This window comes from Cupriavidus sp. 05L310, assembly GCF_056398185.1.
In genome coordinates, this window is record NZ_JBFTOX010000014.1 from 112,454 (window position 1) to 155,913 (window position 43,460).

General features: G+C 62.7%; 38 protein-coding genes and 1 pseudogene (1 of these 39 cut by a window edge). 15 read left to right on the forward strand and 24 right to left on the reverse strand.

Annotated features, from left to right (window positions below; translation table 11 throughout):
* Together AC1DS6_RS12760 and AC1DS6_RS12765 are read left to right on the forward strand one after the other, a co-directional pair.
* A protein-coding gene (locus tag AC1DS6_RS12760) for an OpgD/OpgG family glucan biosynthesis protein (protein ID WP_477102569.1) crosses the window boundary here: on the forward strand, positions 1 to 1,492 show its 3' portion. 128 nt of this gene lie to the left of the window's left edge; only the last 1,492 of its 1,620 coding nucleotides appear in the window; its start codon lies off the left edge, out of view; its stop codon occupies positions 1,490 to 1,492.
* A 204-nt stretch (positions 1,493 to 1,696) separates the two neighbouring features.
* Positions 1,697 to 2,389, forward strand: coding sequence for a GntR family transcriptional regulator (locus AC1DS6_RS12765; RefSeq protein ID WP_441630647.1), 693 nt, complete (start codon positions 1,697 to 1,699; stop codon positions 2,387 to 2,389).
* A gap of 46 nt (positions 2,390 to 2,435) precedes the next feature.
* Here AC1DS6_RS12765 and AC1DS6_RS12770 read toward each other — a convergent pair whose 3' ends face one another.
* The 3 genes from AC1DS6_RS12770 to AC1DS6_RS12780 all read right to left on the reverse strand — a co-directional run bounded on the left by AC1DS6_RS12770 (position 2,436) and on the right by AC1DS6_RS12780 (position 5,020).
* Complete coding sequence (locus AC1DS6_RS12770; protein WP_477102585.1) at positions 2,436 to 3,314, reverse strand: EamA family transporter; 879 nt, start codon at positions 3,312 to 3,314, stop codon at positions 2,436 to 2,438.
* A gap of 451 nt (positions 3,315 to 3,765) precedes the next feature.
* Complete coding sequence (locus AC1DS6_RS12775; RefSeq protein ID WP_045236777.1) at positions 3,766 to 3,951, reverse strand: hypothetical protein; 186 nt, start codon at positions 3,949 to 3,951, stop codon at positions 3,766 to 3,768.
* A gap of 418 nt (positions 3,952 to 4,369) precedes the next feature.
* The gene (locus tag AC1DS6_RS12780; protein ID WP_441632759.1) at positions 4,370 to 5,020 is read right to left on the reverse strand and encodes a DsbA family protein; all 651 of its coding nucleotides are present in this window, start codon (positions 5,018 to 5,020) and stop codon (positions 4,370 to 4,372) included.
* Between the two features lie 274 nt (positions 5,021 to 5,294).
* On the opposite strand from AC1DS6_RS12780, the gene ppk1 reads away from it, so the two are divergent.
* From ppk1 to AC1DS6_RS12795, 3 genes and pseudogenes are all read left to right on the forward strand, one after another.
* Positions 5,295 to 7,487, forward strand: a complete 2,193-nt coding sequence (ppk1, locus tag AC1DS6_RS12785) for a polyphosphate kinase 1 (RefSeq protein ID WP_477102570.1) — start codon at positions 5,295 to 5,297, stop codon at positions 7,485 to 7,487.
* A gap of 192 nt (positions 7,488 to 7,679) precedes the next feature.
* A pseudogene (locus AC1DS6_RS12790) lies at positions 7,680 to 7,845 on the forward strand (helix-turn-helix domain-containing protein); the annotation flags it as partial.
* 611 nt (positions 7,846 to 8,456) lie between these two features.
* Positions 8,457 to 8,759, forward strand: a complete 303-nt coding sequence (locus AC1DS6_RS12795) for a CppA family protein (protein WP_045236827.1) — start codon at positions 8,457 to 8,459, stop codon at positions 8,757 to 8,759.
* Positions 8,760 to 8,813: 54 nt separating this feature from the next.
* Here AC1DS6_RS12795 and AC1DS6_RS12800 read toward each other — a convergent pair whose 3' ends face one another.
* Complete coding sequence (locus AC1DS6_RS12800) at positions 8,814 to 9,605, reverse strand: carboxymuconolactone decarboxylase family protein (RefSeq protein ID WP_441632765.1); 792 nt, start codon at positions 9,603 to 9,605, stop codon at positions 8,814 to 8,816.
* Between the two features lie 142 nt (positions 9,606 to 9,747).
* Between AC1DS6_RS12800 and AC1DS6_RS12805 the strand changes: the two genes are divergently transcribed.
* The 5 genes from AC1DS6_RS12805 to AC1DS6_RS12825 all read left to right on the forward strand — a co-directional run bounded on the left by AC1DS6_RS12805 (position 9,748) and on the right by AC1DS6_RS12825 (position 14,847).
* Entirely contained in the window at positions 9,748 to 10,689 is a 942-nt protein-coding gene (locus tag AC1DS6_RS12805; protein ID WP_441632767.1) for a LysR family transcriptional regulator, read from the forward strand.
* 147 nt (positions 10,690 to 10,836) lie between these two features.
* Positions 10,837 to 11,721, forward strand: coding sequence for a LysR family transcriptional regulator (locus AC1DS6_RS12810; RefSeq protein ID WP_441632769.1), 885 nt, complete (start codon positions 10,837 to 10,839; stop codon positions 11,719 to 11,721).
* A complete protein-coding gene (locus AC1DS6_RS12815; RefSeq protein ID WP_477102571.1) occupies positions 11,714 to 12,889 on the forward strand; it encodes a YbfB/YjiJ family MFS transporter in 1,176 nt (391 codons plus the stop codon). Before AC1DS6_RS12810 ends, AC1DS6_RS12815 begins: the two co-directional genes overlap by 8 nt.
* A gap of 95 nt (positions 12,890 to 12,984) precedes the next feature.
* On the forward strand, positions 12,985 to 14,103 hold the full coding sequence (locus AC1DS6_RS12820) for an NAD(P)H-dependent flavin oxidoreductase (protein ID WP_441632773.1): 1,119 nt from the start codon (positions 12,985 to 12,987) through the stop codon (positions 14,101 to 14,103).
* A 102-nt stretch (positions 14,104 to 14,205) separates the two neighbouring features.
* Complete coding sequence (locus tag AC1DS6_RS12825) at positions 14,206 to 14,847, forward strand: LysE family translocator (protein WP_441632775.1); 642 nt, start codon at positions 14,206 to 14,208, stop codon at positions 14,845 to 14,847.
* A gap of 29 nt (positions 14,848 to 14,876) precedes the next feature.
* Here the strand turns inward: AC1DS6_RS12825 and AC1DS6_RS12830 are convergent, their stop codons facing one another.
* From AC1DS6_RS12830 to AC1DS6_RS12845, 4 genes are all read right to left on the reverse strand, one after another.
* On the reverse strand, positions 14,877 to 15,437 hold the full coding sequence (locus tag AC1DS6_RS12830) for a TetR/AcrR family transcriptional regulator (RefSeq protein ID WP_441632777.1): 561 nt from the start codon (positions 15,435 to 15,437) through the stop codon (positions 14,877 to 14,879).
* Positions 15,438 to 15,537: 100 nt separating this feature from the next.
* Positions 15,538 to 16,017, reverse strand: a complete 480-nt coding sequence (locus tag AC1DS6_RS12835; protein WP_045236768.1) for a nuclear transport factor 2 family protein — start codon at positions 16,015 to 16,017, stop codon at positions 15,538 to 15,540.
* 250 nt (positions 16,018 to 16,267) lie between these two features.
* Complete coding sequence (locus AC1DS6_RS12840) at positions 16,268 to 16,888, reverse strand: flavin reductase family protein (protein ID WP_441632779.1); 621 nt, start codon at positions 16,886 to 16,888, stop codon at positions 16,268 to 16,270.
* A gap of 152 nt (positions 16,889 to 17,040) precedes the next feature.
* Positions 17,041 to 17,724 carry a GntR family transcriptional regulator gene (locus tag AC1DS6_RS12845; protein WP_441632781.1) on the reverse strand — a complete coding sequence of 228 codons (684 nt, stop codon included), beginning with the start codon at positions 17,722 to 17,724 and terminating at the stop codon, positions 17,041 to 17,043.
* A 73-nt stretch (positions 17,725 to 17,797) separates the two neighbouring features.
* On the opposite strand from AC1DS6_RS12845, the gene AC1DS6_RS12850 reads away from it, so the two are divergent.
* From AC1DS6_RS12850 to AC1DS6_RS12860, 3 genes are all read left to right on the forward strand, one after another.
* Positions 17,798 to 18,568, forward strand: coding sequence for an enoyl-CoA hydratase/isomerase family protein (locus AC1DS6_RS12850; protein ID WP_477102572.1), 771 nt, complete (start codon positions 17,798 to 17,800; stop codon positions 18,566 to 18,568).
* Between the two features lie 51 nt (positions 18,569 to 18,619).
* Positions 18,620 to 19,591: a tripartite tricarboxylate transporter substrate binding protein gene (locus tag AC1DS6_RS12855; protein ID WP_477102573.1), complete on the forward strand. Its 972-nt coding sequence runs from the start codon at positions 18,620 to 18,622 to the stop codon at positions 19,589 to 19,591.
* Positions 19,592 to 19,654: 63 nt separating this feature from the next.
* Complete coding sequence (locus AC1DS6_RS12860; RefSeq protein WP_477102574.1) at positions 19,655 to 20,830, forward strand: CaiB/BaiF CoA transferase family protein; 1,176 nt, start codon at positions 19,655 to 19,657, stop codon at positions 20,828 to 20,830.
* A gap of 22 nt (positions 20,831 to 20,852) precedes the next feature.
* Here the strand turns inward: AC1DS6_RS12860 and tssJ are convergent, their stop codons facing one another.
* From tssJ to AC1DS6_RS12935, 15 genes are all read right to left on the reverse strand, one after another.
* Positions 20,853 to 21,413: a type VI secretion system lipoprotein TssJ gene (tssJ, locus tag AC1DS6_RS12865; RefSeq protein ID WP_441632789.1), complete on the reverse strand. Its 561-nt coding sequence runs from the start codon at positions 21,411 to 21,413 to the stop codon at positions 20,853 to 20,855.
* A complete protein-coding gene (gene tssF, locus AC1DS6_RS12870) occupies positions 21,413 to 23,215 on the reverse strand; it encodes a type VI secretion system baseplate subunit TssF (protein WP_477102575.1) in 1,803 nt (600 codons plus the stop codon). Before tssF ends, tssJ begins: the two co-directional genes overlap by 1 nt.
* Entirely contained in the window at positions 23,212 to 26,814 is a 3,603-nt protein-coding gene (locus AC1DS6_RS12875) for an ImcF-related family protein (protein ID WP_441632793.1), read from the reverse strand. Before AC1DS6_RS12875 ends, tssF begins: the two co-directional genes overlap by 4 nt.
* Positions 26,795 to 27,976, reverse strand: a complete 1,182-nt coding sequence (locus tag AC1DS6_RS12880; RefSeq protein ID WP_441632795.1) for a hypothetical protein — start codon at positions 27,974 to 27,976, stop codon at positions 26,795 to 26,797. The genes AC1DS6_RS12875 and AC1DS6_RS12880 overlap by 20 nt, the downstream gene beginning before the upstream one ends.
* 176 nt (positions 27,977 to 28,152) lie before the next feature.
* Positions 28,153 to 28,413, reverse strand: a complete 261-nt coding sequence (locus AC1DS6_RS12885) for a PAAR domain-containing protein (protein WP_477102576.1) — start codon at positions 28,411 to 28,413, stop codon at positions 28,153 to 28,155.
* 5 nt (positions 28,414 to 28,418) lie between these two features.
* Positions 28,419 to 29,189, reverse strand: a complete 771-nt coding sequence (locus AC1DS6_RS12890; protein ID WP_477102577.1) for a hypothetical protein — start codon at positions 29,187 to 29,189, stop codon at positions 28,419 to 28,421.
* A gap of 48 nt (positions 29,190 to 29,237) precedes the next feature.
* Entirely contained in the window at positions 29,238 to 29,810 is a 573-nt protein-coding gene (locus tag AC1DS6_RS12895; RefSeq protein ID WP_441632801.1) for a hypothetical protein, read from the reverse strand.
* A 28-nt stretch (positions 29,811 to 29,838) separates the two neighbouring features.
* Entirely contained in the window at positions 29,839 to 30,534 is a 696-nt protein-coding gene (locus tag AC1DS6_RS12900; protein ID WP_441632803.1) for a hypothetical protein, read from the reverse strand.
* A gap of 498 nt (positions 30,535 to 31,032) precedes the next feature.
* Complete coding sequence (locus tag AC1DS6_RS12905) at positions 31,033 to 31,605, reverse strand: hypothetical protein (RefSeq protein WP_441632805.1); 573 nt, start codon at positions 31,603 to 31,605, stop codon at positions 31,033 to 31,035.
* Between the two features lie 3 nt (positions 31,606 to 31,608).
* Positions 31,609 to 32,217 carry a hypothetical protein gene (locus tag AC1DS6_RS12910; protein ID WP_477102578.1) on the reverse strand — a complete coding sequence of 203 codons (609 nt, stop codon included), beginning with the start codon at positions 32,215 to 32,217 and terminating at the stop codon, positions 31,609 to 31,611.
* A 210-nt stretch (positions 32,218 to 32,427) separates the two neighbouring features.
* Entirely contained in the window at positions 32,428 to 34,035 is a 1,608-nt protein-coding gene (locus tag AC1DS6_RS12915) for a M23 family peptidase (RefSeq protein WP_477102579.1), read from the reverse strand.
* A gap of 2 nt (positions 34,036 to 34,037) precedes the next feature.
* Positions 34,038 to 36,395, reverse strand: a complete 2,358-nt coding sequence (locus tag AC1DS6_RS12920) for a type VI secretion system Vgr family protein (RefSeq protein WP_477102580.1) — start codon at positions 36,393 to 36,395, stop codon at positions 34,038 to 34,040.
* A 553-nt stretch (positions 36,396 to 36,948) separates the two neighbouring features.
* The gene (locus tag AC1DS6_RS12925; RefSeq protein WP_441632811.1) at positions 36,949 to 37,782 is read right to left on the reverse strand and encodes a tripartite tricarboxylate transporter substrate binding protein; all 834 of its coding nucleotides are present in this window, start codon (positions 37,780 to 37,782) and stop codon (positions 36,949 to 36,951) included.
* A 224-nt stretch (positions 37,783 to 38,006) separates the two neighbouring features.
* Positions 38,007 to 38,798, reverse strand: coding sequence for a GntR family transcriptional regulator (locus AC1DS6_RS12930; RefSeq protein WP_441632813.1), 792 nt, complete (start codon positions 38,796 to 38,798; stop codon positions 38,007 to 38,009).
* 770 nt (positions 38,799 to 39,568) lie between these two features.
* Complete coding sequence (locus AC1DS6_RS12935; protein WP_441632815.1) at positions 39,569 to 40,126, reverse strand: hypothetical protein; 558 nt, start codon at positions 40,124 to 40,126, stop codon at positions 39,569 to 39,571.
* A gap of 510 nt (positions 40,127 to 40,636) precedes the next feature.
* On the opposite strand from AC1DS6_RS12935, the gene AC1DS6_RS12940 reads away from it, so the two are divergent.
* On the forward strand, positions 40,637 to 41,878 hold the full coding sequence (locus AC1DS6_RS12940) for a hypothetical protein (RefSeq protein ID WP_441632816.1): 1,242 nt from the start codon (positions 40,637 to 40,639) through the stop codon (positions 41,876 to 41,878).
* Positions 41,875 to 42,069 carry a hypothetical protein gene (locus tag AC1DS6_RS12945; protein WP_441632818.1) on the forward strand — a complete coding sequence of 65 codons (195 nt, stop codon included), beginning with the start codon at positions 41,875 to 41,877 and terminating at the stop codon, positions 42,067 to 42,069. The genes AC1DS6_RS12940 and AC1DS6_RS12945 overlap by 4 nt, the downstream gene beginning before the upstream one ends.
* Before the next feature lie 10 nt (positions 42,070 to 42,079).
* On the opposite strand, the gene AC1DS6_RS12950 is transcribed toward AC1DS6_RS12945, so the two are convergent.
* The gene (locus AC1DS6_RS12950; protein ID WP_477102581.1) at positions 42,080 to 42,853 is read right to left on the reverse strand and encodes a YbaY family lipoprotein; all 774 of its coding nucleotides are present in this window, start codon (positions 42,851 to 42,853) and stop codon (positions 42,080 to 42,082) included.
* Positions 42,854 to 43,460 lie beyond the last annotated feature (607 nt).

Genomic DNA, 43,460 nt, shown 5'->3' on the forward strand with positions numbered 1-43,460 from the left:
CACCCTGATTGAGCAAGCCCGCACCCTGGCTGGTCGGGCTTATGCGCCCCCCGCCACGGCACCGGCCGACATCCTCGCCAGGATCGACTACGAGGCGCACGGCAAGATTCGCTTCAAGACCGATGACGCGCTGTTCGCGGACGGGCCCGGCCAGTTCCCGGTGACCTTCTTCCACCTGGGCACCTTCTTCCGCCAGCCGGTGCGCATGCACGTGATCGACAGCGCCAAGGGCGCGCCGGCGGCGCGCGAGATCGTGTATGACGAGTCGTATTTCGACATGCCGGCCGACAGCCCGGCGCGCAAGCTGGCGCGCGGCAGCGGCTTTGCCGGCTTCCGCTTCCAGGAAAGCCGCCTGGCCGACCAGAAGAAACTCGACTGGAAGAAGAACGACTGGGTGGCCTTCCTTGGCGCCTCGTATTTCCGCGCCATCGGCGAGCTTTACCAGTACGGCCTGTCCGCGCGCGGCATTGCCATCGACGTGGCCGAGACCGGCAAGCCGGAGGAGTTTCCGAGTTTCACGCATTTCTATTTCGAGACGCCCGCGGGCAACGGCGACAGCGTCACGGTCTATGCCCTGCTCGATGGCCCCAGCGTGGCCGGCGCGTACCGCTTCGTCATGCAGCGCGGCAAAGGCGTGCTGATGGATATCGATTGCGCGCTGTTCCTGCGCAAGGATGTGGCGCGCCTGGGCCTGACGCCGCTGACGTCGATGTGCTGGTTCTCGGAAGCCAGCAAGGGCACCGCCGTGGACTGGCGCCCTGAAGTGCACGATTCCGACGGCCTTGCGATCTGGAACGGGGCCGGCGAACATATCTGGCGCCCGCTCAACAACCCGCCGCGCACCATGGCTTCGAGCTTTGGCGATGACAATCCGCGCGGCTTCGGCCTGCTGCAGCGCGATCGCAACTTCGATCACTACCAGGATGGCGTCCATTACGAGCGGCGGCCCAGCCTGTGGGTCGAGCCGCGCGACGGCTGGGGCGCGGGCACGGTGCAACTGATAGAAATTCCCACCGACGACGAGATCCACGACAACATCGTCGCGATGTGGGTGCCCAAGGCACAGGCCAAGGCCGGCAGCAGCTTCCGCTTGCGCTACCGGCTGCACTGGCTGGCCGACGAGCCTTATCCCAGCCCGCTGGCGCGTTGCGTGGCTACCCGGCTGGGCAACGGCGGGCAGCCCGGACAGGCACGCCCGCAAGGCGTGCGCAAGTTCATGGTGGAGTTCAAGGGGGCGCCGCTGGAGAAACTGCCCTACGGCACCAAGCCGGAAGCGGTACTGAGCAGTTCGCGCGGCACCTTTTCCTATATATTTACCGAAGCGGTGCCCAATGGCGTCGCCGGGCACTGGCGTGCCCAGTTCGATCTCACCGCCGAAGGCAAGGAACCGGTCGACCTGCGCCTGTTCCTGCGCCTGGACGGCAAGCCGCTGTCGGAAACCTGGCTTTACCAGTACCACCCGTTCAACTCGCCGACTGGCCATGGCACTTGAGCGTTGGCGGCATCCCGCACGATGGCCGGGCGATGCCCGCCGCTCTGAGCAGGCTGGTGACGGACATACTGCTGGCATGATGTTGCCGCGCGTGAAGCGGGTATCATCACGGCAACCAGGCAGCCGGCTGTCCACCCTCCCCGGCTGCCGCGCCTTGCGCCATTACGACAACAACACATAACGACCACGGTTTCGACCGCTCCCATGATTTCCGCAGATCTCGCCGGCGCTGCCGGCACCGGTCCCGACGATTCCCTGCCCCGCGCCGAGCGGGCCTACCAGCACCTGCGCAACGCCATCCAGGCTGGGCAACTGCCCTCCGGCACCCGCCTGCGCGAAGTGGAGCTGGCGGCCACGCTGGGACTGTCGCGCACGCCGGTGCGCGAAGCGCTATCGCGCCTGGAGTCCGAAGGCCTCGTCGTCAACGAGCCCAACCGCGGCATGATGGTGACGCGACTCGACGCCAGCATGGTCAGCGAGCTCTATGTCATGCGCGAGGTGCTGGAAGGCACCGCCGCCGCGCTCGCCGCGCGCCACGCCACCGATGTGGAAATCTCGCTGCTGCGCGATATCGTCCAGCGCGACCTCGCCATCGCCGACCAGCCCGACAAGCTCGCCGCCAACAACCGGCTCTTCCACGAAACCCTGCACCGTTGCGCGCACAACCGCTACCTGCTCAAGACGCTACGCTCCCTGCACGAGTCGATGGCGCTGCTGGGCCGCACCACGCTGGCGCTGCCGGGACGCGCGCAGGTTTCCTACGAAGACCACATCGCACTGGTGGAAGCCCTGGAACAGCGCGAGCCCGCGCTCGCCGAGCAAATCACGCGCCGGCATATCCAGCAGGCCTACAAGGCACGCCTGTCGATGTGGATCGAAGAACAATCCGAATCCTGAGCCGCCGCCCCGCCAGTTGCCTCGGGCGGCCTCCGGCCTCCTGAAGTCACGTCGCCGCGACCGCCCGCGCGCCGCGCCAGGTACCCAGGCTAAGCACCGCAAGCGCCCCCAGGATCAGCGCCACCGCACCCAGGGTCTGCGGCGCGATCTGCTCGCTGCCCAGCCAGGCGCCTACAGCCAGGGCCACCGGCGGGTTGACATAGACATAGCTGCTGGAAATCGTCGGCGAGACGTTCGCCACCAGATGCATGTAGGCGGAAAAGGCCACCAGCGATCCCGCCACCACCAGATAAACCCAGGCCCACCACGCCTGGCTGCTGACGGTACGCGGCCAGGGTTCGCCGAGCGCAGCGGAAAGCGCCAGCAGGATTGCCCCACCCAGCAGCATCTCCGCGGCAAACGCCACCGCGCCGCGTGGCAGGTCCAGGTGCCTGGCGAGCTGCGAGCCGAACGACCAGCTGGCAATGGCCGTCAGCAATGCCACAACCCCGGTGGCACTCGCGCGGAATTCCGCGCCGCCGGTCAGCACCAGGATGCCCTGGCTGCCCAGCGCGATGGCCAGCCCCTCATACCAGCGCGGCCGCCCGCCGAAGCAGAATCCCCAGAACAAACCAAAGATAGGCATCGCGCCGATCATCACGGTGGTCGCTCCGGAGGAAATGGTCTGCTCGGCCACCGCAGTCAGCCCCATGCCGCCGACCAGCAGGAAACCCGCCAGCACGGCGCAATTGCGCAACTGGCGCAGCGTCGGCATGGCAGCACCGCGATACCGCAGCCACAACGCCAGCAGCAGGCCCGCGCAGACAAAGCGCGAGCCCATCATCAGGAACGGCGGAAAGCTCTCCAGCGTGAAGCGGATTGCGAGATAGGTCGTGCCCCAAACCAGATAGGTGATCAGCAGGCAAAGGACGAGGCGGGGCGACAGCATGGCGAGCGCGGAGTGCCGCAGAAGACAGGGGCCTCCACGATAACGCCATCCCGCACGGCTTCAAAAGGAAAACGCCTGGCAAGCGTTGTTAGGCAAACTCACAAGGCAGGGAGACTGGTCTACCCGGAAGGCGGCAGCCGAAAGTGGAAGCCGGTGAGCGCTAACCGCGACCTGGTGAGTATCAAATAAAAAAACCGGCCAAGAAGCGTTGCGCTCCATGGAGCGACGCGTTGGCCGGTCTTGCCGCGTGGAAACATCCACGCCGGTTTCACGTAGTGCCTGCCCTCGCTTTTCAACGCGCGCCGGGGCGCGGCGCGAGCGGCAGTGATACAGCCGTCAAACCAAGACTACACACATCAACAACAAACAATAGCTAACTACAGTGCACTACAGCAGCAATTACTCTTGATTCGCGCTTCTTGATGTCGGTGCTCTGGCAATTCGGCAATCAGCCGTTCGCGAAAACGATCTTTGCCTTGCGAGCCTGGCTTTGCAGGCGGCCAAACACGTCTTGCACGGCGGCGATGGCGCTCTTCACGTCATCGATAAAGGCCGGGCTGCGGGGACCGAGTTCGCGTTCAATCAGTTCGCGTTCGAGTTGGTCGGTCATCTTGATATCGGATTGCGAGTTCATGGCTTTCTTCCTTTCAGGGATAACCCTCATCGGGTTTTCCCTAGTATAGCAAAAGGAATGACGCATCGCAGCATTAGGTGATAGTACGTATGCAAGATGCCAACAGAGGCGCTGCTTCACCAGCATCACTCGAAAATGATACTCAAAAAGCACAAAACGACATTGCCACCCGTATTTTGTAACGGATGAAGGAAATGAGCCCGGGCTGGGCAACTTCGGCGAACCGCAGGCCAACCTGCTGGGCCCTGCCCGCTGACAAGCCAGACTGGCCCGCTCTTGGGGTCGTTCCGCTTGGCGGCCGGATAGACAAGGCAACAGGCGCCGGCAGTGGAGAATGGCGCAGAAGGGAATTAGCAGCCGCCCAGGCAATAGATCATCGTAGCCAAGCGTCACCGTGGTGGTGACAGGCAGGCCTGCGTCAGGCGCGCGCCGCCAATTGCTCCAGCACGGACGCCAGGCGGTGCTCGATCATGCCGGCACTAGCGTACCCGGTCGTGATGCCGTGGAGTTCGCTACCAACGCGCAACAGCAGCGTGGGGAAACTGGTGACGCCCCACGAACGTGCCAGGGCAAAGTCCGCGTGCGTCTCGGTGATGGTCGCAGGTGCGCGCCACGCCGCCTCGAACGTAGCGGCATCGATGCCGTACCCGAGCCGTGTCAGCGCTTGCGATGCTATGCCGGCCAGCACGCCGGCATCGGTCGTATTCAGGGCATCCATGTAGAACGCATGCTGCAGCGCATCGAATACGGCGAGCAGGTTGCCCTGCCCGGCGAGGATGCGCGCGGTGACGACCGCCCGGCACACCGGCTCCGTGTCGTAGACGAAATCTTCGCGCGCCAGCAGGCCTTCGCGGTTGAATGGCATGCCGCTGGCTTGCTCGACCCGAGCCCAGTGTTGCAGGCGCACATTCCTTGCCGCGTCGTCCATGATGTCCGTGGCCCCCGCGCGCAGGCCCCCGACCACCACGCCCAGCGGCAGATCCGGGAAACGCGCCACCAGCGCGGACAATTCCTTGCCGAAGCCGTAACACCACGAGCACATCGGGTCCGCAACGTAGATCAGTTCCATTTGGATTCCAGGATTTGACTTTCCAGGTAGCGAATCGCGTGAAGCGGACAATGCGCGCTGCAGCGTTGCCATGCAGGGCTCCATCATGCATGTGAGCGCCCTTGGCCGCAATCCACTTCCGCTGCACGGGAAGAGAACATGGAACAAATCTTGCGTATGCGCTTTTGCCATTCCCGCCGGCGACTGGAAGAAATGTGCGGTGTTTCGCCCACAGTTCCACTCCTCAATCGCCGCGCGGCGCGGTAATATCTATCCAACAGGCCATCGGCGCGCGATGGCCCATTCCAAAGAAGGATTCAAGCGCATCATGGAAGAAGGCTCGGCTGCTCCACTAGAGATCGCCCCTTCCCTCCCTCTCGCACCAAGTGATGTTCGCGGCGTTCCGTCGGACTTCCTTGCCAGCGCGAGCGCCAACATCGGCGCCAACGCGCTGCAGCTCTTCCTGAATCGAGAAGCGAGCCAGCTGGAGTTCAACCGGCGCGTGCTCGCCCAGGCGGAGAATTGCGACATCCCGTTGCTGGAGCGCTTGCGCTTCCTATGCATCTTCAGCAGCAACCTCGACGAGTTCTTCGAGATCCGCGTTGCCGGCCTCAAGGAACAGATCAAGCTGCAGGCGATCGCCAGCGGGCCGGACGGGCTGGACACGCGGCAGGTCTATGCGCTGGTCAGCGCACGCACGCATAAGCTGGTCGCGGAGCAATACCACCTGTTCAATGATGTGCTGATTCCCGAGCTGGACCGGCAGGAAATCCGCTTCCTGCGCCGGCCGCACTGGACGCCGGAACAGGCCGAATGGATTCGCGCCTTTTTCTTCCGCGAGTTGATGCCCGTGCTGACCCCCATCGGCCTCGATCCCGCGCATCCCTTCCCGCGAGTGCTCAACAAGAGCCTGAACTTCGCGGTGGAACTCGAAGGCAAGGACGCCTTCGGCCGGGAGGCTGGCGCGGCCATCGTACAAGCGCCCCGCTCCCTGCCCCGCGTGATCCTCCTGCCGGAAGAGATCTCCGGCTGCAAACACGGCTTTGTGTTCCTGTCTTCCATCCTGCATGCCCACGTCTGCGAACTGTTTCCCGGCATGTATGTGCGCGGCTGCTACCAGTTCCGGGTCACCCGCAACAGCGAACTGTTCGTCGACGAGGAAGAAATCAAGAACCTGCGCGATGCGCTGCAGGGCGAACTGCCACAGCGGCATTTCGGCGATGCGGTACGGCTTGAGGTCGCGGACAACTGCTCCGACGAGATGACCAGGTTCCTGCAGAACCAGTTCGGGCTGGAGGACACCGAGGTGTTTTCCGTGAATGGCCCGGTCAACCTCGTGCGGCTGCTGCCGGTGCCCGACAGCGTGGACCGCGAGGACCTGAAATATCCGCCATGCCGGCCAGGCTTGCCGAAGGCGCTGCAGGGCCAGCCGGACATGTTCCGCGCCATCCGCGACGGCGATATCCTGCTGCACCATCCGTACCAGTCGTTTGCCCCGGTGGTGGATTTCATCCGCCAGGCCGCTGAAGACCCCGATGTGATGGCCATCAAGCAGACTGTGTACCGCGCCGGCAACGACTCGGCGCTGCTGCAGGCACTGATCGGCGCCGCGCGCAGGGGCAAGGAAGTCAGCGTGGTGGTGGAACTGCTGGCCCGCTTCGACGAGGAGGCCAACATCAACTGGGCGGCGCAACTGGAAGAAGCCGGTGCCCATGTGGTGTACGGCGTGGTCGGCTACAAGTCGCATGCCAAGATGGCCATGGTGGTGCGGCGCGAAGGAAAAAAACTCAGGCGTTACGCGCATCTCTCCACAGGCAACTACCACTCGCAGACCGCCAGGAATTTCACGGACTTCGGCTTGTTCACGTGCAAGGAAGCCATGGTCGAGGATGTGGCGAACGTGTTCTCCCAGCTGACCGGCCTGGGCCATCCCGGCACGCTTACCCACTTCTGGCAGGCGCCGTTCACCCTGCATTCGGCATTGCTCGACGCCATCCGCCGTGAGGGCAAGCACGCCAAGGCTGGCCGCAAGGGACTGATCATTGCCAAGATGAACGCCCTGATGGACCCGACTATCATCCAGGCGCTCTACCAGGCATCCTGCGACGGCGTGCGGATCGAACTCATCGTGCGCGGCGGCTGCGCCTTGCGGCCCGGCATACGCGGCCTGTCGGAGAATATCCGGGTGCGTTCGGTACTTGGCCAGTTCCTCGAACATGCGCGGATTTTCTACTTCTATAACGACAAGGCCGAGGACGTGCGGTTGTCCAGCGCCGACTGGATGGAACGCGACTTCTTCCGGCGCATCGAAGTGTGCTTCCCCGTGCTGGACAAATCGCTCAAGAAGCGCGTGATCGAGGAAGGCCTGAAGATCTACCTGAAGGACAACCGCGACACCTGGGAGATGGACTCGGATGGCAACTACCGCCGCCGCCGTGGCCGCCACCTGGTCTCTGCCCAGAGCGCACTGAGCGTCGCACTGGCGTGATGCCGCTGCCGGTCCGGCCGGCGCGCTGCGTCACATCCGCCGCCCGGCTCGTTGTGGGAGATCCTGACCACCGTTGCGTCCGGGCTGGCAAGCTGCGTCGGCGCACAGCCGGCAAGCAGAATGCCCGCCGCAATCCATGCGACGGCTGTGGTGGCTGCGGTGTTGTTGGTGGCGGTAGTGGTGGCGGTGTTCATGAAATCGCGCGAGCTCGCCCAGTACATCGGCATCACCGATGCCCAATCTCTCCCTGCTGAAATCCGGCAAGGTCAAAGGTATCCGTTTCGATACGCTGGAGAAAATCTGCGAGGCGCTGCAGTGCCAGCCGGGGGACCTGCTGGAGTACCGCGCCGATCCGCCGGAGGAGGACCAGGCATGGAAAACCCGCCAGCCGCGCCGGGCTAACTGCAAACAATTGTCGCGCCTGGCATCCGCATTTGCGCTGGTACGGCCAGCAGGCTGGCTTTGCGGCAAGTGCTGCGTCCAGCTCCCCCCAATCGAGTGATATCCCTGCGATAGTGATCTTGCGCATACTCGCACCTTCCCAAACCACTCGCCCCTAGACGGGCGCGGAGCGAGGTGCCTGTGCTCACCTTCATTTACTGCAGCTACGCGATTGCCTGCATCTTCGCGCTATGGCGGGCGGCCCGCTGGGTGGACAAACACCATCCGGCGCTGCGAGACACCCATGTGCCCAAACCGGGTGCGGACGCACCTCGCGAGGCCCCGGAAAGGAACCAGCAAGCTAGCCAGCGCCGCCGTCACGAGAAGCGGCCCGCCGGGCAGGCACGGGTGCCCCAACGTCCTGGCGCAAGCGCGGCTGCCTGCATGGTGCTGTAGCGCGCCCCGCGCTCTGCCAGGCGAATCTGCTCCGCCCGAAGCGGGCTGCCCGTATCTCATCCTTGAAAAACGCAGATTACTGTATATATTTACAGTAACTGTATGGATGAACAGTATTCACGGGAGCCCATCATGGAACACCTTGTCCGGGTACAGAACGAATACGACAGGCAGGTCCTGGCGTGGCTGCGCGCCCGCGTCGGCGATGCGGTGGTGCAAGCGGCCGCGCAGCGGCTGGCGGGAGAACGCAAGCCGTATCTCTCCACGATCTGCCGCAGCCTGAATATCGCGCCGCCGTCCCGGCGCACGCTGCGCGCCCAGTCCAGCCGCGCCAGCCGGGAGGTCGGGGACCGCTACCTTGCCTCGATCCGGCAACTGCTGGCGCGGCCGGCACCGGCGCGGTCCCCGCAGCCGCAGTCCGTCCGAGCTTGTTGAAGCCGTTCAAGCAGGCCGTGCCGAGGCCCGCACGGCGTTAGCGCGGCTCACCCGTCAATGCCGCTCCGGCGGGCGCTCCGCCAGCACCGCCCTGGCCGCCAGCGCGGCATTGATCGCGCGTGGAAAACCCGCATATGCCGCGAGATGAATGATGGCCTCCACCATTTGCTCACGCGAGCCACCCACGTTCAGCAAGCCGTGCATATGCACCTTGAGCTGTGGCGTGGCCGAGCCAATGGCTGCCAGCGCGGCCACGGTCACCAGTTCCCGCGAGACCAGGTCGAGGCCGGGCCGGGTATAGATATCGCCGAAGGCAAACTCGATGATGAAACGACCGAGGTCGGGCGCAATGTCCTCGAGCGAGGCAAGCACGCGCTCCCCCACTTCGCCGTCGATCTCGCGCAAGCGGGCAAGCCCCGCCTCGAAGCGCGATCCGCCCTGGTCCGGCGCGGGAGTGCCGGTATTCACGGCAACGCCCTGCTTCGCGAAGACTTCCCTTGCGGCGGCGATGCCGTTGAGCGCCGCGGGAAACCCGGCATACACCACGAGATGATTCATCAGTTCGACCAGTTCGACCGGCGTGCAACCGGCATGCAGCGCCCCGGCCAGATGGAACCTGAGCTGTGGCTCAAGCCCGCCCATGGCCGCAAGCGCCGCGACGGTGACGAGTTGCCGGTGCCTCCGGTCGAGTCCTGGGCGCGGGTAGATCTCGCCGTAGACGAAACCGATCGCCAGGCTGGCCAGGTCAGGGGCGATGTCACGCAAGGCTTCGACCAGGGACGGCTCGTCCGTCTGTTCGATGGCGGAAAGTTGGGCGCGGCCAAGTGTCATGGTCTGCGTATTCATGCGGTTTCCTTTTTTTGATTCGCATCGGGAGGTCCTGGCGGCGCGGTGCCGTCGGCAGGACAGTGAGGCAAGCTTAGCGAGCGCGTTCGCGCGCCGCCAATGCCTTCGGCGTGATACCTTTGGCGTATCACAAGGACATCCGATGCAAAGCCGCCTGGAACTCTGGCAGTTGAACTATTTCGTGGCCGTCGCGGACGAACTGAGCTTTCGCCGCGCGGCGGAACGGCTGTCGATCACGCAGCCTCCGCTGACGCGGCAGATCCAGGCGCTGGAGGAAACCATCGGTGCGCGCCTGTTCGAGCGGGATCGCAATGGCGTAGCACTGACGCCCGCGGGCAGCCGCCTGCTGCCCGAGGCGCGCGAGCTGCTCGCCAGCGCCGATGCCCTGCTCGCCCGAGCCCGGCAGCGCGCCACGCGCAACCACGGCCTGCGGCTGGGCATCACCACCGTGTTCGATGCCGCCCTGTTCACCTGGCTCGCGCCGGCATTGCAGGCACAGGCGCCGGAGATCAGGCTGCTGCAGAAACGCCAGATATCGCAGCAATCGATTGCCGACCTGCGCCGTGGCGCGCTCGACGCGGCGCTGATCGGCCTGCCGTCCGCCACCGGCGAACTGGCGGTGGAACACTTGTTCGACGACCCGCTGGTGGTGGCGTTGCCGGCCGCGCACCGGCTCGCCAGGCGCAAGCGCATCTCACTGCCGGAACTGCAAGCCGATCCGTTGTTCTGGGGCCAGCGGCGGCTGAATCCCGCCTACTTCGACCACTACGAGGCCGTCTTCCGCGCGCTGGACTATGCACCGCAGCGAGTGCAGGAACCGGCGGACCACCATGTGCTGCTGGGCCTGATCGCCGATGGGCAGGGCGTGGCGCTGGTGCCTTCCTCGCTGCAGGCGATGGCGCGCGCCGGTGTGGTCTACAAGGAACTCAAGGAGCAGGCAGACCTGCGGATCGGCGTGGCCGTGGTCTATGCCGCCAGCAATCCGGCCCCCGCGCTGCCGCTGCTCCTGGAAACCCTGCGCGCCCGCTACCGTCCTGCGCCGGCTGCCTCCCCAGGCCGCAAGCGCCCGGCCACGCGCCGCTGAGCGCCAAGGCTGGCCGCCAGCCCTCGGGACCTTCCCGGCGCGTCCACCCTGCCAGCATCAGGGATTTCTTGACTTATTCATCCCCATCAATGATAGTTATCCTGAATACATTCTCTTTTTGAGAACAAACTTAGTGAAAGGATTGCCGTGGACCTGGCCGAACTTGAGATCTTCCGGGCCGTTGCGCTGGAGGAAAGCGTGACCCGGGCCGCCAAGGCCCTGGACCGCGTGCAATCGAACGTGACCACCCGCGTCAAGCAGCTTGAGGAGGAACTGGGCGTCGCCTTGTTCCTGCGCGACAGCAAGCGCATGACGCTGACGCCCGAGGGCCAGCGTTTCCTGGGCTATACCGAGCGGCTGCTGGCGCTCGCCGAGGAAGCCCGGCAATCGATGCGCGGCGATGTGCCCTCCGGCACGCTGCGCGTGGGCTCCATGGAAAGCTCGGCCGCCAGCCGCCTGCCCCGGCCACTGGCGCGCTACCACGGCAAGTGGCCGGATGTGCGGATCGAGATCCAGACCGGCACCACGCAGGCCCTGGTCGATTCCCTGCTGGCGCATCGCATCGATTGCGCCTTGGTGGCCCATCCGTCGGAAGGCGCGCCGGATGCACTCGACATGGACGTACTCGGCCCCGGCCTGGAAGGCACCTTCCTGTTTTCCGAAGAACTCCTGCTGGTGCTGCCGCCCAGCCATCCGCCGGTGCGCACGCCACAAGACATCACCCTGCGCAGCCTGGCCACGTTCGCGCGTGGCTGCACCTATCGCATGTGCGCCGAAGCCTGGCTTGCCAGCGGCAAAGGCCCGCAGCTGGCGCTGAATGTGCTGGAACTGGCTTCGTACCACGCCATCCTTGCCTGCGTGACGGCGGGATCGGCAGTGGCCATCCTGCCAAGATCGCTGCTGGCGCTCCACCCCGGCGCGGCGAACCTGCAGACCGTGCCGGTACGTACGGCGCACACCTTCCTGGTGCGCCGTACGGGCTTCATGACCTCGGCTTACGCGGCCTTCTTGCAGGAGTTGCAGCATGGCTAGGATCCAGCCGGTCCCCGCGAGCGGGGACGCCGCCCTGCGCCAGAGGATGGCGCCGTGGATGCCATCGCTTGCCGCCGCGCTGGTGCTTGCGGTCGGCATGGGCTTCGGGCGTTTCGCCTTCACCGGCATGTATCCGCTGATGGTGCGCGACGGCTTGCTGAGCGTCAGCGCCGGCTCGCTGGCGGCATCCGCGAACTATGCGGGCTACCTGGCCGGCGCCCTTGCCGTCACCCGCATGCCGGAACGCGCGGCACCGCAACTCTGCCGCATCGCCCTGCTCGGTACGGCCGTATGCCTGCTGGTGCTGGCACTGCCCGCCGCGCCGTGGTTCTTTATCGCGGTGCGCTTCCTGGCCGGCGTTCTCAGCGCGATCGCACTGATCAGCGCCTCCGTCTGGCTGTTCCATGTGGTCGGCCATCCGCATGGCGCACCGCTGTTATTCTCGGGCGTCGGCGCCGGCATCCTGCTCTCCGCCGAACTGATCGCCGCCGGCAACCTCGCCGGCTGGCATAGCCCGTTGCTGTGGATTGCGATTGGCGGCGGTGCCGCCGTACTGGCCTTGCTGGCCTGGCCACAGCTTGGCAGCCACCGCCCGGCGGTGCCCGATGCCGCCGGGGCCGGCGCTGCCCTGGCCCATGCCAATGGCCCCGGGCCATGGCCGCTCGTGGTCAGCTACGGTCTCGCGGGATTCGGCTATATCGTCACCGCCACCTACCTGCCGCTGTTCGTGCGCGATGCGCTCGGTCACATCGACCCGATCCATATCTGGGCCGCCTTCGGCCTTGGCGCGGCACCTTCCTGTTTTCTCTGGCATGCGCTGCACGGCCGCCTTGGCACGCGGCGCGCGCTCGCGCTCAACCTGCTGGTGCAGGCAGCGGGCGTGATCCTGCCCGCGCTCAGCCATTCGCCGGTGGCCTACCTGGCCAGCGCCCTGCTGGTGGGCGGCACCTTCGTGGGCACGGTGACCATCGCCATGCCGGCGGCAAAACGCGTGGCCCATCGCGTGAAGTTCAACCTGCTGGCCATCATGACCGCTGCCTATGGCGTGGGCCAGATCGCCGGCCCGCTGGTGTCCGATGCGCTGATGGCGCACAGCCATAGCTTCAGCGGCCCCCTTGCCGCTGCCGCGGTCGCATTGCTGGCCTCGACCGCCGCGTGCTTTCTCTGAAGGCCATGCCATTGCATACCCGCTCCGCTGGCTACCTCCACGCGTAGCCTGAGCGCACACCGCACAGATCCAACCTCTCTAGAAGGAGCCTGCAAATGAACACCCCCACCCAAGCCACGCAGCCACGCACGCTGCTAGCCCGGCTCGGCATCGCTACCCCCATCATCCAGGCACCGATGGCCGGCGTTGGCACGCCGGCGCTGGCCGCGGCGGTATCGAATGCCGGTGGCCTCGGCTCGCTTGGCGTCGGCGCCACGGATGCCGACGGCGCCCGCAAGGCCATCCGCGAGACCCGCGCACTGACGGACAAGCCGTTCAACGTCAACCTGTTCTGCCACGCTCCCGCCGTCGCCAATCCTGCACGCGAAGCGCAATGGCTGGCCTACCTGGCGCCGAGCTTCGCCGAGTTCGGCGCCACGCCACCGGCATCGCTGCGCGAGATCTACAAGAGCTTTGTTGCCGACGACGCCATGTACGCGATGCTGCTGGAGGAGCGGCCGGCGGTGGTGAGTTTCCATTTCGGCTTGCCGGCTCAGGCCTGGATCGACGCACTGCATGAGGCCGGCATCTTCCTGATGGCCACGGCCACCCATCTCGCCGAAGCGCGGCAGATCGCCGATGCGCGCATCGACGCTATCGTGGCGCAGGGCGTGGAAGCTGGCGGCCACCGTGGCACGTTCAAGACCGAGGGGCATGACGAAGGGCTTGGCACCATGGCCCTGGTGCGCCTTCTGGTCCGCAACACTGCCCTGCCGGTGGTCGCCGCCGGCGGCATCATGGACGGCGCCGGCATTGCCGCCGCGCTGGCTCTGGGTGCGCAGGCAGCGCAACTGGGCACGGCATTCGTCGTCGCCCCGGAAACCGCGGCCGACGCGCCTTACCGGGCCGCGCTGCTGGCAAGCGAGCCGTCCCCCACGACGCTGACCCGCTCCATCTCCGGCCGCCGAGCGCGCGGCTTCGTGAACCGCCTCACCAAACTGGGCGAGGCGCCGGACTGCCCGCCGATTCCCGATTACCCCATCACCTACGATGCCGGCAAGGCGCTGCACGCGGCTGCCAAGGCATGCGGCAATGCCGAGTTTGCGGCGCAATGGGCCGGCCAGGCCGCGCAACTGTCGCGCGCCTTGCCGGCAACCGAACTGATGGCGGTACTGCGCGCGGAACTGGCGGAGGCCATTGGAGGGCTGAGCCGGATGGCGTCCGGCGGCGACTGAACGGGAGGAACGCTGAGGGCGGGCGTCTTGCTGCTAACATGGCGCATCGGCATCGTGCCGGCCCGCGGCGCAGCTCCCATCCCTTCCCGACAAGACAGACGCATGGACGCATTCACATCGACACTGGCCATTGGCGGCGCACTGGCGCTTGGCGCTGTCAGCCCCGGCCCGAGCTTCGTCATGGTGGCCCGTGCCGCCATTGCCCGTTCGCGCGCGGATGCGCTCCACATGGCGCTTGGCATGGGGCTGGGCGGCGTGGTGTTTGCCGCGGCCGCGCTGCTCGGGCTCAAGCTCCTGCTGGCGGCGGTGCCGTGGCTCTACATGGCGATGAAGGTGGGCGGCGGCCTTTATCTTGTCTACCTGGGCGCGCGCATCTGGCGCGGCGCCAGCGAGCCCCTTGCGATGGCTGCCGGTTCGCAGGCCGCCAACGGCGCACAAGCGCCGGGACGCGGCCGCGCCCTGCTGAGCGGATTCGCCACGCAACTGAGCAACCCCAAGACGGCAGTCGTCTACGCCAGCGTCTTTGCCGCGTTGCTGCCGGCCGAGGTGCCGGCGTCCCTGCTGCTCGCGCTGCCGGTGATGGTCTTTGCGATCGAGGCCGGCTGGTACGCCATCGTGGCGGTGGCGTTGTCGTCGGCGGCGCCGCGCGCCTTCTACCTGCGCTTCAAGCTCTGGCTCGACCGCGCCGCCGGCGGCGTGATGGCGCTGCTCGGCATCCGGCTGATCACCTCGCTGCGGCAATAGTCCGGTCGTCAACTGGCCGGCGCTGGCTTTCAGTGCACTTGCTGGAGGCGGCGCAGCAGGCGGCGCCCGGCATCGACGACACCAGGATCGGCCGTCATCTGGTAGCGCACGATCATGCCCTCCACGCAAAGCATCGCCTCTTCGGTAATCGCTTCGGGCTCCGGCAGGCCGAGCCGCCTGACCAGCATGCCGATAAACGCGGCGAGCGCCGCCTTGTGCGCCACCGATTGCTCGATCTGCGTGCCCTCGCCTGAGGCCCCCGCTTCGGCCACCGCATTGATAAAGGCGCAGCCGCGAAATTCTCCGTCGGTGAACCAGTCGGCCAGCGCATCGGCAATGACTTCCAGCCCCGGCGTGGCGGCGAAGCGCGCTTCCACGTCCTGCTCGAACCATGCCATCCAGCTGTCGTGGCGACGATCCAGGAAGGCGGAGATCAGTTCGTTTTTCGAGGCGAAATGCCGGTATAGCGACATCTTGGCCACGCCGGATTCTGCAATGATCTTGTCGATGCCGGTGGCGCGCAGGCCATCCTGGTAGAACAGGCGGGCCGCGGTATCCAGGATGCGCTCGCGGGCGGAAGGCGTGGCCATGGCTGAAAGTTTCCTTGGATGTGCAAAGTTGGGCGGATTATCCCTGATCAAGCTTCGGCCTGTCGCGTACGGCAAGCGCCGCCGCGGCAGGCCGTGCGCCTTACAAGCCGAGATCGCTCAGGCTCGGGTGATCGTCGGGGCGCCGGCCCAGGGGCCAGAAGAACTTGCGGTCGGCCTCCTTGATCGGCGCGTCGTTGATGCAGGCAAAACGCCGCTGCATCAGGCCGGCCTCGTTGAACTCCCAGTTCTCGTTGCCATAGGAGCGATACCAGTTGCCGGAATCATCGTGCCATTCGTAGGCAAAGCGCACTGCGATGCGGTTGCCGTCGAAGGCCCACAACTCCTTGATCAGGCGATAGTCCAGCTCCTTCTGCCATTTGCGCGTGAGCATGGCGACGATGGCCTCCCGGCCGTTGACGAACTCGGCACGGTTGCGCCAGGCGCTGTCGACGGTATAGGCGAGCGCCACGCGCTCGGGGTCGCGGCTGTTCCAGCCGTCTTCGGCGCCGCGCACTTTCTGGATGGCGGTTTCACGGGTGAACGGGGGCAAGGGGGGACGGACTTCGGGGTTGGACGACATCGGTTGCTCCTGGCTGTGAAAGAACCCGGCGGCCGGAATGGCAGCGACGGATTTTAGGAATCGGAAAGCGGGTCCGCAGCACATCCTTCACGGCCCGGCGGGTTCGCGCGACCCATCGGGAACGGATAGAATGATACAGACCTGTCTACATTATTTGTGTAGACAGGTCTGTCTGTCAAGGTGGATTTCACAGGCGTAAAAAAGCCGGCGATCAGCCGGCAGGGACCTCGGGCGGCAGCGCCTTCAGCGCTCAGCGCGGGCGCCGCATGTGGAACAGTGCCTCGGGCCCGATCTCGAAGTAATCGGCGGGGCCGCCACCGCGCAGGATCGGCCGGGCAGCGGCGGTGTCATAAATGCCGTCCTTCAGCAGTGCCTTGTCGACATGCACGCCCACCACCTCGCCCAGCACCAGCCAGGTCGGCACCTTCTCGCCGTTGACGCCTTCGAGCTGGATCAGTTGCGTGAGCCTGCATTCGAACGAGACCGGGCTTTCCGCCACGCGCGGCACGGCAATCGCGCGCGATGCCACGGGCGTGAGGCCGGACAGCACGAACTCGTCGACCTCCGGCGGCACGGCGGCGCAACTCGCGTTCATTGCCTCCGCCAGCGGCCGCGTGGCGAGGTTCCAGCAAAACTCGCCGGTCTGCTCGATATTGCGCACGCTGTCCTTGTAGCCAATGCTGGAAAAACCCACGATGGGCGGCGTGTAGTTGAAGGCGTTGAAAAAGCTATAGGGCGCCAGGTTGACAATGCCATCGGCACCGCGCGAGGAGATCCAGCCGATCGGTCGCGGCCCGACGATGGCATTGAAGGGATCGTGCGGCAGGCCATGCCCGTTGGCAGGCTCGTAGAAATAGGTATCGGCGGACACGAGGCGGGAGACTCAGGGAAACAGCGTTGAAAAACGGAGGCAGCGGCGCAGCCTCCTTCATCCAGGGGTTATCGGGCACCCGTGGGCGCCGGACAAGCTGACTGCGATGCTACCAGTTGCCGTGCACGCGCGTTCGGCGCGGCGCGATTGCCTCAGCGCCCTCCCGCGCCGGCGGCTGGCTCGTCATAAGCGTCCTGCGCCAGCAGCACCAGATCGGCGACGGCCTTGCCGCCCGCCGAAAGATGCGCGCGCATCGCGTCAGCCGCCGCGTCCGCGTCGCCCGCCAGCACCGCCGCCACGATCACGCCATGCTCCTGGAAGGAACTCGGCACGCGAGCGGGGTTGATGAGTCCGCGATGGCGCCAGTAGATCGCCAGCCGCCGCCGCAGCATGCGAATCTGCTCTGCGAGGTACGGGTTGGCTGTTGCCTGATAGAGCACATCGTGGAAATCGCGGTTGGCATCCACATAGCCCGGCGTATCGGCCGCCTCCACGAAGGCCCGGCAATGCTCGAACGCCGACGACAGCGCCGCCCTGCCCGCCTCGGTGATGCGCTGCGTTGCCAGCCGCGCCGCCACGCCCTCCATCTCGGCCAGCGTCTCGAACATCGCCACCAGTTCAGCCACGGTCGGCTTGTGCACGAAGATCCCCGCGCGCGGCACGATCGTCACCAGGCCTTGCGCCGCAAGCATCAGCAATGCCTCCCGCACCGGCGTACGCGAACTGTCGAATTGCTCGGCCAGCGCGCGCTCGTCCAGTTGCGATCCGGGCTTCAGTTTGCCGGCGTGAATTTCTTCCTCAATGGCCTCCCGGATCCGATCCTGGAGCGATTGCACGGGTAAACCTCGATTTGAAGGCTCTTTGGGCATATCTAAAATTATCTTCAATATATCTAAACATCAATCTCATATGCAAAAACACGGCGAACCCCGCCTCAGCATCGATGGAAGCGTTGCAACCATCACCTTCGAGCGTCCCGAAGTAGCGAACCGGCTAAGCCCGCGTGATTTGCAGGTACTTCGCGAGCATATCAACTCCGTCAATGCGATGGAGACTGTTTTGGTACTGCGCTTCACCGGCACCGGCAAGTATTTCTGCAGCGGCTACGACATCGGCGCGCTGGCCAATGCCGACGAGGCGGGGGCGCCGGCCTTCGGCGAGATGATCGACCTGATCGAAGCCGCTCGCCCGGTCACCATCGCGGCGGTCAACGGCGGCGTCTATGGCGGCGCCACGGATCTCTGCCTGGCCTGCGACTTCCGCGTGGGGGCACCCCACTGCGACATGTTCATGCCGGCGGCCAGGCTCGGCCTGCATTTCTACCGGGGCGGACTGGAGCGCTATGTCAGCCGCCTGGGCGTGGACACCGCCAAGCGCCTCTTCCTGACGGCCGACCGGCTCGATGCGGCTGAAATGCTCAAGGTGGGCTTCCTGACCGAGATCGTCGCGGCCGACGCCGACGCCCTCGCGCAGCGCGTGGATGCGCTCAGCGCCACGCTCGCCGGCATGGCACCCATCGCCCTGCTGGGGATGAAGCAGGCCCTGAACCAGATCGCGCGCGGCACGCTGGACACGGCCGCGCTGGAATGCGAGATCGCGCGGGCCGGAGAGTCGGCAGATCTACGCGAGGGCGCAGCCGCCTGGCGCGAGAAGCGCGCCGCGGTGTTCAGCGGCAGGTAGGCGCGCAGAGTCCGGCACGATCAACACAAAACACAGAATCAGGAGACAACGATGACCAAGCGACACCCAACCCTGCTGTTCCTGCTTGCATCCGCACTGGCCGGCCCCGCGCTGGCGGCGGACGCCTTCCCATCCAAGCCCATCCGCCTGGTGATCGGCTTCCCTGCCGGCGGCGGAGCCGACAATGTGGCGCGGCTGTATGGAGACGCCCTGTCGAAGGAACTGGGGCAGCCGGTCATCGTCGACAACAAGCCCGGCGCCGGCACCACCATTGCCGCCGAGACCGTGGCCAAAGCGCCCGCCGATGGCTACACGTTGTACATCGCCGGCGCCAGCTTGATGGGCGGCGACAAGGTGCTGTACAAGAACATTCGCTATGAGCCCACGGATTTCGCGCCCATCACGCGCCTGACGGTCTCGCCACTGCTGCTCGCGGCCAATAAGGCATCCGGGATCAGCAGCGTTGCCGACCTGGTGGCGAAAGCCCGCCAGCATCCCGGCACGCTCAACTACTCCTCTTCAGGCAACGGCGTGATCACGCATCTGGCCGGCGTGCAATTCACCAGGCTGGCGGATGTACAACTCACCCACGTGCCGTACAAGGGCGGCGCGCCCTCCGCGCAGGCGGTAGCCGGCGGCGACGCGCAACTCACCTTCGCCACGCCGGCCTCCGTGCAAGCCATGATCGACACCGGCAAGGTGATCGGCATCGCCGTGACTTCAGCCAGGCGTTCGACGGTGCTGCCGAACTACCCGACCATCGCCGAAGCCGGCATCAAGGGCTACGACGTGACCAACTGGTATGGCCTATTTGCCCCGGCGCAAACACCGCCCGCCGTGATCGAGAAACTCTTCGCCGCCTCGGCCAAGGCCCTGGCCAAGCCGGAATTGCGGGCGAGGCTGGCCGACCGCGGCGAGGAAGTCTCGCCGTCCGCATCGCCCGCGGAGTTCCGCCAGTTCGCGCAGCGCGAAGGCAAGACCGTGGCAGACCTGACGCTGAGCAGCGGCGCCAAGATCGACTGAGCCGCACGCCCTCCCCCCACTCGTTCGATGTACCCGGGGCCTCCCGGCCCAAAAAGGATTTCCATGAATCGCAATGCCGCAGACCTCCCGCTCGCGGGCTTCACCGTGGTGGACCTGACCCGCGTGCTGGCCGGTCCCTACTGCACCATGATGCTGGCCGACCTCGGCGCGCGCGTGATCAAGATCGAGAACCCGGCAGGCGGTGACGACTCCCGGCATGTAGGCCCGTTCGTGGATGGCGAGTCGGCGTACTTCGCCTCGGTCAACCGCAACAAGGAATCCATCGCGCTCGACCTGAAATCCCCGCGCGACCGCGAAGTGCTGGCGGCCATGATCGCCAGCGCCGACGTGCTGGTGGAAAATTTCCGCGCCGGCGTGATGGAAAAACTCGGCTTTACCTGGGAGGCCCTGCATGCGGCTAACCCGCGCCTGGTCTATGCCTCGATCTCGGGCTTCGGCCAGACCGGCCCATACCGCGACCGCCCCGCCTACGACATGGTGGTGCAGGCGATGGGCGGCCTGATGAGCGTGACCGGCCAGACCGGCGGCGACCCGGTGCGGGTCGGCGTATCCATCGGCGACCTGGGTGCCGGGCTGTACGCCGCCATCGGCATCCAGTCCGCGCTGCTCAAGCGCAGCCGCACAGGGCTTGGCGAGCGTGTCGATATCGGCATGCTCGACTGCCAGGTCGCGCTGCTGGAAAACGCCATCGCGCGCCACTCCGCCACCGGCGCCGTGCCCGCGCCGCTGGGCACGCGCCACCCCTCCATCACGCCGTTCGACATGTTCAAGACCGCCGATGGCTTCATCGTGATTGCGGCGGGCAACGACGCCCTGTTCCAGAAACTCTGCGCCGCGCTCGGCCTGCCGGAACTGGCTGCCGACCCGCGCTTTGCCACCGTGGTGGCGCGCAACCAGCACCACACCGAACTCAAGACTTGCATGGAAGCGCGCCTGGCCAATGCGGACAGCGCCACCTGGTCGGCCACGCTGGAAGGCGCCGGCGTGCCGCACGGCCCGCTGCAAAGCGTGGCCGACATCGTGCAGGACCCACACGTGCAAGCGCGCGGCATGCTGCTGCAAGCCAGCATCGGCGAGGACCGCCCGATCACCCTGGCCGGCAACCCGATCAAGATCGGCAGCCAGGCAGGCGCGAGCCGCTTCCGGCACTCGCCCAGGCTGGACGAGCATCGTGCAAGCCTGCTGGAGGAGTTTGGCCAGCATGTCGAGGTAGGCTGAAACGCGATCTGCTTCAAAGCGTTCAATGCCTTGGCTCAAGTTCGAGCCGGTTGTCCGTGACGGCGAGCTTCACCGGATCGCCCTTCTTCCATCGCGCCTTCGGAATCACCAGTTGCCATTCGGCGCTCGACTGCTCACGGAAAAACGCGACGACGCCGACGTATTGCGCATCGTCAGCCATCGGCTCGGACAGGCTGACCGTTGCGGCGGGGCCAAGCGTCACTTCCGTGCGGCCGAGGCTATCCGTTTTCAGCGGGTCGCCGGCACCTTCTAGCAGTTGCGCGTAGGTGGCCGTTTCAAACGCCTTGGAGTCCTTCAACTGATAGATACGCAGCACGACCGGCAACGACACGCCGCGCTCATCCTGATTCAGCGCGCTGCGGCTCACGATCACGAGGTTCATCTGCTTGACCTTCGCGACGAAAACCGCGCTCGTAGCCGCCGCTGTCGTGTCCTTGACCGACTGCCAGGCACCGCAGCCGGCTAGCAGCGTGACCATCCCTGCCAGCCCCAGGGAGGCCGCTGATCGCCACACCCAGCGAAATGTCGCATACATCACGTACGTCGCGTGTTTCACTGCCATCAGAACCCCGATCCGGTGAATTCGGTGGCGGGATAGCCCATCTGCTTGCCGTTCGCGACCAGCACGAGCCGCACCGAATAGTGAAGACTGGCGTAGCGCCCGACGAAGTGACTCAGCACGTCCCCAAACAGCACCACGTCGCCTGGGCCAGCGAAGGCCGCCGGATCAATCTCCACATGAATGGCGAACTCCCGCAGCATGCCCTGTTTCCGCAGGACGCCCTGTTGCTCAAGCCTGACGCGCCGGATCGCCGCGATGCGCTTCGCGTTGTCGTCCAGCCCGGTCCAGTCGTACAGGGCAAGCACGCCGCGCAGCACATCCGTGTCCAGTGTGTTGAACTCGTGACCGGAGAAGTGCGACATGACCTGCCACGGGTATTGCCTGCCTCTCGGCGGATAGAGCGGCAACGTGGGCTGCGTCAGGTTGCGAACGCTGCCGACGTCCCCCGCGCTCGATGCGAGCGCGGTGATCGTCGACTCGCGCAGCGCCATGCGCGGCAACGTGCCGTTGTTCGCCAGCACGCGCACTTTCACGTGCGTATCGGGCGGGCTGCCGGGGGCGTCCCCGAGTTTGTCCCATACGTGGCCGCCCAGCGTGATCCACATCTGGCGGCCACCGGTCACACCAAAGCCCAGCGACGCATGGAAGTACCGTTCGGGCGCCTCGTGCCGCAGCATGCCACCGCGGTGCTGGAATGTCTTGAAGGGCCGGTAGGCGTGCTGCTCCGCACTGTTCAGGTCGGTAGCGGCAACCGACAGCGCATCGTAGGGTTCGATGTGCGCGCCGTCGGCGTCCGGCGCGCGCACCAGGTAGTCGCGATCATGCGCGTTGGGCTGCAGCGGCTGCGCATCGATCTCGAACAGGTTGATCACCGGTGTGCAGAAGAGCCGGAGGTTGCTGGTGCCAAACGCTACGTCGCCGGCGAGCGGCCCGTTGAGCAGGACCTCGAATTCGACACGCGTTTCGCCCGGAGGCACGCTCGCCGCATCGAAGCCGCACAGGTCCACGAAATGGAATTTCTCGGGGAACGTGAAGTACTCGAGCATCGTCTGCTCCCGATCCAGCTCCCGGTTGCGCCGCTCGTGGTCAGACGGCCAGAGCCGCGTCTCAGGACCGAAGCCCGCCACCTCGATCGTCATGCGCGGCAGTGGCTGCGGGCGCCCATCATGGACCCGCGCCATGCGCACTGCAATCGCGTCGACCTGGCGCGTCAACGCCGCATATAACGCCGAGGCGGTTGGCCGGTCGCCATGCAGGTACAAGCGGATGCGCGCCAGGTCATCGAGCGGGCGCTGGTCGAAATGCAGCAATTCGAACGCGATGCGGATCACCGTGCGGCCGTCGGCGCGCACCGCAGGGGCCGCCTCCACCAGCTCGAGCGGCAGCAGGCGCACGGGCTGGGTGGTGCGGTACGCGCACACAGTGCCCTCGGGGCCGACCGGGCTGGAGCGCACCTGAGAGCCCGCGGGCAGCGTGCCGAGCACGCGTGCCTCGCCCGCGCGCGGCACGCATTCGAGGATCGCCAGCGACGGAATCGTGCGCCCGGCGTGCGGCCACAGGTTGTCGATCAGCGGGTCGGTGATCTCCGGCAGCGCGTCATCGAGCTTCGCGCGCATCCGCGCCATCAGGAACGCAAAGCCCTGGTAGAGCTGTTCCACGCTGTCTTCGCGCTCACCCAGGCTCGTCAGGCCCAGCCGGCGCGCCGCATTGGGCTGCGCCGCGGCGAACTCCCTGCTCGCCTCGCGCAGATAGCGCATCTCCGCGTCGTAATATTTCAGCAGCGGATTGTCTTCGTCACTCATGGTGTCATCTCCGGTCGCAATGGAGGCAGAACCGGCGCCGTCCCGGCCTTGGCGACGATAAAGACGCGCTCGGGCATCCTGAAGTCGCGCAGCTTGAGCAGATCCAGCGGACCCGCGCCAACCTGTGTGCGCAGCACGTAGCGCAGCGGCTCACCGTCCGTATCTTTGTCCAACGCCTTCCACGTGAGTGCATAGCGCGTGCTGTCGAGCGGCTGGACCTCGGCCTTCGCCAGCAGGCGCAGGAAGGCCCAGTCGCCGGTCGACTCGAACGCCTGGCGCGTGCCGGCATTGACCGACTGCCACGTCAAGCCCGCGTGGCCGTTCAGGCCATTGCCGGGCCACGCGAGCGGCGTATACGCTTCGCGCTGATTGAAGTAGACGATCTGCTTGCCGTCGACGGACAGCGCCGAACGCGTGACGTTCGGGGTCGGCAATGCCATGATCTCGAAGCGGTATCCCGCATCGCCCTGCACGTACATCTGGGCACCAAGCGTGGACAACTGCCGGATCGCGGCGAGGAACGCGGGATCGAACTGCAACGCCTGCGGCGCCAGTTCATTGGGCACCCACTGGTCGCCTTGCGGCTTGAGCACGCCGGCCAGTTGCGTCGTGACGAAGCGCGCGATCAGTCCCGTGTCGAACCGCACGTAGCGCCCCAGTTCGGCGAACGACGCATCGGCATTCGTATCGAAGAACGGATAGCGGCCGCTGAAGGTGGTCGCAAACGGTGCAGCGACGCTCACGCGCCACGCCTCGTTCAGGCTCGCGGCGGCCGGCTGCAGGATCGTCTGCCAGGCCGTGTCGAGCGGTCGCGCAAACAGCGCGTCGCCAAAGCCCGACCACTGCGTGCCCAGGCTCGCGGCGGTGAGCGCTGCGTCATCCTGTGCCTGTGCGAGTTCCGAGAGCTTCCCCTGGAACACGGCCTGCGCGAGCGAGCGGGCCATCACCTGCGCATCGGGACTCGCCGCCACCTGCTGGAGCTTCAGGCGCATCGTGGTGGCGACCGTCAGGTAGCGCGCGAGGCTCACCCCGTTCAGCGTCGTGGCGGCACTGGCGGCATTCCCGCCGTGACCATCTCCGCTGCCAGCGCTAGCGCTGCCGCCACCGTCGCCCATCAGCGCGAGCAGCGGCCCGAATGGCTTGTCCAGAGGATGGACGGCGGCGGCCTGGGCCTTGTCGTCGCTGCCGATCAGGCTTTGCGCCTTGCGCACCAGTGTGTCGGCCAGCGCCTGCTGCGGACGACCCGCCTGTGCCTGATACTGCACGGACCGCATCAGCGCGATCAGCGGTGACGTCTGCGCGTCCGTCAGCCGAGTGAGCTGGTCGATCGCATCGTTCAGGTTCGCCGCCTGCTGCCACTGGATGCTGTTGAGCATGCCCTGCCATGCGGCCGTGTACTCCGCAAAATAGCGCTCGGTCAGCCGCGCCTTGAGATCGTCGGTGGCGCGTTGCTCCTGCCGTGCGCTCGTCATTACGGCCCCTTGCGCGACGGTCGCCGCCACCGACTGTGCCGCGCCCCCGTTCGCCAGCACCCAGTCGCCATGCACGCGCCGTTCGCGAGCGGCCTTGTCGATCGACTCGGCGATCATGCCGTCCCACGCCGCGCGCGTAAAGACGCCCGGCACCGTGCGCGTCGTGGTGAAGAGCCCACGCGCGTCTGCGCCACCGAGCAGCGTCGCGAGCGATGCATCCGCGTACTTGCCCCGCACGTCATCCAGCACGTTCTGGTAGACCGTGTCGTCGGCGTTCGCGAGGCCGATCTGGTTGACGAGTGTGTTGCGCGCCTCGGCCACGAGGGTATCGGACGCGTTGATGCGCCATTCCGGGTGCGCCTTCAGGTGGGCTGCGTAGAAGCTGGCGAGCCGCTGCGACGTGTCCAGCCACTCGCCGGCCGGCATCACAGCCGGTGCGGGCCATGCGGAGACGATCAACCCGGTCAGGAACGCGGGATCGGTGCGGCGCGGTTCCGCCAGCATCAGGTACCCCTTGAGCGCGTCATAGCCGCGCCGCTGCGCGTCGTGACTCTGCAACGCATCGGCGCGCGTCTGCGCGAGATCGGTGAGCGTGGCCCGCAGGGTCTGCAAGACCGGGCGCTGCAGGTTGCGCTCGGCGACCGTCCTGTACGACTGCCACAGCTCGTCGAGCATCGCGTCATTGCGGTTCAGGCCCGCACGCAGATGCCACGGCGCGCCATGCTGCTGCCGATACTCCAGCATCTCAATGCGCTGCTGCAGCGCGAGTTGCGCGCGCAGGGCAGCCGGGCTGCCGGGCGCGGCCGCAACGGCTGCGTCGGCTGCATCGGCGCTCGCCCGCGCCTGCCGGATGCCTTGCAGGTTGCCGGCAAACGAGATTGTCATCGCCACGCACCAGCCGATCGCTGCCACGGTGACAAGCGCGGCGAGCGCGTTCGGCCAGTAAAAGCCGATGCGCCTGCCTCGATGCCGGCGCAGGCTGCGGCCAATCTCCTGCCACGTGGGCAGTAGCGAGGCCGGCTGCTCACGCAGCGCCATGCTGGAGACGTCGGGCCGGGCTACTTCAGCCGACGCGGCCATGGCCGGCGTCAGAACCGGTACTGCAACCGGCTGGCTCGCGGCAAACACCGGCGCGAACATCACGCCTTGCAGCGGTGCGCGAAGCCACTTCGAGGCCATCAACGTATCCCAACTGGCCACGATCCGCTCGCGTTGCCCGCCAATGTACTGCGATACCTGCGCGAGGTACGGCATGCGCGTCGACTCGTGGCACAGTGGCACGCCAATCGTCCCCGTGCGCTGTTCAAGCATCGTAAGCTGGTCGTTCAGTGCATTGGCAGGCCCCGGAGCACGACGGTGGCATGAACCCGTCAGGAAGGCGCCGATGGCCTGGAACGTCTCGGGTTGGCGGCCGGTCGTCGGCACCGGATGCAGGAACGTCACGGGCGCGGCCCAGCCGAGCTCGGTTGCGATAGTCGAGAGCGTGCGTGCAAGCTCGGCGTCGGGCCGGATGGCCTCACCCGTGCGCACCACCTGCACCACGGCGTCGACCGGACGCCTGCGTCTCAACTGCCTGACCTGTTTGCGCCACAGCCCCGCATCCATGCCGTCAGGCGCCGCATGCACGAGGATGGCATCGGCGATATGCATCACGCCCGCCTGCTTGAGACCGGGGGCTACGGTATCGACCAGCGTATCGCTGCCGCTCACCAGCAGCCACGGCAGCCGATAGCGCCAGAACCAGCCGTGCGAGGCACGCAGGTCTTCGCACAGGTACTGCAGGCGCGCATCGCGTTTGAGCGCGGAGGTGGCCTTGATGGCCTCCTGCTGGCTACCGGTCTCCCGGCGAAAAAGCCGGCCTGCCACGCTGTACGCGCCAAGTCCCAGTGCGACGGGATGCAGGATCAAGACCCCAGCCAGTACGGCGAGAATCCAGATCGAGGCTGTCTTTTTGGCGTCCAGCGTCGGCACATTGAACTGATCGCCCTTGAGCCAGACCAGACCGAGGGCAAGTGCGGCCAACGCGACGGCGGCCACCACCAGCCCCCAGGTGACGAGGGAGCCGGAAGTGCCGGAAGAGTCGTCGCGCGGTGCCAATGCCTTGAGGTTATTCGTTGGATTCGTCATACGGCGAAGTGGGGTCCGTTGTGGGGTCCGCTGCGGGGCTCACATAAAGGATGGCGGCCTGCGCGGCTTGTGTGTGCTCGGGCGTGTGAACGATCAGGTGCGGGCCGGCACTCGCCGACTCAACGGCGGCGGCAATCGACAGCCAGCCGCCTGCCGCGCCCGCGTGACCGATGACGCTATCGGGCCGGCGCTGCGTTTCCAGCTTTGTGATGCCGCTCAGCGAAGCGCTGCCGAGTGCAGACAGCAGAGCCGTATCGTGCGAGGCGTCCAGCCCGCTGATCCAGGCGGGATGGACGGCCGGGGCTTCGGCGTTGCCCCACATCACGGCGTTCGCCAGCACATCAGCGAGCGCATCCAGCTCGCCTGCAACCGGCCGGTGCAGGGTCGCCATGACCTTGACCGGCTCAGGTAGCAGAAACACACCAGGACCGAGCAGTACGGCGACGCCGCCTTCGGTACTGCCAGCAGGCGGCGCATCGTGCCACTGCGCGGCAATCACCAGCAGCGGCCGCTTCTCGCCAGCGTCGAGCCACGCATCGGCTACGAGCAGGCCATTGCCGGCCGGCACCGCCATGCACTCAAGCGCAGGCAATCCGGCAATCCGCAGGGCGTGGCGGACCTGTTGCACACGAGTATCGGCGCACTCCGCGGACGCGAGCACCCGCACGGCGGGCGCATAAGTCGCGCCGTACTGCGACAATGCATGCAGGCTTGGGCCGAGCGTGTCGAGGGTCTGGGCAAGCATCCGCACGACGGGCGGAATTTGCTCACGCGTGGGCGCGGGCGCAACGCTCGGCTGCTGTCCGGCGGCGTCCCCCAAGTCTTCATCCGTCAACGGCGCCGGTTCCTCTTCGTCCGGCTCCGCAAACAGCGGATCGTCATCTGTAAACCGGCTATGCACGATCGTTCCGGCACCAGTGCGCGGCGACTGTGCCTCCATCAAGATCATCGTCCCGGCAAGGGCAGCCGAAAGCGGCTCGCTCTTGAGCGGCAGGCAATACCCAACACCGAGTACCTGCAACGGCTGCTGCGCATAACGCACGCGGTGACTCAGCCATTGGCGCCGGTGCATATTCCGGTAGTGCGCCCGGAACCAGATCGCCTCATATCCGGCACGCGCAATGCCAAGCGTGAAAAGAAACAAGCCGTTGGGCAGGCCCACCACGCTGAACCAGAACCACGGGCCGCGCGCGGGCGTGCCCGCCGGCCACAGCAACAGCGCTGCCGCGCCACCAATCCCGCAGCACAGCACCCAGCCGATAAGCCACGGCACAAGGCGCGGCTTGTTCGCGGGGTACGCACTCGGCAAGCCCACCGCTGCCAGATCGACCGCCATCGTCAGGCGATATTCACGTTTTGCAGCGACGAAAGCAACCGGCAGCCGCACGCGCAGCGGTGATGGTGCATCGCGACCGGCCTCCCGCCCTTGCCGGGAAACGAGGCGTTGCCCTCGGCAATCGTCGTCCTCCCATGCCGCGCACAGAGTGCCTCGTCACCGAGGCACGCCAGAAGCCGGCCCATGAACATCATTTCCGACGAGGCGGTCGTTACGGAACCGCCGTTTTCCAATGCGTCACCGACGCGAATAGGGGATCTCATAATAATCACTGAAAGTTGAATGATTTCTCGCACGATGCGCGTTCAATCCGAGTCCATTTACTCGATTTAATGTCAACAACGTCGACGTATTCATTAGATCCACAACTATGCAAACCAAGAGAAACATAACGTCCATCGAGCGAAATCACTGGCGATACACTTGGAGATGCCTCCCTCCGCATTTTTGACGAACGCATGCCTGCCATATAAAACCCAGGCAAATTAACGATATTTTTATCGCTACCGATTTTCGCAACAACCGCCAGGAAACTCATCGGATTCAAGGAAACGGGAACAAGAGATGCATAAATACCAGCCCGCAGATTTACGTCTGATAAAAATCCGACATGGGGAGCCGCCATCTTTGCGCGAACGACCACCTCAGGCTTACAGTGCATCAATTTATCCACTGTAATATATGAAGTCCCCGACACAATCACCAATTCCCGGTCAGAACTCAACCTTATACCAAGCGGCTTTTTTTCGACCAAGCATCGATTCCGATAGCCGGGCCCTTTTATAACAATCTCCGGCTCAGAATTTACCTCGATACTGAAATCTCTATCTGTGATCGATTCAGCACAAGAAAGCCCGCACATCCACATCAAAAACAAAATAGCGACGCATCGAAAACGTATCGCAATCGGCTTGCCGTCCTTGCCCGGAAGCGACGCGTTGCCCTTGGCGATCGTCGCCCTGCCACGTGAGCCCCGTCGCCCAAACACGCCTGAGGCGGCTATCGATTTCTCATCGCCACTTCCCAGTTTTTCGCCCATTCGAATACGGCTTCGCATTGCTCGCCCCAGATCATTTACCTGCTTTTATTAAAACATTCCTTTTCCGACTTTCGGCAGACGGGTCATGCACAGTCTTGGGATATTTTCTTCGTAGTACGTACTAATAAGCCGCCTCCTCTTTTTATCAACCTTCAGGTTGATAAACCGATATCCACACGCCGGGTACGCTTCCACAAACGTAGAGTTGTTAATTGAATAAAGAAAAACCCTATGGATTGTATAAACACCCATCCCATCATCGACAGACCAAATGGAAAACCCTTTCCGGCCATCAAAGCTATAGTCATCGACTGCGACATGAATGGGTTTTTCCGTGTCGACGCCAATTTCTCCACGATGAACTCTCTTCTCGGGGTTCACAATAGCGAAGGTTACTGAATGACCGTCGACTCTCAAGATGGCCCTCGTAGCTGGAGTCGGCGCGAATGCGATTGTCGAATCTTCCGCAAAAACGCCACAGGAAGCCAAAACCAACGGAACGAGGAGCAATCTATCGATCATGCGCATGGTCATCAATTCTTTTTTTATGCTGAGCCGAATACTGGGGCGACCAAGAGTAAAAATTGCCTTCCCATAGGTATTTCCAAACGCCGTCTGCATAAACTCCGTACACACCCGACTTTCACAGTTACTCCTCCATGAAACGGAGCGTCCCAATCATTTCCATAAACAGGTCGTAACTGAAGCCATTTTCCAGGCTAAGCTCGCGCTTGCGTAGCAGGCACACGGCATCTAATTGGGCCGTCATCTTGTCGTTGCCAACCATGACATGAACGCAGCGATAGCGTGATGTGTACTCCTTCTCTGGCTTGCAACGTCCACGTGCTTTGGCAAAGGTTTCCTCAGCGATCCAGCCATGCCAGTTACTGCCCTGGATCGGCCTTACCTCGGTTTTTATTGCCGGGTCACCGCAGTTTGATGTTTGGTATGCTGAACTCATCACCAGCGTCGGCAGGCTATCTCCGGGTTTCAATCGGAATACGCTGTGACCTTTAGCAGTCAACTTTCTTTCGATTCCGATCTCTTCGACGATGAAGGCAACGCTATCGCCCCCACGGGGGTCGAAGTTCGGATCGTATTGAAAATCCATTTCCATGACGGCATAGTCCTTGTTTTTATATGAACTGGTGCACCCGAACCCAATCACTTGATCAGAGACGCTTTTCAAAGCCGGAGTTCTCAATGACATGCCACATTGCTCCTCCACTTTGGAAGAAGTACGATTAGTTCCGATGCTGCGAAGACGAGCCGCGTCAGTTGCCGATTGCGCATAGGCGATCGAATATAAAAGCAGCCCGCATGCTGCGATAATGCGCCGAATCATGGATCCTTTCCTATCTCAGTGGAGCAGGCATTGTCTGCCCACATATACTTCCAGAAATCTCCGGAAGTATTTTTCATCATGAATTCCGAATATTTCTGAATTCGGTTACTCCATAAAACGGAGCGTCCCAAGCATTTCCATAAAAAGGTCGTAACTGAAGCCACTTTCCAGGCTAAGCTCGCGCTTGCGTAGCAGACACACACCTCCTAATTGGGCCATCATTTTTTCGTTGCCAACCATGACGTGAACACAGCGGTAGCTGTGATTGCTCGTATCCGGCACGTGCAATACCAAGTGCGAGAAGGAGCAAGCCGTTGGGCGGGCCCGCCGCGCCAAACCAGAACCAAGGACCGCGCGCGCGGTTAGCGACGCCGCCCGGGCACCACTCTGTGCGGCCACCGCAGCCCGGAAACCCTTCTGTCAATGAGCCTCCTAACGATGTGCTCGGAAATTGGGCAAAAGATGTGCATAACACAATGGGTTGTACGTCATCACTCTCTACTGACCTACTTGTTTGGCAAGCCTAGCTTTCAAAATTAGAGCCTCATATTTTTTAATAAAAATATTCCCCGAAGATGTATTTGGAGCGCAAAATTTTGTTGTCAGGACATTTTTTTTATCGCCCAGCGCAATTGATACGCATTTTGCGGTCAGTGAATAGCCGTCATTCCTCTTGTATTTAGGCAGCATCTGCATAAATCCGACCCACTCACCTATATACCCCTCCATTCCACTGACAAATACGTGCCGAGCCGGATAATTTTCTATCTGGTGTCGAGTAAAATTCTGGCCATCGATTTCTTCGTATGAAAAATAGTACCTCCCATCATCCAAGTATAATCTGTCAGCATCTGATATCACGGAATCAATGCCATGCCTATCATCAAGGGAGAGATAATTATCCCCACCATAATTAGTGTGGTTTTCTATTTCATAATAGCAATCAGAAATCATCTTAAATTTAAATTCCCTGCTCTCAGGCAACTCAAAATTACACCTCGACTCCGAAAATGCGGTGGAGGATGAAACCGCACACATCAGCGCAAGCACGGCAAAATAGAATAATTTCATCAATCAATCCATTATCAGCTTGAAGTCAACTGAAAATCCATCGACCATATCGGAAAGATACGAATACGCGTGTCTTGTGAGCCTTAGTCGTTCGTCAAACCCAACCGCCTGCGCATTCACGCAAAGCGTGACATTTCTGATCGCACTGGCTAACGCTGTCGAGTCAATATCCTCATCAAACGATACTCTTTCGACCCAATAATTAATGCCTAATTTCCCCAACGGAACAAGGACGTGATTCTCGTTATAACGGTATCTCTGCTTGCTGGCCCAATAATATCCGCTCACATCGCAAGCATTATAAGCCTCTGCAATCACGCTTTCCGGGCCTGGGTCAGTTGCGAAATTCGCACCACCACGATATTTGCTATAATTTCGATAATTATCCCCACCCGTCAGCTGAATCATCCCTTTTCCGGAAAAACGTACGCCGTCCCCGGGATCGCAATTCCCGAGAGGGGACAGTGTTTTCATCTGACCGCCAATCAATCTTTGAACTGGCGTATGACATCGTCCCTCATAATAATTCGTGAGGTAAGCCACCGAGCCATTCTCCCGCATAGAAGAATAGAGACCTGTTTCATGCAGCGTTTGCCCAAACCAGTTTGCCATTCTTGGCTTCGATGTAATTCCATATCTATTCATACATACACTTATCGCAGGATAAAGATTGGTTGGTCGCACCACACGACCGCTGTTATCGTTTCGTCCATCTTTAAAAATTTTCGATAACGATTGAATCGTGCGATTCGATCCAGCTGGAATAGCCTGAGCCAGTTCTCGGATGTTCAGCCACCCGCACTTCCTGAAATGGCGGATGAATTAAAGTGGGTGAAAAAACCAGAGTTTCTGTGCTGGAGGGAGTCCTGTTGCATCCCAGAATTGGAATCTCACCTGAAAATCGATAAATTTCTTATACCCATCAGGATTATTTTCGTAAAATCCACCTTGATCCGTGATCTTTGCGTATCGTGTTTCATTGTTTTTACTATCCCACTCGCTTGGAGCCTCACATACAAAACCACGCAGCTTGGCGCGAACATCATGTGCCATCACATAGCCGCGCAGTTCATCGTCCTTGCTCCATTCCTTCGGGTTGGGCACCACAGACGACGCGCTTGTAACAGTCGCTGCCGGAGCGGTGGTGGAGGCGGAAGACGCATTAACATCGTTCAGCAATTGCTTCAAGGCATCGACATCGCACAGCGCATCACTGTCAAATGGGCTGTTAGTGTCACTGACCTTTCTCCAGTTCATGAAGAACGGAAAATCAGCGTCAGAGGTTTTTATAACCTTATGGTCGCTAATATCGATATAGCCCGCTTTGCCATCAGTGTCGAATACCACGGAAATCCAAGTGCGGCGATCGCCGGCAGCCTGTAACGTAATCGACGGATTAAGAACCCGCCCGAAGCGCTGCATTTCATAGCCGTCCGCAGGGCAAGCGGGATACAACGCCGTTGCCCGCTTGAAGAGATCGTACTCATAATCCGCGTACGCATCCGGCATGGGATCAAGTGTCAGCGGTCGGAGCGGTGTTCCGTCTCCTATATCGAGCCATGAGCGGGTGTAGCGCTGGCCGCGGTCGAAAAACGCCTCGACATACAAGGTTTGGCCATCGGCAAGTGTTCCGGCCTGCTGCCCAGCGAACGTTATGCCGTGAATCTTGGAGTTACCATCGGGCGAAGGATTGACCGGCGACGGCAGGAAGGTGCTCGGACCACGAATCACATAGTACGTACTTCCCCAACAATCTGAGGTCGTAGATGTGACTAGTTGCTGCTGTCCTAGCTGGGTTGCATCGAAATACCCGTGGGGTCCGGTGAAGTCATCCGGCATCATGAAAATCTCGAAGTGCAGGTACGGAATGCCATGGCACTTGCCCACGTAACCAAGGACATCTTTTCTGCAAACTTTCTGTCCCTCGCCGGAAACGGCTCCCTTTGTAGAGTGCTTCAGCCAGGATGGAAACGCGTAGTGTGCTGGCGCCGGGATCGGCGGAAGACCTCGGCTGTTCTGCTCGTCCAGATCCATCAAATGTATGTAGAGCGAATAGAATGTCAGCTTGCGACCGTTGCCGGTCTCTGTCGTGTGCTTCAGCAGCACAAAGCCCGTATTGCTGTTCAGTTCAGGCGTTCCATCCGCTTTTTGCACACCATCGCTGATCGGCTTCTGGCTCACGCCATATGCCACAACTTCACCGTCGGCAATTGCCCGCACCTCAAGATTCTGGTTACTGGGATACAGATGTACGCCGGTATGCCAGCGGCGATCAAAGGCAACCGGATAGATGCCGTGTGCCAGTTCGTATCCGTCCACTTCGTCCATCATGGGATCAACTGGATATCGTTTCGGCACATCGCCGGAACTGGCGGACATGCCGTCAGACGTCAGGCCCGAAGCGGGAAGGAATGGAGGGCTGATGAGCATGTTTAGCGCGATATGTTGTAGGAATTCGTTGCATTGAAATTGCTTTTTGGAAGCGCTGGCAACGGGGCATTGACACTAGCAGGGCCTTCGAACGTGAACGATGCTGCCTTGATCTTGAAATCGCCCGGGCAGTGGAACACGACATTGCCGTTCTCGATCGTAAGCGCGGCGCCGCCGCTCGCCATGACAGTCTTCGTGCGCCCTGTAACCAACACGTCGGCGCTGGCGCTTGCCACCCGCAGTTGCTTGTCGGCAAACAGGTCCATCGCGTCGCTCTGTGCCTGAATCTCGACCTTGCCCTTCGCCGCGAAGATCTTCAGCCCGAGCTTGTGCGCGCACAGCGAGATCAGGTCGCCGGCGGCCAGCGTGAAGCGCTTTACCGCGCTCACGTCAACGTGCCTGCCGGCGCTTACCATCACGTTTGCGCTGGCGGCCTGCTGGATCGATTGTGGGGTCACCAGCGCGATGCCGCCTGGTGCGCTGGCGATCAGCCCTGCGCTCTTGAGCTGGTCCAGCGCGTCTTTCAGGCTCGCCTGGGTCGCCTTGTCGGCGGGCACGGCCTTCGCCTGCGTGGTGGTGTCGACCAGCGCGGTCACGCGGCTCAGGGCCAACTGAAGCTCCTGGAGCGCCGCCTGCATCTCAAGCTGCGGGGCATTCGGGCTCGACAAGCCGTCGGCTGACAGCATCAGGCCCTTCGCCCCATGCACGGTGCCCCAGCCCTGCGTGCTAATCTCGAAGCCCTGGCCGCGCTTCTGTTTCTGGCTGTCGACCAGATAGCCAAGGCTGACCGACGACTTCATGTAGACCGTCGCGACCTTCGCGCCTTCGTGGCCCTTCAGATCCTCGAAGCGGATCTTCGCGCCATGGAGCGGCGAGCGCCATATCGCGCGGCTGTGCCAGCCCGCCTTGCCATGTACGATGTCCGGGTGCGCATAGTCATGCAGCGCCCCGGCGATATACATGCGGTCCACGTCCCCGTTGGTGCATTCGAGCCGGACCTCCGTGCCCGGCAGCAGCGGCGAATGGAAGCCGCCCTGGTATGACGCGCTTGGGCGCATGAGGCGCAGCGGCATGGTGTTCACGCCCCGCTTGCCCGTGCGGCGCTGGAAATGCGGCAGTGCCCGGTAGCGGCCGTATTCGTCCAGCCACGCGTAAGGGCCGTCGTCGCCCGACTCGATGGTGGCGACCAGCGTGCCGCCGATCCTGCGCCAGTCCCGCTCAGGGACGTACTCAGGGCGATACGTCAGATGCGAGGGCGTTGCCTCGAACGTGTTGATGACCGGCTGGCTGCGACTGCCTGTCGTGACCAGCTTCGTGATCACGACACCGTATTCGGCCTCGGGCATCTTGTGGTTGGTCAGGCGCACCACCATGCCGGGCATCATGCCGATCACGTTGCTCGTGCCCCTGAACGTGGTCTGCCGGGCGATCAGTTCATCGCGTCTGGCGTCGGCCAGCATCTGCCCGACCTCTGCCGTGTGGTGGTGCTCGGTGCCGCGGTTCACGCTGCCGTACACGGAGTGGTCGTCGCGCGCGACGTACGACTCGGCCTTCAGCGGATCACCAGGCGTACGGTAGTTTTGCTCCCGTAACTCGACCACGGCCGGCACCAGTTTGCGGACCGGACTGATCGACAGCACCGCCTCGTGCCAGTTGCCCGAGAGGCCGGAAACCGGCATCAGCGGCACCTCGAGCGCGCGCACGTAGCCGCGGGGCGAGTTGCCGAATACGATCGTGTCGCGCTGTGGTCCGTCTCCCTTGCGGCCCTGCTTGAAGTAGATGAAGATGCCGGCGCGCCGGCAATGGCGCGACACAAAGTTCCAGACGGTCTCCTCGTACATGACCGTCTGCTCAAAGCGCTCCTCGACGCCTTCCAGCTTGAACTCGACGTCGAACGACTCGATCAGGTGGCGGTCGATGATCGACTCGGCGATCAGTTCCTTTAGCGTCTTGTCCAGGAAGATTCCCGAGTCGTACACCTGCCTGTACAGGGCAACACGTGGCTCGATGCGCAGCCTGTAGGTGGACTCGTCAAGGCTTGTGCTGAGACGCTCCCATTGCGTCACCACGCCATTGACCGTGCGTGCAGGACTGACTACCGGGTCGACCAGACCCGGCAACGATGGGATCGCGGCGCGTTCGTCGATCGTAAAGGTCGAGCGACGCCCCACGCAGGCCGCGCCGTCGATCGCCTTGTCGATCGACGTGACGGTGATGTCAGCCACGTAGGTTTCGTTGAACCCTTCCTCAAGACGGAACTCCAGAACATCCAGCGGCGAGGTGAGCGTGGCTACCGAGAGACCGAGGTGCTGGGTCAGCCTGGCACTCGGATGCCGCAAAACGTCAATGAGGGTTCGCATGGCGGCAGTGAAATCCGGTTTCTCGTTGATCGGCATGGACGCGTGCGCGTGCGCGTGTGCCAGTGCCATTTAGCGGAACAGGCTAGCTCACCACATCAAGGGCTGTCTATCGGACAAGTCCGAACCTGGCGCCATCCACTGACGAAGCGCTTTCCAATGGCGGGGGAGCCTGGAGAGCCAGATAGCCAACGCATTTCCATCGGTTGATGAGCCTCGGTTAAACAAGGCCCGTTTGGTATTGACAGCCGATGGGAGGCCGGCTAGCGGGGATGGTTGATCATCGCCGGATGATCATCGACTTGTACGAAACAGGAATCCGCACCATAGCAGGCGCGCGCCATACTCGAGGGCACCGAGACGCTGGAATTCTTTCCCGCCGCGAACGCGCACGCGCGCTGCGCATGGATCGCCTCGGCGCCGGGCCGGCTGCATTATCGCCAGATGAAGCGCAACAACCGGGGGCTGGTATTGCGCTATCTGCGCACACCATAGCAATCCTTGCGGCCAGTTTCCTGATTCTCCTCACGGCGCCACCTCGCGACTGCAACACAATTCAATCGGCCTGAATTCGATCGCGGCTGATGACCTTCTCCCACTCGGTCATCTGCACCTTGATAAACCGAGATGCTTCCGATGGCGTTCCTGCCACGACCGCACCGCCGAGGTTACTCACACGTTCCCGGCTCTCGGACTCGCTCATTGCCTTGCGAATCGCTTCCGAAAGACGCTGTACGATGTGGGGTGGTGTGCCGGCAGGAGCAAACACGCTGTTCCACTCGTACACCTCATAGCGCATCACTCCCTCTTCTGCCATGGTCGGCGTGCCGGGCAGGGCTGCGACACGTTTGTCGCCGGTCACGGCAAGCGCGCGGAGCTTTCCGGCGCGGATATGAGGCAAGGCGGAGGCCGTGTTGGCGAAGAAGACCGGGACCTGACCGGCAATGACGTCAGCCAAGGCCGGGCCGCCGCCCTTGTAGGGGACATGTAGCAACTCGATTCCCATGGACTGCGCAAACATCGCACCAGCCAAGTGCTGTGCGGTCCCATTCCCACCTGATGCATAGGCAATTCGACCTGGCTCCTTGCGAGCCAATGACACCACATCACCCACCGAGGATGCAGGAAAACCAGGATTCGCGACCAGGATGTTCGGGAACAAGGCAATCAACGATACCGGCACGAACGATCCGATGGGGTCATAAGGCAGTCGTTTGTACAGGGCCGGGTTGATCGCAAACGATGATGCATCCAGCAGCAGCGTATAGCCATCCGGATCCGTTTTTGCGACCAGATCCGCGGCAATCCTACCCCCAGCGCCAGGGCGATTGTCGACCGTGACCCTTTGCCCCAGTTCCTGGCTGAGAAGAGGCGACAGCAGGCGTGCCATTGCATCAGCACCTCCGCCCGGTGGATAGCCCACGACTAACCGGATAGGTTTTTCCGTCGGCCATGCCGTCGCTTGCGCGTGGCTACCGATCAGGCCACAGCAAAGCACGGCTATAGATGCACAGACTGCGAATCGCATAGGTCTCCAATCAATTTGCGGCTACTTCCCGAGCGGGCCGCTATAACGCGAAGGTCCCGCTTAACACCATCGGGGTTGACAGGCCTTCAACGAGTCTCGGTGCGGTACTGAAACTCGTCTCCGTTACCCAAGGCCAGGCGATATTCCACAGGCTTATCCGCCATATCGAACGCAACACGAGTTACCGACAATGCCGGGTGGTGCTCAGCCACACGAAGCAGTTCCGCTTCGCGTCCGCCTAGCCTGGTAAAGCTCAGATCATCGACGGCTCGACAGACCGTCACCCCGCAACGTACCGCGTAAAACGGATACAACAGAGCGGGGAATTCGCGGGGTTCAAGTACGGACAACCCGCGAAATCTCACCTCCGGCAGCCAAATGGTCTCGAGCAATCGGACCATTCCCTTCCAACTGCGCTGCCGTGACAAGTGCACTACCTGCGCGCCTTCTTCCAACCCTAGCTTCGCGGCCACGTCGACCGGTGCGGGCAAGACCTGCCTAGACATGATGCGAGACTGCGGAAGCTCTGCGCTGTCATCATCACAGCGAAGAAATCGCGTCATAAAGGCCCCGTATAGGGCACCTCTCACATAGGTCCCGCGGCCCTGCGCCCGCTCGAGCATGCCTTGGTCCACCAACACGTGAATCGCCGCGCGCACAGTTCCGACCGCGACGCGATAGTGCTGTGCCAAAGCGCTCTCCGTTGCAATCGCTGTACCTGGCGCCCACTCACCAGCCAAGATACGCGCCTTCAGCGAACCAGCGATTCTCGACCAGAGCGGTGAGGTGCCGACGAGCAAAGCATCATCGAATTCAGCAGGGATTCCGGAGGAGGCAACAGATTTCATTAAATAAAAATCACTAAAATATTTGGCCATACTATTCTTCTATCAAACAACAAGTCAAGTCCACTTGAATAAAATCGTACTTTTCCTAATAGAATAGGAATAATCCTATTTACCTTTGTTTTATTCTGTTTTCAACTCTAACGATTGACAATCAATTTCATATATTCTTCTTCGATCGCTGCGGCTGCACCCGGGGCCCCGTATCGCCCAGACTACAGGACTGACCTAGCCGAATGGAGGACGGTTGCCGGCAAAAGCGGGGTTCGTGTGGGCGTTGTAGCGTTGTAGTCCAGCCTAGCTTTCCTGGCATCGACAACAGTGCGCTTTCGCGTCCACTCCCTCATCGCGGGGATGTGTGACGTGCTGGAGCCCGATACACATCAGAAGACGAAATGGTACGGCTACACCGATTTGACTTGCGTGGCCCGCGCCGGAACCCCTCATGGCACGATGCGCACTGGCATGCGCTGCTGGGGGCGGCGTATGCACTGGGCTGGCACCTGGCCCCGCCCGGTCGCCGCCGGTCTGTGCGGACTGGTTGCCGCCGGTTCCGATCGCGCTGGCGCCCGACCATTTCGGCAAGCCTGTGCCGACGGCACCGATAGATGAACCAATGACGGCTTGTGCCACTCACCGGCATCGACATCAACCCGTGTACATCAAGCTGAGTGCCCCACTTCGGGTGAAATCCGACTTGCAGCACCAGGCATGCGCACTGTGCCCATATGAAGGTGACCCGGAGCTGCTGCGCCAATTGGTAGCCCCGGCAGCAACCGATGTTGACCAGGGTCGCGCGTCCGTTAGTCCTTGCCCTCCAAAATACCTGTCAGTGCTTCCGTCAGCGTGGTCACGACCTGCGCGCCTTTGCTCGCTGCAGCGTTGCCAGCGCCATTGGTTTCACGGAAATACTGGATGGAATATTCCCATGGCTGGAAATTCAATAGCCCTTGTTTCAGTTCATCTACCCTGCCCTGCAGGCGTTCGACTTCGTCGCTGCTTAGCATCTGGACCACCGCGGTGGGGCGCGGTGCCCGCACATTGCCCGGGTCGACCGACAGAACCCACTTCTGACGCGGCAGCCGTGAGTCCGACAACTTCAGCACGGAAATAGCCCCGAGGAAGGCAGCCGATGCGGATGGGACATCCAGCGTCAGTACGGCGTCACCGTAACTTGCGCGAATCTGTTTCCCGTGTGTCGACACGGAAAAACCCTCCCCGCCGAGGAAGACGTGAAACTCCTTTTTTAGCTCGTCGAGGATCCGCTGCCTGTCTTTGATCCGGAGGGCAATGAGCTTATCACCCAGTTTAGCTTCCTCTTCCCTCAATTCTTGAATTCGCTTGAAACCTTCCAGGGCCATGCCTGCACTCCTTGATCTGACAAGATCGATTGACGAAAAACGTTGACGGCCTGTGACTCGTGGCGGTCGATCTCGCGCCGGTCCAATCTATCTGGCATTTGCTCCGGAAATCTCATCCCATATGGATGGGTTCCCTTCAAGAACAAAACTCGTCAAGATGGAAAATCTCAATCTGGCTGAGACGCCCATACTTTACTCGGTTTCAGTGTTTCAGGCATTGCAAGGTTCGCATAACCTATTCAATCAATCTTGTTTTCCATGGATGTAGCAAATCTACGACACAGATAGGACGAGTAAATGATTAAAGGAATCGGATGAATCATATCTTTCATAACGATTTTTTCCACTATCGCTATTCTTTATAAGGCGCTAAAAAAAATTAGTACTTGTCCCATTGATTCCAATGAGGCATTACGCTCAAATCGGGGCTACATTTGCGCACATAGCCCATCCGGAGAGAGAGCGTATGCAGAAGAACAAGCGGCCCATCGGCATTTGGGAGGCCCAGCCATGAAGCGAAGAATTGCCTGCGTTAACGACGAACTGGAGGATGGTGGCAGGATCCTGCCCTCTCCAGGCCGAGGTTGCACTTTTGGCGATCCCGCTCGCCAGACAGCGATGATCGGAGGCCAGGCATACTGCGAAGCCTGCAAGAGCACTGGCACGATTGCCAAGGCCGGCGGGCCACGCCGGATGCAGTTCATGGGCGAGATTGCCCTGGACGGCGATATTGTCCTGTGCCGGTGCCCGACGCCGCCGCGCATTGTTGCTCTGCTTGCCGGCGAAAAATGGTTCGACGATATGGGCGCACGCAATGGCGCACCCGCGGCCATCTCCCCCGCACAGAGCATATTTGCGGCATCCAACCCGCAGTACGACCAACAGATCCAGCTCATCAACGAGCAGACGGGGCAACCGTTGGCGCGCGTGAGATATCGCCTCATCGGTGAGCTGGGTACGTTTGACGGCCGCACTGACGAACAGGGGATGAGTGAGCGCGTCGCCAGCGACACCGCATCGACCATGAAGATCGAAATCTTGGGGGCCGGGCGCCTGATGCGGCCGATCAAGACGGTTAAGGTGCAACATACGCCTATCGAGGACCGGGCGCCGGTCAAGGTCTATCTGTTACAGCCCCGCGGCACGCTGTATTGGGGCAGTGCCGAGCTGGACGGCGGATATGTTCAGCCGCTGCTCGATGCGTTCCGGAAGGCGGGGATTGCGCACTGCTTCGCTGGGCTGACCCATGCCGCTGGCGCAGCCATGCCAAATGGAAACGAATTCGCTGGCACATTGCTTGACGCTATCCATTCGGGAATGCCGATCCGCTCGCGCGACGACAGCGAGTGGACGATTGCGGGCGGTATAGCGATGGAGGCTCCGCAGTTCAACCTGATCGGCTACAGCTACGGCTCTCTCCTGGCCGCGCAAACCGCATGGTCATATGCCCGTGCCGGCCACGTGATCGACCATTTGGTACTGGTGGGCTCACCGATTGAGGCGGGGTTCCTTTCACACCTGCGCAACCACGAGAACATCCGCAAGACCATCGTTATCGATCTGGAGCCGTTCGGAGACCCGATCTACGCCGGAATGCCTTGGCGCGAGCTGGTTGAATCGGTGCCGATGCTTGAGAGCCAGATGCTCGCCGGCAAGTGCGAGGGGCACTTCTACTATGCCCATGTTGTGAGAGACAGCCCGAAACGATGGGCTGCGCTCGCCGAGCGTGTTGCGGCGGAGGGCCTTAGATGACTACGCGCACCAAGGCCCTTGTGCGCATCGTCCCCGGCCTCGGAGCACTTCTCGCTCTCGATGGGCTCGGCCTGGCCGTGGCTACCATCCTGGTGACAAACTGCGTGCTCCGCCCGCCATGGGCACAGCATCAACAGATGCGCACTGCGACCCGCAAAGATGAAGTCACGCTCGTCACACTCTTCCGATGAACAGCCTCTTCTAGCGCTGCGCCACGGCCTCGAAGCGCGCCACCACGACATTGTCGGCCCCGAGCAGATCGAGCTGGTGGCCCGCGATGCGATAGCGCCGTACGGTTTCCAGGGCGCGCAGGATCTGCGTTTCCTGGGCCATGCCCTGTGCGCAGGCCATCATGGTGCCTGCCAGGCCTTTGATGCGAAGCTGGTCCCCATCGACTTCAAAGCCGCCCATCAGGCTGTTGCAGCCGCCATTGCCTGACAGTCGCGCTTCGTCGGTGGCAAGGATCAGGTGCGGTTCCCGCTGGTGCTCCGCCACGCTGACCGGCGCATCGCCTATCCGCGTGAGCTTCCAGTAAGTCCCGCGCAACGGACTGTCAGGCACCTGGGCGGATGGTTTCCCCTCGCCCCTCGAAGCCGATACCAGCTGCAACTGGAGTGGCGCATTGCTGCCGTCGAGCGCCGGGACATGCGTGTCGGTGGTGAACAGCAACCGGCCGTGCTGCCGGATCACCGCCCGCACGGCGTAGCGATGGCCAGGTTCAATCGCCTGGTCTTGGTAGGCAACCCCGAAATGAAAGGGTGGCTGGCCCGCCGGATCCAGCGTGGAGCGGCCGATAACCTTGGCTGGCGCTCCGGCGCGCGATACGTCTTGCAGCGTGACTTCAAACACGGCATCGGGAGGCAACGCGATACGCTCGCGATAAGCCGCCGTGCCCGTCACGGTGCCGGCCAGCGCAGGCAACGCCAGGGCGGCAACGATCGCGGCAAGAGTTTGGCGTACGGGGTTCTTCGACATGGTTTTCTCCGTTCTCGGGTTCATTGGGTTGACTCGTGAAGCCTTCACGCAATCACGACTATGTAGTTTTCCGGACAACTGCTGACTATATGCCACGCGTCGAGCCTGCACCTTCCGTTTCAGGATTCCGCAGCGTCCACGTCGATGCAATAGGCCTACATAACACACTTCTGGCGTAACGCTTTTGCCGGGCATCAAACTCGCGGTTATTCCCCAAAACTCGCGATCACACAATGCAGCGGGAATCAGGCCGGCAGCACAAAGTACAATGACGGCCCTTCACTCGGTCCTGAATCAACCGGTCACCCACTGATGATCACGTATTGAGTTTCACTTCGCATCCGATTGGGAGTATTCATGCGAAAAAGCGTTACCCCAGCCGTTCATCCCGTACGCTGTGTACTGGGAAAACGAGCAATGAAATGTAGCAAAAATATAACAAAGACACGCACTTTACACCATGCGGTTATACACATCGTTGACCCACCGAAGCGATCCTGGCGCCCCGGAAAAGTGTTTACATTCAAGGACTTGAAGCGGCACTTGTAAACTGTCTGAGTCTCGCGTTTACTTCTGCCTTTTTGGGTGACGCGTTGACGATTGAATC

What these genes read in the sequence shown, in the direction of transcription:
- ppk1 (WP_477102570.1), top strand. Translation starts at nt 5,295, where the DNA reads ATGGCCCATTCCAAAGAAGGATTCAAGCGCATCATGGAAGAAGGCTCG.
- AC1DS6_RS12890 (WP_477102577.1), bottom strand. Translation starts at nt 29,189, where the DNA reads ATGGGCGAAAAACTGGGAAGTGGCGATGAGAAATCGATAGCCGCCTCA.
- AC1DS6_RS12855 (WP_477102573.1), top strand. Translation starts at nt 18,620, where the DNA reads ATGACCAAGCGACACCCAACCCTGCTGTTCCTGCTTGCATCCGCACTG.
- AC1DS6_RS12795 (WP_045236827.1), top strand. Translation starts at nt 8,457, where the DNA reads ATGGAACACCTTGTCCGGGTACAGAACGAATACGACAGGCAGGTCCTG.
- AC1DS6_RS12775 (WP_045236777.1), bottom strand. Translation starts at nt 3,951, where the DNA reads ATGAACTCGCAATCCGATATCAAGATGACCGACCAACTCGAACGCGAA.
- AC1DS6_RS12895 (WP_441632801.1), bottom strand. Translation starts at nt 29,810, where the DNA reads ATGCAGACGGCGTTTGGAAATACCTATGGGAAGGCAATTTTTACTCTT.
- AC1DS6_RS12925 (WP_441632811.1), bottom strand. Translation starts at nt 37,782, where the DNA reads ATGGCACGCCTGCTGTCGCCTCTTCTCAGCCAGGAACTGGGGCAAAGG.
- AC1DS6_RS12930 (WP_441632813.1), bottom strand. Translation starts at nt 38,798, where the DNA reads ATGGCCAAATATTTTAGTGATTTTTATTTAATGAAATCTGTTGCCTCC.
- AC1DS6_RS12765 (WP_441630647.1), top strand. Translation starts at nt 1,697, where the DNA reads ATGATTTCCGCAGATCTCGCCGGCGCTGCCGGCACCGGTCCCGACGAT.
- AC1DS6_RS12805 (WP_441632767.1), top strand. Translation starts at nt 9,748, where the DNA reads ATGCAAAGCCGCCTGGAACTCTGGCAGTTGAACTATTTCGTGGCCGTC.
- AC1DS6_RS12950 (WP_477102581.1), bottom strand. Translation starts at nt 42,853, where the DNA reads ATGTCGAAGAACCCCGTACGCCAAACTCTTGCCGCGATCGTTGCCGCC.
- AC1DS6_RS12900 (WP_441632803.1), bottom strand. Translation starts at nt 30,534, where the DNA reads ATGATTCGGCGCATTATCGCAGCATGCGGGCTGCTTTTATATTCGATC.
- AC1DS6_RS12905 (WP_441632805.1), bottom strand. Translation starts at nt 31,605, where the DNA reads ATGAAATTATTCTATTTTGCCGTGCTTGCGCTGATGTGTGCGGTTTCA.
- tssJ (WP_441632789.1), bottom strand. Translation starts at nt 21,413, where the DNA reads ATGGCAGTGAAACACGCGACGTACGTGATGTATGCGACATTTCGCTGG.
- AC1DS6_RS12830 (WP_441632777.1), bottom strand. Translation starts at nt 15,437, where the DNA reads ATGGCCACGCCTTCCGCCCGCGAGCGCATCCTGGATACCGCGGCCCGC.
- AC1DS6_RS12920 (WP_477102580.1), bottom strand. Translation starts at nt 36,395, where the DNA reads ATGCGAACCCTCATTGACGTTTTGCGGCATCCGAGTGCCAGGCTGACC.
- AC1DS6_RS12850 (WP_477102572.1), top strand. Translation starts at nt 17,798, where the DNA reads ATGCAAAAACACGGCGAACCCCGCCTCAGCATCGATGGAAGCGTTGCA.
- AC1DS6_RS12820 (WP_441632773.1), top strand. Translation starts at nt 12,985, where the DNA reads ATGAACACCCCCACCCAAGCCACGCAGCCACGCACGCTGCTAGCCCGG.
- AC1DS6_RS12940 (WP_441632816.1), top strand. Translation starts at nt 40,637, where the DNA reads ATGAAGCGAAGAATTGCCTGCGTTAACGACGAACTGGAGGATGGTGGC.
- AC1DS6_RS12835 (WP_045236768.1), bottom strand. Translation starts at nt 16,017, where the DNA reads ATGTCGTCCAACCCCGAAGTCCGTCCCCCCTTGCCCCCGTTCACCCGT.
- AC1DS6_RS12945 (WP_441632818.1), top strand. Translation starts at nt 41,875, where the DNA reads ATGACTACGCGCACCAAGGCCCTTGTGCGCATCGTCCCCGGCCTCGGA.
- AC1DS6_RS12885 (WP_477102576.1), bottom strand. Translation starts at nt 28,413, where the DNA reads ATGAGATCCCCTATTCGCGTCGGTGACGCATTGGAAAACGGCGGTTCC.
- AC1DS6_RS12910 (WP_477102578.1), bottom strand. Translation starts at nt 32,217, where the DNA reads ATGGCAAACTGGTTTGGGCAAACGCTGCATGAAACAGGTCTCTATTCT.
- AC1DS6_RS12825 (WP_441632775.1), top strand. Translation starts at nt 14,206, where the DNA reads ATGGACGCATTCACATCGACACTGGCCATTGGCGGCGCACTGGCGCTT.
- AC1DS6_RS12815 (WP_477102571.1), top strand. Translation starts at nt 11,714, where the DNA reads ATGGCTAGGATCCAGCCGGTCCCCGCGAGCGGGGACGCCGCCCTGCGC.
- AC1DS6_RS12860 (WP_477102574.1), top strand. Translation starts at nt 19,655, where the DNA reads ATGAATCGCAATGCCGCAGACCTCCCGCTCGCGGGCTTCACCGTGGTG.
- AC1DS6_RS12935 (WP_441632815.1), bottom strand. Translation starts at nt 40,126, where the DNA reads ATGGCCCTGGAAGGTTTCAAGCGAATTCAAGAATTGAGGGAAGAGGAA.
- AC1DS6_RS12875 (WP_441632793.1), bottom strand. Translation starts at nt 26,814, where the DNA reads ATGACGAATCCAACGAATAACCTCAAGGCATTGGCACCGCGCGACGAC.
- tssF (WP_477102575.1), bottom strand. Translation starts at nt 23,215, where the DNA reads ATGAGTGACGAAGACAATCCGCTGCTGAAATATTACGACGCGGAGATG.
- AC1DS6_RS12915 (WP_477102579.1), bottom strand. Translation starts at nt 34,035, where the DNA reads ATGCTCATCAGCCCTCCATTCCTTCCCGCTTCGGGCCTGACGTCTGAC.
- AC1DS6_RS12800 (WP_441632765.1), bottom strand. Translation starts at nt 9,605, where the DNA reads ATGAATACGCAGACCATGACACTTGGCCGCGCCCAACTTTCCGCCATC.
- AC1DS6_RS12780 (WP_441632759.1), bottom strand. Translation starts at nt 5,020, where the DNA reads ATGGAACTGATCTACGTTGCGGACCCGATGTGCTCGTGGTGTTACGGC.